This window comes from Streptosporangium sp. NPDC000396 (assembly GCF_042898655.1).
GTDB lineage: Bacteria > Actinomycetota > Actinomycetes > Streptosporangiales > Streptosporangiaceae > Streptosporangium.
Genome location: NZ_JBIAZA010000045.1, coordinates 1 through 54333, shown reverse-complemented (window position 1 = coordinate 54333; position 54333 = coordinate 1). Strand labels below are relative to the sequence as shown.

Here is a 54333-nt window from a genome sequence, read left to right as displayed (position 1 = left end):
TCAGGAGAGCCCGACAGGTTCATCGCCGTCGCGCCCGACGTCGCGCTCGCGGCCCTGCTGCACAGGCGGCAGGAGGAGGTGGACCGGGCCAGGCAGGCCGTGGAGCAGCTCACAGAGGAATACCTGGCCCATTCACGGCGCCGCGAGGCCGCCCGGCTGATCGAGGTGATCACCAGCAGGACGGCGCTGCGCGAGCAGTTGCGCCTGCTGCAGGACAACGCCCGCCACGAGGTCGTCAGCCTCTGCCGGGCTGGGCACGTGGCGATGACCTCGCAGGAGAACACCGAGGAATTGGCCGCGTTGCGACGTGGGGTGGGCTACCGCGTCCTGTACGAACGCGCCCTGCTCGAGGAGCCTGGCATGCTGATCAACCTCGCCGACGGGATCAAGCTGGGCGAGCAGGCACGTGCCCTGCCCACCCTGCCCGTGCGGATGATCATCGCAGACGGCGAGCTGGGCGTGCTGCCGCTGATCCAGCACACCGGTGGGCTGACCCAGCTCACCGCGGCGCTGATCAGGCCCAGCAGCCTGCTGGACGCGCTCAAGGCTCTGTTCGAGAGCCTCTGGGAGCGGGCCACCCCCGTCAGTCTCACCACGCCGGGCAGTCCGCTCGACTCCGACCACCTCTACCTGCTGTCGCTGCTGGTGGCGGGTGTGCCTGACAAGTCGATCGCCACGCAACTGAAGGTGTCGCACCGGACCGTCCAGCGCCGGATAACCCACCTGATGGAGCAGGCGGGCGCCCAGACCAGAATGCAGCTGGCCTGGCACGCCGCCCGCGAGAACTGGCTGTGACGGTCAGTACGCCCTGATCACCGTCTGCACGACCTGGTTGCCGCCGGAGTCGGTGGCGGTGACGCGAAGTGACGGATGCGGGCGGAGGACGACCGCGCTGTAGCGGCCGTGGCCGAGCGGGAGAACCGGCTGCCTGTGCCAGGTCGCGCCGTCGTCATAGGACAGCTCCAGCCGCAGGTCCTTGGCGGTCAGCCCGCTCACGCCCTTCTGATGCCGTACGGCGAAGCCGAGCAGGCCGGGCCGCACGTCGTAGTCGACCTGCAGCAGCGGCAGCACCTGCTGGCCCTGCTTCGACCTGAACGTCCAGGCCGTCTCGGTCGCGATCGCCCGCGTCCATTCCTCGGAGGTCCGCTTGGTGGACAGCTCGAGGCGGTACTCGGCCTCCTGCGGCACGGCGGGGAAGGCGCCCCAGGCGGCGTCGCGTTCCTCCACGAGCTTGCCATCCCTCAGGAACCTGGCCGAGGCGCTGTCGTTGTCGACCCCCGCGCGAGATGCGTGGCCGGAGGCGTCGACGAACTCGGGGACGCGGATCTCCAGGGTGTCGCCCACGCGGGTGGAGGGAGCCAGCCAGTCGGGGATGGCGGGCCGTACGACAGGCGCGTGCCAGCTCTCGCTGACCTGCTGACCGGGCTGGTAGGTGCGGGGCGGCTCGGTCAGCCCGTCCTGCAACCGGTTCATGGTGTCCCAGGTGAACTGGTGGTTGACGATGTGCTGCCAGAAGGAGCCGTCCGCGCTGACGTACTCGGCCCGCCGCAACGGCGTCTTCACGAACCGCTGCGTCTCCATCTGGTTGCCCAGGGAGTAGGCCTGCCAGGGCCGCCAGCCGAACCGCTGCTCCTTGGCCCACCCGAACCCGCCAGTGTCCTGATATTTCGTATCCACCCGCGCGGTGTTGCGGTTGCTCACCTCGTGCACGATCACGTCCGGGACGTGCCCGTTGGAGACCTGCATGACGTCATAGAGGTACGGCGACGCCATCGTCCCGCTGATGTCCAGCAGAGCGTGCCCCTTCCTGACCCGTTCGAGCAGTCGCTGCCCGTGATCGTTGGCGATCAGCATGACCGGGATGGGCAGCGACACGTTGACCGGGTTCCACCCACGTCCGAGCGCGTCGTCGGGAGTCATCACGATGATCGCGGCGACCGCCCCAGCCTTCACCGCCGCCTCAGCGGCGTCTTCCCATGCCACTGACGGGTCGCCCATCACGGCGACCTTGCCCCGAGCGCCGCCCGCTCCCTCCGCGAGCCGCCACAGGTGACGGCCCTCCACGCCGGGCGAGCCGCCCAGAAAGCCCATCGGGTACACGGAGCCCGCCACTCGCGCGGAGATCTTCGGCGCGATCAGCTGCCAGCGGGAGGCGAACTCGAATGTGCCCTCGCTGACCGGCTGGGTCGGCGAGACGTTGAGCCCCTCGACGACGTCGAAGTTCATGACGCCCTGGGAGATCTTGCGCGAGCCGAAGGTGCGGTGGGTGAAGTAGGTGAAGATTCCCACCTGCTCCACCGGCTCGCTCGCCTTGACGGTGACGGGGCTGGTCTTGCGGTAGTCGAGGACCACCTCCAGGTCGCGGTCGACCTTGAGCTCCGGAATGACGACGAGCCCGTCGCGCGGGTGCATGCGGCCCCACCCGCTCGCGAGGTTGATCGCCTGTGTCATGTACGTGCCCTCGGAGACCTCCACGGTCAGACCCTGCTCGGGCACCCAGGTGAAGACGTCATCCTGCTGCGACGCGCCGAACATCGACAGCGTGTCGGTGCCGGTGGGCTTGCCGGCCGCGTCCACGGCGGTGAAGCGGACGGTGTGCTGGGGCCCCTTCCAGGTGAGCGCCAGCGTGGTGTGCACGCTCTCGGCTCCCGCGGTCGCGGTGACATGCCCGCCGTACCTGCCGAAGGGGAGCTTGGCCAGGTCAACGCGGACCTGGACCGCTGCGGTGCCTCCGGCTGCGACGGTGATGTTCCGCGCGCTGAGCACGGCGCCCTCGAGGGTGCTGGAGAGCTCCAGCGTGACCGGCGCCGCCGTACCGTTGGTGTAGGTGATCGTGCCCTCGGCCGTGCCGGTCCCCTCCCCCTTCTGGTGCTTGCCGAGGTTGACCACGCCGGTGGCCGTCACACCCTGCCTCAGGGCGCGCGCCACGTCGAGCCTGCCCGCGCCCGCGTCGTCGACCTGCTGGCCGGCCACCGTCTTGGCCGAGCCCACCAGGGCGTCCTTGATCTGCCCCGCCTTCCACTCCGGATGGCGCTGCTTGAGGATCGCAGCGGCCCCCGCCACGTGCGGGGTGGCCATGGAGGTGCCCGACGCGGCCGTGTACTGCTCGTCGACGGGCTGGCCCATGCTGGTGCCCTTCGCCCTGGCCGCGACGATGCCCACGCCCGGCGCCGTGAGGTCCGGCTTGGGCGCGTCGTCCAGGCGCGGACCCCTGCTGGAGAAGTTCGCGATGGCGTCCTTGCCGTCCACGGCGCCGACGGTCAGCGCGGAGGTCGCCGCTCCCGGACTGCCCACGGAGTAGGCGGCGCCGTCGTTGCCCGCCGCGACCACGAAGAGCGCGCCGGTCCGCTCGGTGAGATTGTCGACGGCGACGCTGAGCGGGTCGGTGCCGTCGGTGACGTCACCGCCGAGGCTCATGTTGATCACCGACGCGCCCTCGGCGGCAGCCCATTCCATGCCCTCGATGACGCCGGACAGGGTGCCGGACCCGTCGTCGCCGAGCACTTTGCCGATGATCAGCTCCGCGCCCGGGGCGACACCCTTCTTGCCGTCCCCGCCCGCGATGGTGGCGGCCACGTGGGTGCCGTGCCCGTGGGCGTCGTTCACGCTCTGGTCGCCGGTGAACACCTTGGTCTGCTTCACCCGGCCCGCGAGATCCTGGTGGGTCGCGTCGACTCCGGTGTCGAGTACGGCGACCTTGACGCCCTTGCCGTCGAAGCCGGCCTGCCACGCCTCAGGCGCGCCCACCTGCGGCACGCTGTGATCGAGTGAGACCTTGACCTTGGCGTCGAGCCAGATCTTCGCCACACCCTGGGCCAGGCTCGCCCGCTCCTCGTCCAGAGACTTCCACAGCCGCCCGATGGTGCGCTTGTCCGCCGAGACGGCCCGCCCGTTGATGCTCTCCAGCGGAGTGGCGGTCCTGGTGGCCATGCCGTCGTAGACGAACAGCAGCGGCAGCTTGTCCGTCGTCGCGTCGTCGTAGCCCTGCTCGATCAGGTCGGTCACGGAGAACAGGCGCGGGTCCAGTCGCTTGGCCGCCAGGTAGGGCACCATGTCGGCCGGCAGGACCCGCAGCTCGCCATCCTCCTCGGTGGTGTGGAAGCCCATCCGGTCGCGGCCGGGCCCCGGCTTCACCTCTACCGCGTGCCTTCCCCGCTCCGCCTCCCTGACGGTCACCACGTCACCGGTGATCAAGGTGACGCGGTGAACGCTGGAAGCGGGAGGCAGCGCTGCCGCTGGCGACGGGGAGCTCAGCAGGGCGGCGGCGGATACTCCCACCGCCGCCACATGTGCGGACCAGTGCATGGGGGGTGAACCTCTCGTATCAACAACTAGTGATCACGAGAGTGGGCGATGGCGGACCCTGCTCGCCAGCACTCAGACCTGCCGTTTATCTGCCATGTCGTTAATGCGACAGCGGAGGCGACTCCGACCCTGCCGCGAGCAGGAGTGGCCCTCGTGCAAGGCGGCCAGTAGCTTGAGAAGGAGCATGGCGCCGCCGGGGTAGTTGGTGCTGGGCGAGCGGTACAGGTCAGACCCAGGGCCACATGCTCCGGTCCGAGCTGCTCGCTCTGCGCCCACGTGAGAAGCCGCCGACCAGATCGACAATCCCATCGAGGCGGCCCTTGCGATCGCCGCTCGTGTCACGGGCGTCGTCCTCACTCAGCGACATCTTCGCCGGCCGATCCTTGGCGCGGCCCTCCCCGGTGCCTACTGACCGGCCCGGCGCTCCCCAGGACATCTCACGGTGCCACCGGCTTGACGCTTAACACTGCGGGATGTCTTGGGGATTACTGAGCCGTCACCGAGGGGAACTACCTGCTCCTCGATCAGGGCGACTGGGCGCGCGTACGGCCCTGCCTCCACGAGGTCTGGTACTGCGCCCTCGACTCCGCCGAACTCAGTGCTTGACGACTTCCACCCAGTAGCGGCCGTCGCCGTCACGGTGGGCGCCGTGGATGTCGGTGGCCAGCTCGGGGAAGGCCCGGTCGAAGTCCTCCAGAGCCCGGAGATATGTCATCAGCGGGCCGTCGGCCGGGCCGGCCGCCTCGCCGGGCATCAGCATGGGGATCCCGGGTGGGGTGACCACCACCGTGGCCGCGGCGATCCGGCCCGGCAGGTCGGCCAGTGAGACGCGCTCGGTGCGGGCCCGGATCATGGCCTGGTAGCAGTCGGCAGGAGTCGACACCGGCTCGGGCAGGGTGGTGAAGACCTGGTCGAGAAGCTTCCCGACCCCGGAGTCACGCAGCTTCTCGTGGACCAGGGTGCAGAATTTCTGCAGCGAGATCGCGGGCGGCCCGAAGCCGGGCAGCACCTCCGCCAGAGGCAGGTCGTCGTCGTAGGCGTTCTTGAAGTCGGTAAGCGCGTCGATCAGCGTGCCCCACTTGCCCTTGGTGATCCCCATGGAGAACAGCACCAGCAGCGTGTGGTCGCCGGTCTTCTCCACCACGATGCCGCGCCGCTGCAGGTAGGCGGCCACGACGCGGGCGGGGATACCCCAGTCGAGGGTGCCAGTGGCGGCGTCGGCGCCCGGGCAGATGATCGTCACCTTGACCGGGTCGAGCAGGCAGTAGCCCTCGGACATTCCGTCGAACCCGTGCCACGCGGCCTCCGCCTCCAGAGCCCAGCACCGGGGCTCGGCGCACAGCAGCGCCGGGTCGGCGTCGGCGAACGAGACGGTCTGGCCGGTGCGCGGATCGGTGACCGCGGGAGGCTGCCAGACGCCGAAGAACCAGTCGGGCCGCAGGTCGTCCTCGTGGATGCGGGCGGCCAGCCGCACCATCGCCTGCCGGAACCGGACGGCTTCGACGATCGCCTCTCCGGTGAGGAACGGCCCCGACGGGCCGTCCATCATCGCCGCCGCGACGTCCAGCGAGGCGATCATCGGGTAGAGCGGCGACGTGGAGGCGTGCATGAGGTAGGTCTCGTTGAACGCGTCGTAGTCGACCGGCGCCCGTTCCGCGGGGCGGACGTGCAGCATCGCCGCCTGTGACAGCGCGGCCAGCAGCTTGTGTGTCGACTGGGTGGCGAACACGGTGGGGCGGCCCGGGCCCGGCAGTGTGCGCTCGTTGATCGCCATGCCGTACCGGTTGGCGTAGAGCGGGTTGAACCGGGCGTAGGCGAACCACGCCTCGTCGAAGTGCAGCCGCGGCACGCTGGCGCCCAGCAGCTCGCCGACCCGCACCGCGTCGTAGCACACCCCGTCGTACGTGGAATTCGTGATGACCGCGTATGTCGGCCCTCCCGCGGCAAGGGGGTGAGCGGCCACCCGCTCACGGACCGCGTCCGCCTCCAGCACGGCGGGCGGGATCGGGCCCGCCAGCCCGAGCCCGTTGCGCTCGGGTACGAGGTAGACCGGGCGGGCGCCGCTGATGGCCAGCGCGTGCTGAACCGACTTGTGGCAGTTGCGATCCACCAGGACGGTGTCGTCACGGGCGATCGCGTGGTGGCCGACGATGCGGTTGGCGGTGGAGTTGCCGTTGACCACGAAGAACGTGCGGTCGGCGCCGAAGACGCGGGCGGCGTTGCGCTCGGCCTCTCCGATTGGGCCGGTGTGGTCGAGCGGAGACCCCAGCTCGGTGACGGAGATGGACAGATCGGTGCGCAGCAGCCGCTCACCGTAGAAGTCGAAGAACGCCCGGCCCACCGGCGATTTGAGGAACGCCACGCCGCCGGCGTGTGCCGGCGTGTGCCAGGAGTAGCGATGGTGATCCTGAAGGCGCCGTAGCGCGCCGAAGAACGGCGGAAGGATCTTCTCGGCGTACTGGTCGGCCGCGTAGGCGATGCGCCCGGCGATGAACTGCGGGGTGTCCTCCAGCGGGAAGACGTAGCCCTGGATGACCTCATACACCCACAGCGGAAGCTCCTGTTCCTGTGTCATCAGGAAGACGGGCAGGCCGCGGAACCGTCTGGCCACCGCGCCCAGCAGTTCCTCGGCCCCCGGCGCGTCCCATGCCGCCAGCACCGCCGTCAGCGACGCGTCCGACCCGACCACCGCCAGGGCGTCCTCGGCCCGGTGGGTCCAGCGCACCTGGAGTCCGAGTTCGTCCATTGCCGCGCACACGCGGCGGATCTGCTCGGCGAGTGCCGAATCGGCATCGGGACGTTCGGTGACAGCGGCCAGAACCGTTCGCTCCATGCGACACTCCGTGATCGGGGGGAGGGGCGGGACGGTTTACCGGCCCCACGCAATAGTAACGATAAGCTCTCGAAGAGCAACTCTCTGTAATTGTCACGATGGTCTGGCGGTCAATGCGGCATCGCCGGCGGCGTCCCTCTGGCTCGAAGCGCTTCGGCATCAAGCCGAAGTCCGGCCTGGTCACCTCCGGCTTGTTGGCCGGTGGAGCCGGCTTCTCCTCGTCCAGAGTCCGGGCAGTCGAGGAGATCTTCCTGTTTTCGCTCGCGCCGCATATCACGCCCATCTTTCGGCGTGCCCCGAAGGCCGTGAGAACCATGATTTGTAGCCATGTGGATACCGTGCGGTTCCGCCGGGCCGCGATGGCTGCACAGTGAATTCGAACCATGACCCCTGATCACGCTTCCTCTGATGATGCCGACCGGCGGCGGGCCTTGAGGTGGTGGCGACCTGGCGAAACGGGGCATGGCCGGCCGTCGCGTGATGATCTTCGAAGCCAGCCTAAAGTCGAGACGCGGGCTTCATGGAGAATCGGTATCAAAAAATACTTGTCTTCAAGCGAGACTGAGTGTCATTATTTGGGTGTCGGCAGGAAGCCGCACCGAACCTCACCCCGAGGACCACCTCATAAGGAGCCGTCATGTCCCCCGCCGCGTCCCTGAACCCCAAGATCGTCGGCCAGGCCGAGAACGCGCACGAGGCCGTGCTGGCCCGCGCTCTGGCCACGACCGGTGTCACCAAGAAGCAGTGGATCGGGCTCACCTTGGCCGCCACCGCCGAGACGCCCCTGGGCACCGAAGAGCTGGCCCGGCATCTCGCCGGCGCCCTGCGCACCGATCCCGCGTCCGCGCACCAGGTCCTGAGTGACCTGGTCGCCGCTGGGCTGCTCGCCGCGGAACACGCCGTCACGCCGACCGGGCGGGAGTTCTTCGAGCGGGTTCGCGCCGAGACCGGGCAGGTCATTGCCCGCGCCTACGACGGCATTCCCGCCGAGGACCTGGGCACCGCGGCCCGTGTCCTGGAACTGATCACCGGCCGCCTCGACCACGAGGCCGCCCGCACCGCGTCCTGACCCCCTTCCCGAACCTGGGAATCCCCGGACTTCGAAACCCCGGCCAACGAGATATAAGGACAACTCATGCCCGAGATCGATGTGCTCGATTCGACGATGTACTACGAGGAGACTGGCAGCGGCGCTGCCTGGGTCTTCCTGCACGGCAACCCCGGCTCGTCCCGGCTGTGGCGCAAGCTGCTGCCCGCGGTCGGCGCGGACGCCCGGCTGCTGGCCCCCGATCTGATCGGCATGGGCCGCTCGGGCAAGCCGGACGTGCCGTACCGATTCGCCGACCACGCCCGCTACCTGGACGCCTGGTTCGACCGGATGGGTCTGGAGGAGGTGGTGCTCGTCGGCCACGACTGGGGCGGAGCGCTGGCCTTCGACTGGGCGGCCCGCCACCCCGGCCGCGTCCGGGGCGTGGCCTTCTTCGAGACGATCGTCCGGCCGATGTCGTGGAAGGAGCTGGGCGAGGGCCCGCGCTCGCGCGCCGAGGCCATGCGTGGCCCGAAGGGCGAGGCGCTGGTGCTCGATGAGGACTTCTTCGTCCGGACGGCCTTCACCGGCGGCGTGCTCAACCCGCTGAGCGAGGAAGAGATCCAGGCATACTTGGAGCCCTACCCGACCCGCGACAGCCGCCGCCCCATCCTGGAGTGGGCCCGCTCCCTGCCCCTGGACGGCGAGCCCGCCGACGTCGCCGAACGCGTCGAGCGATACGACCGGTGGTTGGCCGCCAGCACCGACGTCCCTAAGCTCCTGCTCACCTTCGACTCCTCCCCGACCCTGCTCATCAACGACCAGATGGCCCAGTGGTGCGCCGCCAACATCGCCGCCCTGGAAATCCGGCACTGCGGCCCGTCCGGGCACCACGCTCCCGAAGATCAGCCCGAGGCCATCGCCAAGGCGATCACCGCCTGGGCCGCCCACCACAACCTGGACGGCCTTACGGAGCCGGCACCCGCCGATACGCGAAACCCGTGACGCGCCGGCCGCAACCACCGGGCGATTCCTGCCCGCGCGCTCGGCCATGCTGGGCGACTGGGGGTCCACACCGGGGTCCGCCACCCTTTCCGGGCCCGGTGGACCCCCGATCGTCCGCCGATCGCCGGACTCTCAGCTCGACGCCCTCGCCGAGGCCGGGGTCACCCGGATCCTCGCCGGGAAGATCTCCACCCGCTTCGATCGATCCGGCCGCACGTCTCGGGGACGAAAAGGGTCAATCGGTCACCGGGAAGCCGGACGTCGACCACAGTGCCCGCGAGGCCGCCTCGGGGTCGGGCGCGTCGGCGCTCTCCACGTCGAAGAGGTGCGTGATGGCGGCCTTCGGTTCGTACTGAGGCCAGCCGGGGTCGCCGGTCGTGGCGAAGCGCGTCCACGCTGTGCGGAACTGCGCCGACAGTCCTTCCGCCTCCGGCGACCCGCCGGTCAGCATGACCGCCAGCGGCGTGCCGAGATTGCCGAAGGTCAGGTGCACGTCCAGCCCATGGCAGGCGCCGAGCGCGGTCGGCTCCCAGGTCAGCTCGTAGCAAAATGTCGTCCCTGTGTGCGCGTCCGCGAGCAGTGCGCTGGGCATCCTGAACAGCCAGTCGGACATGAGCGCGGCGTAGGCGTCCTCGCCCCGGTAGACGAGGTCCGCGCCGGACGGTGCCGCCGTCTCCAGCGCCGGCCGCACGTCGCCCGGCCTGCCGTCGGCGAGCGCCTGGAAGAGCTTGAACTCGTCCCTGTTGAAGCCCACGATCAGCTCCACGTCGCCGCTCGCGCCGTCGGCCAGCGCGTTCCACGGCGTGTCGGGCAGCACCTCGCCGTCCACCACCGGCGCGAACGGCACCGCCGAGATCCCCAGCGGCCCCCACGTGGCCACATCACCCACCAGCTCCCGATGGACGAACGTACTCGAGGCCGCCACCAGTTGCTCCGGGTCGCTGTCGTACGGCGAGCCGCCCACCCCGCGCATGATCGCGGCGCTGACGCGAGCGGCCAGGGCGGGGGTGTACGTCACACTGGGTACACTCTGCGCGATCGCCCGGTGGAACAGCCCGGACGCGGACGGCATGGCCATCAGGCAGGCCACGGACCCCGCTCCGGCGGACTCGCCGAAGATCGTCACGTTGCCCGGGTCGCCGCCGAACGCCGCGATGTTGTCCCGCACCCAGCGCAGCGCCGCCAGCTGGTCGAGCAGCGCCCGGTTGGCAGGCGCGCCCTCCACCTGGGCGTAACCCTCGAAGCCGACCCGGTAGTTGAAGCTGACCACCACGACACCCTCCCCGGCCAGCCGCGCACCGTCATAGTCGGGGGAGGAGGAACCGCCGGTGACGTACGCGCCGCCGTAGATCCACACCATCACCGGCAACCCCCCGCCGCCCGGGTCGGGCGACCAGACGTTCACCGTCAGGCAGTCCAGGCCGTCGGCGGGACGCCACTGCGACATCCCCGGAAGGCTCGGCCCCTGTGGAGGTATCGGCCCGAACCTCGTCGCGTCGAACGTTCCCTCCCACGGCTCGACAGGGGCGGGTGCGCCGAACCTGAGCGGCCCGAACGGCGACTTCGCGAACGGGATGCCGGTGAAGGCGGTGACGCCGTCCATGGTCCGGCCGCTGACCTTACCCGTCGTGATCGTCGTCATCACCGTCATCACCGTCCGCCTCTCTTGTGTGATCTTCATTGACCCGACCATACGCCCGCGTATAGTCGGGTCCGGCGACGGGGTACCCAGCCGCCCGATCCGAAGGGGTCGCTTTCGTGCAAGCCGAATCACATCACCGTCGTGGAGGTTGTGAGGATGACCGGTGAGGCGGTTCCCGGAGCGCGCCGCGTGGTCGCGCTGGGATGGGACTATCTGCTGATCGTCGGCTGGCTGGCGCTGCTGGCCGGGGCGTACCTCCTGGGGGTCAGGCCGCTGGCCGGCGCACCTCTGGGCGTGGCAGACCTGGTGATCACCGGGCTCAGTGTGCTGCCGGTCTGGGCCTATCTGGTGGTGACCGAGGCCGGCGCGGCGCAGGCCACCTGGGGGAAGCGGCGCGCCCGGCTGATCGTGACCGCCGCCGCCGGCGGCAGGGCGGGACTCGCCCGGATCATGACCCGCAACGCCGTGAAGCTGCTGCCCTGGGAGCTGGCCCATCTCGCGGTCCTGCGGTTCTGGACGGCGGAAGCTGAATCGGTGATCGCGGTGCCCGCGCTGGTGCTGTGCTACGCCCTGGTCGGTGTCACCGTGGCACTCGCGGTTTTGCGCCGCGATCGGGCGGCGCTGCATGACCTGGTGGCGGGCACCCGCGTGGTCGTGCGCACTTGACGATCCCCACTATGAGCGCAAGTTGATGCAGATTTGAGGTGTTTGTTTTATGGCCTGATGGTCAACCTATTCATGTCGTCGAGCCGAGGAGAGCCGGTCTATGTTCCAGTTGCCGACCTATGACGATGTTCAGAAGGCCGCGGTTCGCATCGCGCCGTATGCCCATCGCACTCCGGTGTTGCGTTCGCGCCGGGTCAACGAGCAACTTGATGCCGACGTGGTGTTCAAGTGTGAGAATTTCCAGCGTATGGGGGCTTTTAAGTTTCGGGGTGCGTTCAATGCCCTGGCGCAGTTCACCCCTGAGCAGCGTCGTGCGGGCGTGGTGGCCTTTTCTTCGGGTAATCACGCTCAGGCGGTTGCTTTGGCGGCGCGACTGCTGGATGTTCCGGCCACGATCGTCATGCCGCATGATGCGCCGGCTGGGAAGGTGGCGGCCACGAAGGGCTATGGCGGGCGGGTCGTCACCTATGACCGTTACACGGAGGACCGGGAAGAGATCAGTCGCGCGCTGGCCGCCGATCATGGCTTGACGCTGGTCCCGCCGTACGACCATCCCCATGTGATCGCCGGTCAGGGGACGGCGGCCGGGGAGTTGTTCGAGGAAGTCGGTGATCTTGACGCGTTGTTCGTTCCGCTGGGCGGGGGTGGTCTGCTCTCGGGCACCGCGTTGTCGGCTCGGGCGTTGTCGCCCGGCTGTGCTCTGTACGGTGTCGAGCCCGAGGCCGGGAACGACGGCCAGCAGTCCTTGCGCCGGGGGACCGTCGTGCGCATCGACACCCCGAGAACCATCGCCGATGGTGCGCAGACTCAGCAGCTCGGCGCCTACACGTTCGACATCATCCGCCGCGATGTCGACGACATCTTCACGGTGACCGACGATGAGCTCGTCGAGAGCATGCGGATCTTCGGGTCTGTCATGAAAATCGTTGTCGAGCCTACGGGGTGTCTCGGGTTCGCCGCTGTCCGTAAATCGGCCGCCCGGCTGCAGGGGAAGCGGGTTGGCGTGATCGTCAGCGGCGGAAATATCGACTTCGACCGTTTCGCGTCGCTGCTGGTCTGACGGGTGTTCGGATGATCATCTCTGGCCGACAATGCTAAATTATGGCCATGCGGCCAGAGATTGGGCCAGGTGGCCAGAAGCGACGGTCGTTCATCGAACAGGCCCGTCGTGCCCAGATCATCGACTCCGCCATCGAGGTCATCGCCGAGGTGGGGTTCGCGAAGGCGTCGCTGGCGTTGATCGCCAAGCATGCCGGCATCAGCAAGGGGGTGATCTCCTACCACTTCGCCGGCAAGAACGAGCTGATGGAGGAGGTCGTCAGTCACATCTACTCCGGGATCGCCGAGTTCGTCACGGCCAGGATGGAGAAGGAGCAGACCGCGACGGGTTTGCTGCGCACGCACATCCTGGCCGTCGCCGAGCACATGCGCGACAACAGGACCCAGCTCAAGGCGGTCGGTGAGATCTTCTACAACCTGCGCCAACCGGACGACTCACCGCGGTTCGGCGTCGCGGCCAATGAGCCGATCTTCCAGTTGCTGGAAGGGATCTACCGCCGGGGGCAGGCGAGCGGGGAGTTCCGCCCTTTCGACGTGCGGGTGATGGCTGTGGCTCACTCCGGCGCCATCGACAACATGTTCGCTTACTGGATCGCGCACCCTGAGCATGACCTTGACGCGCATGCGCGTGAGCTCGCCGACCTCTTCAGGCACGCCACGCAGGCGGAGGGCTCCTCGTGAGGGCGGCGGTGCGGTTCCGCTGAGCCGACGGGGTGCCGGACGGGGTTCGCGCCGAGGGGCCGGGTGGCCGCTGGGGGATTTCCCTCACGGACACCCGGCCTGTGCTGTGCTTCACCGCGACGATGTTCGTCGTCCTGGGGGCCGGATGCGGGTGATCCGGCGGCACCCGTTGGTGATGCGGGCGATCACTCCGGGAGCCGCGTGCCGATCGTGGAGTCGAGCCATGGGCGCAGTATCGGCAGGACGTGAGCGGCCTGCATGGCCTGTGTGTGGTCGAGCCCGTTCAGGATGCGCACGTCCCATCCGAGGGCTTCGAGTTCTTCGCGCCGGTTCGTGATCGGGCCTGCCAGGCTGACGTGCACGCCACCCCAGCGATCTCCGTAGTGGATTTCGTCCGCCGAGCCGACGAAGCAGAGGCGGGGGCAGCCGATCCGGCTTTGGGCGGCTCGGTCGTCGAACTCCTGCAGAGCCTGGTACAGCGTGACGAACTGCTGGGTTTGCGCCACCGTCATCGACACCTCCACGGATGACCAGTCGGGTTCGTCTGACGTCCGGGCGGGGCCGGGGGTGTCCTGAACGGGGGTGTTCTGGGTGGGGGTGTTCTGGGCAGAGACGGACATCTCATGGGTTGCCATGGTCACGCGCAGCATTTCCGCGTACGGCCCGCCGACCGGCGGGAAGCCGCCCATGACGAGCGCGGAGAGGCGGTCGGTCCGGATCGCGAGCTGGAGTCCGCTGAGTGCGAGCCAGGAGTACCCGTAGTAGGCGAATCGGTCGGCCTCCACGGTGTCGGCCACGGCGAGGAGGTCGGCGGCGACGTTGGCGGGTGTCAGGGTGTCCGGTTTGGGGGTGCTCAGTGCGTGGCCTTCGTAGTCGAAGGCGACCACCCGGAACGCGTCGCTGAGGCCTTCGATGAGGGAGCGGCCCAGGGCCGGGTCGGCGCCCCATTTCCGCATCGCCTCGGCCTGCGGTCCTTCGACCGGTTGTGGATTGACCGGGAGCAGCACGGTGGGGCCGGAGCCGTGGACCTCCACGTCGATGGTGCTTCCGTCATGCAGTTTCGCCTTGGGCATTGAGGGATTCTCCGGTTTTGATGTGGTCCCCTGAGGGACGCGTAACTCTATAGGGCGTAAAGTGATCGCCTCGGCCACAATAGCTTATGCCGTAAAGAGTTGTGTCGCGGATGCCTCCGCCGGGCGGTGTGGCACGGTCCGCTCAAGCGCGTGGCGGCGGTCCGGCCGCGTCGTGGGCGCCGCCGTACGTGGTCGGGCCAGCCGTGTGCGACGGGATCGGCTGGAGCCCGGCGGGATCGGCGTTCTCGGCGCCGGCTGGGTGAGCGGGCATGCGCCCTTAGTGCCGCTTTTCGCCCTGATATTCCGCGAGGCCGTTGATGAGGCTGCCGAGGGCATTGCCGTAGGCGTGTTCCGGTGGGGTCGCGTAGCCGATCACAAGGCCGAGCGGGGCGTCTTCCGGGCGGCGGTGGAAATAGGCTATTCCGTCGACGGCGACTCCGCGTTCCGCCAGGTGGGCGAGGAGCTGGGCCTCCGAGGCGTCGATGCCGGGCAGTTGCAGGACGACGTGCAGGCCGGCGGCGATCCCGGCCAGATGCCCGTGGGGCAGACGCTCGGCGACGGCGGCCCCGAGGAGGTCTCTTCGGCGCCGGTAGCGGGACCGGCAGCGGCGCAGGTGCCGGTCGAGGTCGCCGGTCCGGATGAGCCGGGCGAACGCCAGCTGGTCGATGACGTTGACGTACGACTCCTCCCAGCGCATCATCTCGCGCAGTGGCGCGACGAGGCCGGTGGGCACGACGATCCAGGCGATGCGCAGGCCGGGGGCCATGATCTTGCTGGCCGTTCCGGTGTAGATGACACGGTCGGGGGCCAGGCCCTGCAGGGCGCCGACGGGCTGGCGGTCGTAACGGAATTCGCCGTCGTAGTCGTCCTCGACCACGAACGCCCCGGTGCGGGAGCTCCACGCCAGCAGCTGCGTGCGCCGGGACGGGCTCAAGGTGACCCCGAGCGGGTACTGGTGGGCCGGGGTGACGAAGGCGGCGGCCTCGTCGGCGAGCGCGTCGACCACGAGTCCGTCCTGATCCACGGGGACATGGTTCACCCGGAGCCCCGCCTGCTCGACGAGGATGGGGTAGTCGGGCGAGAACGGGTCCTCGAAGGCGACCGCCGACGCCCCCTGCCGGCGGAGCGCCTGGGAGATGAGCCGGAGCGCGTGGGGGTGGCCCGCGCACACGATGACCTGGTTCGGCGTGGTCACCACGCCGCGGGCCCGGCCGAGATAGTCGGCCAGCGCCTCCCTGAGTTCGGCGCACCCGGTCGGGTCGCCGTAGCCGAAGGCGGTGTTGGGGGCGGTCTGCAGGACATGCCGGGTGGCGGCCAGCCATTCACGCCGGGGGAAGGCCGACAGGTCCGGCATGCCCGGCCTCAGATCCGTTCCCGATACCGGCCGCAGGAAGGTGCGGACGAACGGCGTCGTTTCGGCGGGCGGCGCGGCGGGTCGCGGGGCCACGCGGATGCCCGACCGCGGCCGAGAGGTCAGGTATCCCTCGGCGACGAGCTGGTCGTAGGCCTGGGTGACCGTGCCGCGCGCGACACCGAGATCGCGGGCGAGCGCCCGCGAGGAAGGCAGTGACGTTCCCGGCGACAACTGCCCGTGACGTACGGCGTCGCGCAGAGCGTGTTCCAGCCCTTTCCGCAAGCCGTACGTGGAGTCGAGCCGGAGATGGAGATCCAATCCCCATCTGGCCCATTGATCCTCCATGAAACTGGACTATATCCATGGGCCAAAAGCTCCGTAGTTTTCCCGGCATGAGACATCTCGCCATGGCCGTCGGCCTCACCACCCACCTTCTCGGCCCCGACCGGCCCGCGGCGGAGTCGGGATCGGCGACGTCCGGCATCGAAGGGATCTCGCCGACGCGGCTCCGGCGGGAGGCCCGGCGGCCATGGAGATTCCGGTGGAGACGGCGCCCGCGCGGCGACGACGCGGGGAGGCCGTGAACGGATCCCGCCTGCGGATCACCTCTGTGTCCGGCGGGATTCCCCCGTGGGGCGCGAGGCCGGTGGCCGGGCGGGCGGTGGGCCGCCCTTCCCTGATATCCTTATGGCGTAAAGAGACGGTCCGGTCACATTGGCTCACGGCGCGAGGAGTGGCGGGTTGGTCGTCTTCGCCGGACAGGGTGACGCACGCCGTTCGATGGCCCTGCTGTGGCACACCACGGAGCCGGGGGAGGCGCGGACCGGCCCGGGGCCCAAACCCGGGCTGACCGTGGACATGATCGTGGACGCGGCGATCGCCGTCGCCGACGCGGAGGGGATGGCGGCGCTGTCCATGCGCGTGGTGGGCGAGCGGCTCGGGCGCACGGGCATGGCCCTTTACACATATGTCCCCAACAAGAGCGTGCTGGTCGACCTCATGTACGACCGGGTGCTCGCCGAGCTGCCCACCGGTTACGAGCATGAGGCGGGCTGGCGGACGGCCCTGACCTCGTGGGCCGAAGACACCGCGGCGTTCTATGTGCGGCATCCATGGGTGCTGCAGGTGTCGCAGGCGCGGCCGGTGCTGGGTCCCAACGAGTTCTCCACGCTGGAGACGGTGCTGCGGATCCTCGGGCCGACCGGGCTGGAAGCCGAGACGCTGCGGAGCGTCGTCGCCGCGCTGTTCAACGTCGTGCGCGGGGCGGCGAAGACGATCGCGGAGTCACGGCAGGCCCCGGCCGCGACCGGGGTGACCGACGAGGAGTGGTGGCATGACCGCTCGGCCCTGCTCGCGGAGCTGGCGCCCGACTTCGCCGAGCGGTTCCCGATGGTGGTGTCGCTGGAGGGCGGGGGAGAGCAGGGGCCCGGCGACGACGGCACGCCCTTCCTGGAGCGGCAGGCGAGGAAGGCCTTCGCGACCGGGCTCACCGTCCTTCTGGACGGGGTCGAAGCGGCCGTGAGCAGAGCCGCGGGCTAACCACCCGGTGACTGACCCCGGCGGGACCGGGGTCACCTCGGGGACATCACCTCGTACAGGTTGCGGGCCTGGTCGACGAAGAACAGGCCGCGCGGGCACAGCGGATGGTCGATGCGGCCGTTGTCGGGGTGGGCGGGGTGGTTGCCGTAGGGTACGCCCGTCTCGTGAAGGCGGGCCAGGATCTGGTCGAAGGTGGCCGGGTCCACGTCGAAGGCCAGGTGGAGGCCGGTGGGGTTGTCCACGGTCATGAAGTCGAGGGTCAGCGTGTCGTTCACCCGCACGGGCGCGAAGTGCCCGTTGCGGCCGGCGGGCGGCAGTTCCTCCAGCCCCATGATCGAGGCGAAGAACCGGGCTGCCAGGCGGTTGTCGACCGCGGGGACGATGGTGTGGTTCAGCGTGATGGTCATGGCGTGCTCCAGGGATCGTTGAGGGCACCGTGCAGGAGGATGCCGACGAGTTCTTCGGGAGATGGCTCCGTGTCACCCGGCCGGGAAAGGTGTGGTGTGAAGAGCATCCCGAGGAGGACTGCGGAGATCTTCCCGGGCTCCAGGCGCAGCGCCGCACGGTCGGGTTCGATCAGAGCGGATACGGCTCGGCGGGTCGCCTTCATCGACGTCTCCCCGTCGCCCGGCGCCGGCCGGCCGCCAGGGGTCAGGCGGCGGCGGTGACCGGAGGTAAACGGGGTGCCGCCCATGGCGCTCATGCGTTCGGGGTGGGCGCGTAAGGCGTCGACCGCTCGGGTCAGCCGTGCGGGGAGTGGCTCGTCGAGGGGGATCGAGGCCAGTTCGCGCAGTATGTGGTCGGGGGTCATCTGCCCGGGTCGCCCGGTGTGCGTTTCCGGGGGCTCGCCGGGGCTCACCTCTGTCATGCGCCATACGATATGGAGTGAGTGCTCACTCCGTCAATAATGAGTGAGTGCTCACTCCATGCCTGTCGGGCGGCCTGCGACGCGGATGCCCGGTCCCGAGACGATCCCGTTCCTCGCCACCCCCGCGCCCGACCCTCCCGGCACGCGTGAGACGACGCGTGAACGGCCTGGTCAGGCCTAGCATGGAAGCATGCGCGCCGATCAGGTGACGTTGTTCCTCTGCGGCGACGTCATGCTCGGCCGCGGCGTCGACCAGATCCTGCCGTACCCCGGTGACCCGGCGCTGCGAGAGATGTGCTTCCGGGACGCCCGGGCCTACGTCGAGCTGGCGGAGGCGGTGAACGGCCGGATTCCCCGCCCGGTGGACTTCTCCTGGCCCTGGGGAGAGGCCCTGCCGGTGCTTGAGGAGGCCGCGCCCGACGCCCGGGTGGTGAACCTGGAGACGAGCGTCACGCGAAGCAACGAGTTCGCGCCGGGAAAGTCCGTGCACTACCGGATGAATCCAGCCAACATTCCCTGCCTGGCCGCGGTCCGGCCCGACGCCTGCGTGCTGGCGAACAACCACGTGCTGGACTTCGGCCGCCTGGGACTCGAAGAGTCACTCGACGCCTTGGCCGGTGCGGGGCTGTGGGCGGTGGGGGCGGGACGGGACGCCGACGAGGCACGGCGGCCCGCCGTTGTCACGGCCGGTGGCGGGCGAATCCTGATCTTCTCGTTCGGGATGGAGTCCAGCGGCATTCCACCGGGATGGGCGGCGGCCCCGGACCGGTCCGGCGTCGACTTCGTGCCCGCGCTGTCGGACGCCCGCGCGGCCGAGGTCGTCGGACGGGTGCGGCGGGTCAAGGGACCGGGCGACATCGCGGTCGTCTCCGTTCACTGGGGCTCCAACTGGGGTTACCACCTCGCCCGCGAGCAGGTCCGCTTCGCCCACGCGCTGGTCGACGGCGGTGTCGACGTCGTGCACGGGCACTCCTCGCACCATCCCCGCCCCGTGGAGGTGTATCGCGGCAGGCTCATCCTGTACGGCAGCGGCGACTTCGTCGACGACTACGAGGGCATCGCCGGTTACGAGGAGTATCGCGACGACCTGCGGTTGCTGTACCTCGTGTCGATGGAGCCGGGTTCCGGACGGCTGACCGAGCTGCGCATGGTGCCCATGCAGGCCCGGCGGATGCGGCTCCACCACGCCGGGAACGACGACTCCGAGTGGCTTCGGGCGGTTCTCAACCGCATCAGCCGCGACTTCGGATCACACGTCGACCGGGATCCCGGCGGCGCGCTCACCCTCCGGCGGACGTGAACGCGGTGGACGCCACCGGGAGCACCTCCGCCGAAGACCTCGTCCGGGCGGTCCGGGCGGCGGGCGTCCGCGACGAGCGCCTGCTCCAGGCCATGCGGGAGACGCCCCGAGCGGGATTCGTCCCCGCAGGCCATACCGCGGACGCCTACCAGGACGACCCCATCCCGATCGCGCACGAACAGGTGACCACGCAGCCCTCGCTGTCGGCGAGGATGATCGAAGGCCTGGGACTCACCGGGGACGAACACGTGCTTGAGATCGGCACGGGCCTCGGCTTCCAGACCGCGCTGCTCGCCCGCATGGCCGCCGATGTCGTGAGCGTCGAGCGGTGGCCGGACCTCGCCCGGCAGGCGCGGCGAAACCTCGCCCGGCACGGGGTCCGCAACGTCGACGTCCTCGTCGGAGACGGCAGTTGCGGCGTGCCGGACCGTGCTCCGTACGACGCCGTCATCGTGTCGGCCGCGTTCCCCGACGTCCCCCCGCCGCTGGTCGAGCAGGTGCGGCCCGGCGGCCGCCTCGTGCAGCCCATCGGGCCGGGCGGACAGGAGGAGGTCGTCCTGTTCCGGCGCACCGCCACCGGCCTGGAACGCCGGCAGGTCCTCACGCTGGCCAGGTTCGTCCGCCTGCACGGAAGGTACGGCTTCTCGCCCTGAGCATGGTTTTCTGCCCCGGGCGCGGCTCACACGCGGCAGGCGGCCTGCTCGTCGGCGACGGAGGGGACGACGTCGGGCAGGGGAGCCGGGCGGAGCAGGATGAGCGCGGCGCAGCCCAGAGCCGTCAGGGCGATCAGGGCGTACATGAAGCGGTAGTCGACGATCCCGATCAGCGCCGCTCCTGCGGTGATGGAGGCGGACTGGGTGACGGTGGAGAGCATGCCGGTGGCCGCGCCCACGCGGCCCTGGAGCCGGGCGGGGACGTACAGGTGCTGCGCGGTGCCGAGGGCGACGCTGAAGATGGGGATCGCCAGGCCGTAGATCGCCGCTCCGGCGAGGAACAGGACGAGTGACGGCGTCAGGAAGACCCCCGCGCCCAGGGCGAAGGCCGCGTAGCCGATGCTCGAACCGCGGGCCTCGCCGAGGCGCCTGACCAGGAATCCCGCCAGTACGCCGCCGGCGACGGAGCCCGCGCCCTGGACGGTGGTCAGGACGCCGAAGAAGGCGGCGGGTTTCCCCAGGCCTTGGTCGATGGCGGCGAACACGGCCGTGTCCATCAGGCCCGTGGCGGCCATGAAGATCGTCTCGGCGAGGGCCAGCCTGAGCAGGAGCGGCACGCGCCACAGGTATCGGAATCCGGCGGTGACGGCCGGCAGGAAGGGCTCGCCGGCGGGCTCCGGTTCGGACTCGGCGACCTTCAGCGAGGCCAGGGTGAGGATCGCGACCGCGAACGTCGCGGCGTCGACGACCGCGAGCGTTCCGCCGCCGAAGCCCTGGTAGATGCCGGCGCCGATGACGGGTGAGGCGATCCGGACGCCCTGCCGTACCGTGATCAGGGTCGCGCGGGCGCTCGCCGCTTCGGCCGAGGGCAGGATGTCCTTCAGCAGCGCGCCGTAGGCGGGGACGGAGAAGGTGACCCCGTAGGCGAGCGCGACGGCGTAGAGGATCCAGATCTGGTCGGCGGAGCGGACCAGGGCCAGGGACAGGACGACGAGGGCCATCGTGCCGTACATCGCGATCAGCAGCGGCTTGCGGCGGACGCGGTCCACGAGGTGGCCGTAGAGCGGGGAGATCACGCCGGGCAGGGCGAGGAAGAGGAAGATCAGTCCCGCGGCGGAGTCGGAGCCGGTGAGGTCCTTGGCCCAGATGCCGAGGGAGAGGTAGAGCGCGCTGTCTCCGAAGCTGGAGACGAGGTCACCGGCCAGGAGGCGCCGGAAGAGGGGGTTGCGCAGAGCGGTCACGTTCGACCTTTCGCCGGCCGGGGAGTCAGCCGAGGGAGGGCGGGGAGTCGGGGGAGGGAGAGCAGGGAGTCAGCCGAGGGAGGGCGGGGAGCCGGGGGAGTCGGGGGAGTCGGGGAGAGGGGCTCCAGTGAGCAGGATCCGGACGAATCGGGCGTCGTCCGGGACGGGTGCGCGGCCCATGGTCCGTTCGATGTACGGAGCCAGCACCTCAAGGAGCCGATCGCCGAGCTCGTCGAGCTCCTGCGCGGTCAGCGGCGCGGTGACGCCGCTGAGGAAGGCGGCCTCGCGCCACTCCTTGGGAGCGTGCGGGCGGGCCTGCGCCCAGTCGAGGAGTCTCGTGGCCTCGCGTTCGACGAAGACCCGTTCCAGCTCGGCCGCCGCGACCCCGTCCGTGCTCGACGACCAGCTCTGTTCCATGTCGGCGACCCGCCAGGGCCGCTCTCGCTGGTCTTCGCTCTCGGCCTCGACGACGTAGCCGTATTTGGCGAGCTGGCGCAGGTGGAAGGAGCACGAGGCCTGGGTCGTGCCCAGATGCCGGGCGCAGACGGCCGCCGTGGCCGGGCCGATCCGGCTCAGCAGGTCGATCAGGTCCAGTCGCAGCGGGTGGGCCAGCGCGCGCATGGCGCGCGGGTCACTGATCTTCATATGTCAAAGCTATCTTTGACATATTCTGATGTCAAACAAATCTTTGGCTTTTTGGGTGTGGCCGGCCTCCATGCCTGCCGGCCGTCCGGTCAGCGCAGCGTTGGTACGGCGCCGCACTCCGCCCATTCGACCTCGACCTCGGGCAGGCCCCTGACCCACCTCCCGGCGATCTCGGCGAGCCGGGCGGCGTCCGGCGGCGTACGGCCGAGCCCGACCGCATACCGCGCCGACCCCGGGCCGGTCTCGAACGGCCGGGGCCAGGCCTGCGCGTCCGCCGATCCGGCGAGTTCCAGGGCGGTGAGCAGCGCCCGCACCCTGCCACGGAAGCGGCCCAAAGCGACGTCGAACCTCTCGTCCGACCCCGACCGCACGGTCAGCACCGCCCATGCCGCGTGCCGCCGGTGCAGCGGTGGCGGCGACAGCAGCTCGGGCCAGGGATCGGCGCCGGTCTCCGCCGCCGCCTCCAGGATTTCCCACGCCTGGTAGAGCTCCTGGGTCAGCAGGTCCCGCCCGCCGGGACCGACCTGCTCGGTGCAGGGCCGGACCGGCTCGGTCGGAGTCATGATCGACACCATCGCTCCGGAGCCGGTCTTCCCGGGCGCGGCGGAGCCGGCCAGGAGACTGACCGGCTGCCCCCAGTCCCAGGCGGCCCAGGTCGCGAAGAAGTGCCGCAGCAGGTCACCGGCGGGAAGGTCTTCGGCCTCGCGTGCCGTCCGCGCCGCCAGCACGGTCCAGGCCAGGCCCGGCGGCCCGCCGAACGGGGCCGAGTCCAGCCCGCGCGCTTTCGCCCACGTCTTCACCTCCCTGGCCAGCCTGGTGAAACCGGCGCGGTTGCCGCCGGTGGCGGCGAGCACCGCGTCCGCGTCGCCGACCGCGCTCAACGCCACCGCGGCCGCCTCGTCCAGCCGGGCTCGGCGGGCCACCGCCTGGGCGGGGGCGATCTGCCCGGTGGCGACGAGGACCAGGTCGACGTTCAGGTCGCCGACGCGCAGCCGCAGGCCTGGCACCCTGGCGCCGGCCACCCGCCGTATTCCGACGGCCTCCGGCAGCGCCGCCGCCACCCGCTCTTGAATCCGCTCCGGATCGACGGCGCCCGGCAGCGCCGCCACCAGATCCAGGTCCGCCCCGGCCAGAGCGCAACCCAGGCGCCGTGACCCGACGACGTGCACGACCCCGTCGCCCAGCGCCTCCGACAGGCGCCGGGCGACCTGACGCGCCCGCGCGGCCTGGGAGCCGTCCTCCTCCGCCGGGCCGTCTTCGCCGACGCGCGCCCAGGGGCGCTGCCCGGCGGTGTGCGCCCGGCCGGGCGGGGCCGGCTCCTCGGCGTCGGGCACCGGAAGCCATCGCACCTCACCCGTTCCCAGGGTGATCGTCGCCCGTGGCCGCATCGGCTCCTCACCCCGGCGGGAGAGCAGGACCAGCTCGCCGACCCGCGCCGACATGGGGCCCAGCCCGGCGGCGCAATCGGCGAGCCGGTGCGGATCCCGGGTCCGCCCCAGGGTCAGGTGCGGGACGAAGCCGTCGGCGCGGCCGAGGCAGCGGGGGAAACGCCGCTCCAGCGCGCGGCGCAGTTCCGCCCACGGCGCCGGGCCGGCCGCCGCCGGGTTGAGCCAGACCGTGGTGTCGTCCCGGTGGCCGAAGGTGTGCACCCCTTCGAGGCGGGCGGTGAAGGGCGGGGTCTCGGCCGCCGCGGCCGCGAGCAGCGGGGCCGCCCGCTCGAAGTCGGACTCCGGCACGAACCCGAAGAGCAGGTTGACGTGCGGCGGCCAGCGGTGGATCTGCGGGTCGTGCTCCTGGCGGACCCGCTGGATCGGCGGCCACAGCTCCACCGGCGGAATCCAGGCCACCGCCGTGCGGGCCGTCGGCGAGACGTCGAGGACAGCCGTGGGTTCCGTCCGGCCGGCGTCCAGGTCCACCTGCACGCCGTAGTGGTCCGACACGAACAGCCCCTCCGGGCCGGGGGAGTCGCCCCGCAGGACCGCCCGGGTCGCTCGCAGCCCACCCGCGCGCAGCAGTACCCGGTCCAGCCGGGAGGCCCGGCCGGACAGCGAGGAGATCGCGGCCAGCGGATTGACCCGCGGGTCGAACGTGGGCGTCCGGTCGTCGGGTCCGCGCACCTCGGTCCAGGCGTCACGCAACCCCAGCACGCCCGCCGGCCCGTCCCCGCCGTCGTTGAAGTCGCCCAGCACGATCACGTCGCCGTCCACCCCGGCCAGCCCCTCGGCCAGCCGGGCCAGTTCGGACTGCCGCCGGACCGCGCCGTCGGCGGAGTGGTCGCTGGTCAGGTGAGTGGTGGCCACCACCACCGGCCCGGAGGCGGATTCGACGGTGACGGCGGCGACCGCCTTGTGCAGGCCGAGGGCGTGCCAGGCCGCCTCCCGCACGGGCACCCGGCTGAGCAGCAGCAGGCCGCTGTCGTCGACGTCCTTCCCGGCCGGGTCGGTGCCCAGGACGTAGCCGGAGCGAACCCATCGCGCCTGGAGCAGCATGGCGAGCAGCTCGGCCTCGACCTCCTGCAGCGCGATGACGTCGGCGTCGGCCTGTTCCAGGGCCGCCAGCAGCAGCGGCCTGCGCCGGGAGGTGTCGATCCGGTCGCCGTCGTAGCGGTCCCACAGCGTGTTCCAGGTCAGCACCCGCAGACCCGCCGGCGCCGGCCGGGACATGCGGCCCGCCGGGCGCCATCCGGCCGCCGGATCCCACGCGTACGGTGTCCTGGCCGTGAAGAACGGCGCCCGCAACCGGCGCGGGTCCCGCACCCGGCCCGCCTCCGACGAATCGATGCGGTCCACGCCCGCGGACCGGTCCCAGACCACCTCGCCGTCCGCCTCGACGAACAGCACCCGGTGCCACGGGATGTCCCCTCCGGGTACGAAGGCGGGCAGGGGCACCCGTTTGGGAGCGGCTCCGCGCACGTTGATCCCCAGCACGAACCGGGCCGGGTCGAAGCGCGGATCCCAGCGGACCCGGTGATAGATCTCCTCGCTCGTGCGCATCACTCCTCCTCACCGTCGAGTGTCCCGGCGACGTCCTCGACGGTTCCGGCCGGTCCGACGTACCACGTGCGGTGCCCCTGGCCGGGGTAGGGCGGGGAGAAGCGGGCGAGCTGCGCGGAGAGCACCTCCGGCGGCACCCGGTGCGTCCGGCCGTCGTTGCGCCGGACCAGCTCGTCCTCGTCGATCAGCAGGACCGCGTGTGTGATCAGCGCGTCGCGGCGGCGTGCCACGGCGTGCACCAGCGCTCGCTGGTGCTGGTTGAGGGACGTGGCGTCCCAGATCACGGTCCCGCCGCCGGCCAGGGCGGTGTCGAGCCGGTCCAGGCCCGCACGGAGGACGGCCGCATTGGCTCGCTGGTCGGACCGGGATCCCTGGGCTTCGCGCAGGTCGTCGAGGGAGACGATCTCATCGGCGCCGGGAAGGCCGCCGGCGAACCCGCTCTTGCCGCTGCCCGACGGGCCCACCAGGTGGACGAGCCGGGGGAACGTCCCGGACCGCCACCGCCAGCTCAGCGCCACGGCCTCCTCGGCGGTGGTGATCCGGCCCAGGGCATAGGCCTCACGCGCCTCCGCCCAGCACCGGTCGGCCACGTCGGCGTCACGGTCGCCGAGCGCCCGGCGCAGGCCCGCCCGCAGCGGCCCCAACGGTGTCTCCCCGAGCAGCCCGGCGTCTTCGGCGTGCAGCGCGGACCAGTCGACCTGCTCGCGGGCGTCGGCGGACTCCTCGTCGGCGCGTCCGGCCAGGACCGCTCCGGCGACCGCGTGCAGCACCCCCAGGTCGGCCGCGGCGGCCAGCCGTACCAGGCCGGCCCGGCGCTCCTCGTCGGGGAAGGGACGATGCAGCGCGGTGTGGAGCCCGACCAGGTCCGCGACCCGCCGGGCCAGCGGCATGCCCAGCGGAGCCACCAGCCGGGGCGCCAGCCACGCACGGCGCGTGCCGTGCAGCACCGCCGCCAGCACGCCCGCCAGCCGGGCGTCTCCCAACCGGCCCAGCAGATCGAGTCTCGCGAGCGCGTCGGACGCCGCCGCCTCGGCCCGCTCGACGGCGGGCGCGAGCTCGGCGGACCCGCCCAGCTCGGACGGGGTCACCCCCACCACCTCCAGCAGCGACGGGACATCGGCGGCGGTTCCCGAACGCACCCCCCACAGCGAGGCGGCCGGGCCCAGGGCGTTCACCTGGACGGGGGCGAGCATCCAGTGCGTGTCGGTCTGGACGTGCTCCCGGCGAACCCATTTGGCCACCCGGCGGGCGAACTCCTCCCGGTCGAACCCCTCGACGGTACGCACGACGTACCCCTCCTGCCGCGAGGTGTCCAGCCGCAGTGCCCGCAGCGCCCGCTCGTCGAAGACCCCGCGCCACAGCACCGGCGGGACCGGGATCCCCAGGCGCCGGGTGAAGCGCACCGTCCGGTCCCAGTCGAGGCAGCGGTCACCGTCCCAGACCGAGAAGCCATAGAACCAGCTTTCCAGGTCGCGGTATTCGATCGAGTGGCGGGCATAGAGGTTCTCCCCGCACACCCGCCAGCCCCGCGGGATCGCAGAGGCTATCCGGCCCTGCAACGCCTTGACCCACGCCCGGGACGGGTGATGCGCGGAGTCCAGCGAGCGGGCGTGCAGGCCGTCGGAGTAAAGGGTCGTGTTCTCCCCGTCGAGTTTCTCGGTGACCACGACTTCCCGGCCCACCAGCCCCGACAGGTCGCCGGCCCGCATGTCGTCCGAGGTCGCCCCCGGAGACCAGGGCAGGTGCGCGGTGCGGGGATAGTGAGTTCGCATGATCCGTTCCCGGTGACGACGTCGGGCTCCCGGTCACTTTAGGGGCCCGCCGAAAACGGATCCATCGAATAATCACCCGGCGATCTCGTGCAACCGGATGAGGCGTGGCGGGGTTTAAGGGGCTACGAGAGGGACGGCGAACCGTCTCTCACCTGGATCGCGCTCACAATGGGAGTTCGGCATGACTGGAATGCTGTACGGCAAGGCGGCGCTGGTGACCGGCGGCAGCCGCGGTATCGGCGAGGCGATCGCGCTCAGGCTGGCCGCGGACGGGGCGGATGTGGCGCTGACCTACCAGCACAGCACCGACCAGGCCGACGACGTGGTGGAGCGGGTCAAGGCTCTGGGGCGCCGGGCGATGGCCCTGCGGGCCGACGCCGGTGACCCCGCGGCGGTCGCGGACGCCGTGGAACGGGCGGCCGGTGAGTTCGGCCGGTTGGACATCCTGGTCAACAACGCCGGGGTGTTTCCCTTCGGGCCCTTCCAGGACGTGCGGCCGGAGGACTTCGACCGGGTGCTCGCCGTCAACGTGCGCGCGCCGTTCATCGCCGCCCAGACCGCGGCAGGGCACATGACCGAAGGCGGGCGGATCATCAACATCGGCAGCTGCCTGGCCGTCCGCACGCCTTTCCCCGGCATCACCCTGTACGCGTTGAGCAAGACCTCCCTCACCGGGCTGACCAAGGGTCTCGCCCGCGAGCTCGGCCCGCGCGGCATCACCGCCAACGTGATCCACCCCGGCCCGATCGACACCGACATGAACCCCGCCCACGGGCCGGGCGCCGACGCTCAGAGCGCCTACACCGCCCTCGGGCACTACGGGGAACCGGCGGACATCGCCGCGACCGTCGCCCACCTGGCCGGTGAGGGAGGCCGGTACGTCACGGGCGCCTCCATCGCGGTGGACGGCGGCGTCACCGCCTGACGTCCCGCTGGTCCGCAACGAATCGATTCGATGAGCGAAAGCAACCCTCTCATGCGTGTACGCAAGGGACTGCTGGCAGGACAGTTCATGGCCGCCGTCGTCTCCGCCCTCTCCCCCCGGCGGCCCAAGGCCGCCGTGCTGTGATCTACGGTGCTCGCCGGCCGGTGGGGACCGCGCCGCGGACGATTTCACCCGGTCGAGGACACCCGGGAAGGATGCGGGGCCGGGTCGCGTGACGAAGTGGCTCCCGGCCACGCCGGACGCGTGACCGGGGGCCACCGGGACGAGGTCCTACGGCCGGCCGGTGTATCCGCGGAGATGCTCGGCCGTGAGGGATGTTCCGGTGCCGACGAGCTCGGCGGGGGTGCCGGTGAAGACGATCTGGCCGCCGTCGTGACCGGCTCCCGGACCGAGGTCGATGATCCAGTCGGCGTGGGCCATCACGGCCTGGTGGTGCTCGATGACGATGACCGTGTTGCCGTCGTCGACGAGGCGGTCGAGCAGGGCGAGCAACTGGTCCACGTCGGCGAGGTGCAGGCCGGTGGTCGGCTCGTCCAGGACGTAGGTCGTGCCGTTCTTCGCCATGTGGATGGCGAGCTTGAGCCGTTGCCGCTCACCGCCGGACAGCGTGGTGAGCGGCTGGCCGAGGCCGAGGTAGCCGAGCCCCACCGCCGCGAGGCGGTCGAGGATCACCCGGGCCTGGCCGGTGGTGAAGAACTCGCGGGCCTCGGCCACCGGCATGCCGAGGACCTCGCTGATGTTCTTGCCGCGCAGCTGGTACGTCAGCACTTTCGGGGTGAACCGTTTCCCCTCGCACTCCTCGCACACCGACGCCACCTCGGCCATCATGGCGAGGTCGGTGTAGATCAGGCCGATGCCCTTGCAGGCGGGGCAGGCGCCCTCGGAGTTGGCGCTGAAAAGGCCGGGCTTGACACCGTTGGCCTTGGCGAACGCCGCCCGGATCGGGTCGAGCAGTCCCGTGTAGGTGGCCGGGTTGCTCCGCCGGGAGCCGCGGATCGGCGACTGGTCGGCGACGACCACGCCGTCCTGCCCGGCGACGTAACCGTGGATCAGGGAGCTCTTGCCGGACCCGGCGACACCGGTGACGACGGTGAGGACGCCGAGGGGGATGTCGACGCTCACGTTCCGCAGGTTGTGCAGGGAGGCGCCCGCGATCGGCAGCCACCCGCCGGGGCGGCGTACCTGCCGGCGCAGTTCCACGCGGTGGTCGAGGTAACGGCCGGTCAGGGTGCCGGACTTCCGCAGCCCGGCCAGGTCGCCGGCGAAGCAGACCTGGCCGCCCGCCGTACCGGCACCGGGGCCGAGGTCGACCACGTGGTCGGCGATCTCGATCGTCTCCGGCTTGTGCTCCACGACGAGCACCGTGTTGCCCTTGTCGCGCAGCTGGAGCAGCAGGCCGTTCATCCGCTGGATGTCGTGCGGATGAAGCCCGGCAGTGGGTTCGTCGAAGACGTAGGTGACGTCGGTCAGGCTCGAACCGAGGTGCCGGACCATCTTCACGCGCTGGGCCTCACCGCCGGACAGCGTCGAGGACTCCCGGTCGAGGCTCAGATAGCCGAGGCCGATCTCGACCAGCGAGTCCAGTGTTTCGCGAAGGGTCTCCAGCAGCGGCCCCACGGAGGCGTCCTGGATGTTCCTGACGAATTCGGCCAGGTCGTTGATCTGCATGGCCGAGCACCGCACGATGTTGTGGCCGTCGATCATGGAGGATCGGGCGGCCTCGTTCAGCCGGGAGCCGTCACAGGCCGGGCAGCGGGTGAGCTTGACCGCCCGGTCGGCGAAGGCGCGGGCCTGGGGCTGCATCGACTCCCGGTCCTTGGCGAGGTAGAGCCTCCGGACCTTGGTGACGAGCCCCTCGTAGGTGAGGTTGCTCGATCCGATCTTGACCTTGGTGGCGGGCTTGTGAAGGAAGTCCTCCCACTGGGCGGGGGTGTAGTCCTTCAGTTTGAGGGCGGGGTCGAACAGGCCCGAGTGCGCCATCAGCTGCCAGTACCAGGTGTCCACCGCGAATCCGGGTACCTTGACCGCCCCGTCGTTCAGCGACAGCTCCCTGTCGACCAGCTGGTCGACGTCGATATCGGAGACCTTGCCGAGCCCCTCGCATTCCGGGCACATGCCCTCGGCCCTGTTGAAGCTGAAGGCGAAGGGAGGGCCGACGTGAGGGGTGCCGAGCCGGCTGAACAGGATGCGCAGCATGGTGTGGGCGTCGGTGGCGGTGCCCACGGTGGAGCGTGCGTTGGCGCCCATCCGTTCCTGGTCGACGATGATCGCCGGGCTCAGGTTGCGCAGCGAGTCGACATCCGGGCGGCTGAGACTCGGCATGAAGTTCTGGATGAACGCCGTGTAGGTCTCGTTGATCAGCCGCCGTGACTCCGCGGCGATCGTGTCGAAGACGAGTGAGGACTTGCCGGAGCCGGAGACCCCGGTGAAGACGGTGAGCCGTCGCTTGGGGATGTCGAGGGAGACGCCGGTCAGGTTGTTCTCTCTGGCGCCGCGGACCTGGATGAGGTCGTGGCTGTCCGCGGCGGTGTGATCCGACCTGCGGAGGTCGTCGTGGTGCCGGACACTGCTTTCCTGGGGGTTGGAGAGCACGGAATCCTTTCCATCCTTGACTGGTGATTTATGTCGTACGGAAGCGGCCGGGGAGTCTGCGCCGGGTGTCACGCGGTTTTTCTTCGCCGGGCGGTCACGCTCGATGCGGTCGCCGACGCCGCGTCTCTTTCCCCGCCGGGCAGCCGGTTTATCCCCGTGGCATCTGACGAGCCGGTTCCCCCGGTCTGTCACCGCCGCTGCCGACGTTCATGCCTTCAAGTGTCTCATTGAACTGACGTTGAAGACTTTTCCTCAGAGCCGGCGCACTACGCTGGATGTCTGCTCGGACAACCTTCAACTCGCTGGTGAACCCCGCTACACCAGAGACGAGGAGCCGGCCCTCAGCCGTCGGCCGCGGGCGCGAAGTCGCGGCCGAGCTGGTGATCGATCAGGGCCACGGCCTGTTCGGGAGCGTGCTGTTCGAGCAGGACGCTTGTCTGCAGGCCTTCGGCGCCCGCCACCAGGAACGCGGCCTCGGCCGAACGGCCTGGCCCCGCCTCGACGCCGCCGATCGCGCACTCGGGTTCAGCCCGCAGAGCGTACGCCCGATCGACATGAAGGCCGCCCACCACTGCGGCCTCTGGTTCTGACGGCCGGACAGCCCCTCACCGGTCGCCCGAGGAGTCCAGGACGGCCAGTTCGTCCTCGGAGAGGCGCAGCGTTCCCGCAGCCACGTTCTCGACCAGGTGATCCGGGTCGCCGGTGCCGGGGATGGCCAGCACATGCGGTCCACGGTGCAGCGTCCAGGCCAGCCGGACCTGCGCCGCGCTCGCCCCGTGTGCGCGCGCGACGGCGAGCACCTCGTCGCTGTCGGCGCCACTCGCGCCCGCCTCGCGACCGTCACCGGCGATCGCGTAGAACGGCACGAACGCGACCCCCTGCTCACCGCAGGCACGCAGGAACTCGTCTTCCTCGGGCCCCGCGCCGATGCCGTACCGGTTCTGCACGCAGACCACCGGCGCGATGGCCTGGGCCTCGGCGAGGTGCTCGGGGCGGACGTTGGAGATGCCCAGGTGGCGGATGAGCCCGGCGTCGCGCAGCTCGGCCAGCGCGCCGAAACGCTCGGCGATCGAATCGGTTCCCACGATGCGCAGGTTCACCACGTCGAGGTGGTCACGGCCGAGCTGGCGCAGGTTCTCCTCGACCTGGCCGCGCAGCCGCTCCGGGGTGGCATGGGGCAGCCACGCACCCGACGGGTCCCGGCCCGGCCCGACCTTGGTGGTGATGACGAGATCGTCCGGGTAGGGGGCCAGAGCCTGATTGATCAGCTCGTTGGCCGAACGCAACGGGGAGAAGTAGAACGCGGCGGTGTCGATGTGGTTCACACCGAGCTCAACCGCGCGGCGCAGCACCCTGATCGCCTGGTCGCGGTCGCTCGGGGCGGCGTCGGGCGTGAACGCCCTGCCCTTCTGCGTCAAGCGCATCGCGCCGAAACCGATCCGGTTGACCGGCAGGTCGCCGAGCTTCCAGGTGCCCGATGCCGCCGCAGTGATCGTCTCTGAGGTCATGTCTGGATGATCCTGGCGCTGTAGGCTGACCGCCATTGATTAGGAAATGTCTGAATCCATGGAGTGATCACCCTGGCGGAACTGGCGTTCTCGGCGAGTGACCTGGCGCAGATGCGGTTCGCCGTCTCGCCGATGTGGGAGGTCGGGACCAGCTTCCGGCTGCTGGCCTCCGGCTCCGCGAGCCCCGTGCACCGGTCCTGGCTCGAGCAGGTACGGCCACGGGTGGCGGCCGCCGGGCTGGACCGGGGGTGGCTCGCCGAGCTGATCCCGCCCTCGGGTTACGTCCCCGACTTCCTCAACCCGGCGCCCGCCGGGCCGGCCCCCACGCTGGCGGAGGAACTGGCCGCGGTCCAGGCCGCGCCCGCCGACCGGGTACGCCAGGACCTTGACCACCTGAAATACCACCAGGGGCGTCTCGGTCCCCGCCTGCGGACCTTGCGCGCCGAGCCGCGGACCTGCCTGGCCCGGGTCACGGAGGAGATAAGGACCTATTGGGAGCTGGCGCTCGCCCCCTACTGGGCGCGGATCCGGGCGGTGCTCGACGCCGACGTCTTCTACCGGGCCCGGCAGGCTGCCGAGCACGGCGCGGGCCGCCTCTTCAACGACCTGCACCCCTCGGTGAGCTGGGACGACAACGTGCTGCGGTTGATACGCCGGCAGCGGACCCTGACCCGGAAGACGTCGGGCGCGGGGCTGCTGCTGGTTCCCTCGGCTTTCACCGGACCCGGTCCGCTCACCCAGGTGACACCGCCGGAGCCGCCGCAGCTGGCCTATCCGGCGCGCGGCGTCGGCTCGCTGTGGGAATCCCGGCCCGTCACCAGGACCGACGCCATCGCCGCCGTACTCGGCCGTTCGCGGACCCTGCTGCTGACCGAACTGGAGGCTCCGGCCTCCACCACCGAGCTGGCCCGCCGTACCGGGCTCTCCGCGGCCGGGGTGTCCCAGTATCTGACCGCGCTGCGCGACGCGGGCCTGGTCAGCGCCCACCGAGCCGGTCGCTCGGTGCTCTACGCCCGCACCTCCGCCGCCGAAGCCGTTCTCGCCGCCGCATCCTCGTAGCCCCGGTCCCCTGCCCGGCTCCGGAGACGCCGCCGTCGGCACCGGCAGGTCCGCCCCTGCCCGGCCGCCGAACAGCCGGTCGTCAGGCCTCCAGGATGCGGCGGGCGGGCAGGATCTCCGCTCCCATGTTGCGCTCCATCATGCGCAGGGCTGCTTCTCCCAGGTCGGGGTGGATGTGGGCGACGCAGTCGGGTGCGACCCGGATCGCGAAGTGGCGGATGTAGGCGTCGAGGGCGCTGTACAGCACGCACTGCTCGGTCACCTGCCCGGTCAGCACGACGCGTCGCAGGTTCAGGCGGTGGAGCAGGTATTCCAGCGATGTTCCGTAGAACGCGCTGTGGCGCACCTTGGGGAGAAAAGCGCAGTTCCGCGGCGGCACGATCGGCTCGACGAGGTCGGGCCGTCGGCCCTTGCGCGCGGTTTCCTCGATGTCGTCGCGGGTCGCGGCGAAGTCGCCGTGGTTGTCGTTGACGTAGATCAGTTCAACGTCGTCCTGCCGGTGGGCCTGCTCGATCAGCCGGGCGAGTGGTCCCACGATCTTTTCGACGTTCTTTCCCAGCGTCTCGGCGTCGTCATGGTCGTACGGGTTCAGCATGTCCATAACGATCATCGCGATGGTTTCCATGACGCCCCCTTACTCCTGGTGCCTTTCCGTACCTCATTGTGCGTGGCGCCGGTTTCGGGCACGGGGGTCAGGGCAGGTGCGGCGGTCGCCTGTTCCGCTTCGCATGACGGCCGCGTAGTTGGGGAGGAGATGGATGTGATGGACGAGGGGCTGGTGCTGCTTGTGGCCTGGGGTCAACTCATCGCTCTTCTGGGGGCGCTGGGCTACTTCCTGCTGCGCAGGGCACGATGAGGATGAAAGCGCTGGTGCTGATCCTGCTGGTGTTGACGGTCTCGGGGTGCGTCAGCCCCGCCTGGAGCGACCACGACTACGCGCTCAAGGCCGCCGAGTCGGCCGAGGCCGCCGCTTCCAGCGTCGAACTGGCACGTTTGACGGTGCGCAACGAGGATCGGCTGCTCGCGCCGTATGTCAAGACGACGCTGACCGAGACGGCCGGTGAGCTGGGGAGCGTGAACGACCAGTTCGGAGGGGTGCAACCACCCTCGGACGCGTCGGACCGGCTGCGCACGTCGTTGCTCGACCTCACCACGCAGGCCGAGGACAAGGTTCAGGACCTGCTGATCGAAGCCCGGCGTGATGGGATCAAGGATCCCGTTCGGGCGGCCGGAGAGCTGGAGGAGCTCGCCGGGCGGCTGCGCGAGCTGGGGGAGCGGCTGCGATGAAGAAGCTGTTCGCTGTCACTCTCGGTGTTCTGACGGCCTTCGGCGGGTTCGTCGACATCGGTGACCTCGTCGCCAACGCTCTGGTCGGCTCACGGTTCGGCATGTCCCTGGCCTGGGTGGTCGTGGTGGGCGTGGTGGGGATCTGCCTGTTCGCGGAGATGTCCGGCAGGATCGCGGCGACGTCGGGAAGGCCGGTTTTCGACCTGGTCCGTGAGCGCCTGGGGCCGCGGGCCGGGCTGGTCAATCTGGGCGCGTCGTTCTTCATCAACGTGCTCACCCTGGCGGCTGAGATCGGCGGCGCGGCGCTCGCCCTGGAACTGGCGACGGGAGTCAACTACCTGCTCTGGGTGCCAGGCGTGGCACTGGCCGCGTGGCTGGTCATGTGGCGGGTGAAGTTCGAGACCATGGAGCGGGTTTTCGGGCTGGCCGGTCTCGCGCTGGTCGTCTTCGCTGTCGCGCTGTGGCGGCTTGGCCCCGACTGGGGTGAGCTGGCGGCCCAGCTCACCCGTCCGCCCGCGAATGAGGGCGCCCCGACTTACTGGTACTACGCCATCGCCCTCCTCGGCGGCGCGATGACTCCCTACGAGGTGTTCTTCTTCTCCTCCGGCGGGGTCGAGGAGCGCTGGACCCGGCGTGACCTGGCCGTCGAACGGGCCAATGTCTTCGTCGGGTTCCCGCTCGGCGGGTTCCTCTCTCTCGCGATCGCCGGGTGCGCGGCGACGGTCTTCCTGCCCGTGCAGGCTCAGGTCGGCACGATGGGCCAGATGCTGTTACCGGTCGGGATCGGGCTGGGCCAGATCGGCCTGGTCATGGTGATCTTCGGTGTGTTCGCCGCGACGTTCGGCGCGACGCTGGAGACCGCGTTGTCGTCCGGTTACACGATCAGCCAGTATTTCGGCTGGCAGTGGGGCAAGTTCGTGCTTCCTCGCGATGCCGCCCGCTTTCACGCGGTGGTTCTGGCGGCTGTCGTGGTGGCCACCGCGCTCATTCTGACGACCGTTGATCCGATCAAGGTGACCGAATACTCGCTTGTCTTCTCGGCCGCCGCGCTTCCGCTCACCTATCTGCCGGTCTTGATGATCGCCAACGATCCCGGCTACATGGGCGACAGTGTCAATGGCCGCTTCACCAACGCGCTGGGGACGGTCTACATGGTCCTGCTGTGCGTCGTCGCGGTCGCGGCGATCCCCCTGATGATCGCGACCAAGGCGGGACAGTAGCCGGGACGCCTCGGGTGCGGTGCCCGGCGGCACGCTGCCGTGTCGGCGTCCGGGCGCGACCGCGGGCGGCTGGATCCCAAGGACCTGTACGGCTGGCAGGCCGTCAATAGTCCTGACCGGCTCACCCGTCCCCTGGTGCGCGAGCGGGGCGAGTTCGTCGAGGCTGACTGGGACACCGTGATGGGCCGGATTGTGGCGCGGTCGAAGGAACTGCTCGACGGACCGGGCGGCTGGTGACATTTCGGCTTCTACCAGGTCCGTTCGCAATGCTCCGGCCTTCGGGCCGGGGGCGAAGCGGACTGTCCGGCCCAGCGGGGCAGCAACAGCCGATTCGCCGCCGGGCGAATTGGCACCCACCCCGATCAGACCGGCCGTTTCTGCTGCTCGATGTACTGCTCGAGCACGGTCAGCGGGGCCCCGCCAACCGACCCGGCGAAGTAGGAACCCGACCAGAAACGATCACCCCACAGGTGCGTGCGGACGTGGGCGCCGAACTCCTTGCGCAGCAGCCGAGCCGAGACCCCCTTCAGCGAGTTGACCAGCCTGGACAAGGCGACCTTGGGCGGATAGCAGACCAGCAGGTGGACGTGGCCGTCCTCGCCGTTGAACTCGCGAAGTTCGGCCTCGAAGTCGGCACAGACCTCCCGCATGATCTGTTCGCAGCGGACCAGCATCGGGTCGGTGAAGGCCCCGCGCCGGTACTTGGTGACGAATACCAAATGAGCATGGAGGTGGTAGACGACGTGCCGTCCCGTGCGCACCTCGGGGTTCGGTTTCCATCTCGGTGACATAAACCAAATGATACGATCCGGGGGTGGAGCAGGTGAGACAGACGCGGGCGCACCTGGCCCGCCTGGAGTTGAGCGCGGCCCAGACGGCGGTGCTGGACGGCCAGGCGCACACCGCCCGCGCCCTGTGGAACCTGCTGCACGAATACGCCACCTTCCGGCAGGGCCGGCTCGCGACGGCGAAGGAGTGCGACGAGGCGATCCGGGCGGCTCGTCGTGAGATCGACTGGATGGGCCAACTGCCCGCCCAGGCGGCTCAGGCGGTGTTGAAGGCCTACCGGCAGGCGTGGGCGAACTTCTTCAATCCCGACCACCCGGCGGGCCGTCCGAGGCGCAAGGCCCGGCTGCGCTCTCGGATGGCCGTGGACGTTCCTCAGGCCCGCGACCTGCAGATCAAGCGCCTCAACCGGCGGTGGGGCGCGGTCACCCTGCTGGAGTACAAGACCCGTGATCGCGGCGGGCGGGTGGTGAAGGTCCCCGCCGCGGGCACGTCGGCCACCTGCCACCGGTGCGGGCACCGCGACGCGGCCTGCCGGGACGGTACCCGGTTCTTATGCGCCAATCCCGTGTGCGGGTGGACCGGCCACGCCGACACCAACGCCGCGATCAACATTCGCAACGCCGCAGGAACTGCGGTGTCAGGACGTGGAGACCTCGGGGCTGCCCGGTCTGCGAAGCGTCAACCCCCGCGCGCCGGTTAACCGCGACGCGACGGGAGAGTCTCCGGCCTTCAGACCGGGGAGGAGTTCAACACTTTCACACGCGGACCAAGACCGGCCGGGCCGCCCAGCTGAACGACGCCGCGCCGCAGCCGTGGGTGGAGATCAGCCCCGCGGACGCCGCCGTCCTGGGGCTCGCCGAGGGCGACCTGCTGCGGGTGGAGTCGTCGCAGGGAGCGCTGCAGGCCAGAGCCCGGCTGTGCGGGATGCGGCCGGGAGTGGTGTTCGTCCCGTTCCACTACGGCTACTGGGACCAGGGCGCCCCCGGCCCCGGCCCCGGCGGCTCCCCGCGCCGCCAACGAGCTGGTGCCCACCGTCTGGGACCCGGTCTCCAGGCAGCCGATCTACAAGGTCGCGGCGGTCCGGGTGACCAGGGTCGCCGAAGCGGGAGGCGTGCTCTCCGGCGCGCCCACCGTCGGCGCCGCCGCTCCCGCGGACCCGCGCGTTCCGGCGACGACCGGCGGAGCTTCGGCGGAGGTCTCGCAACGACTTGAGGGGGAGTGACGATGCACCTGGCTCACTACCTGGGGTTGCTGCACCGATCGCAGAACGAGCTGGCCGCCGCCTTCCGCGAGGTCGCCCGCGGTCATCCCGACGAACCCGACGTCCGCCACATCTGTGAGCGGCTGGCCGCCCAGTGCGACGACCACGCCCGGAGGCTGGAACCGTTCGCCCGGAGCTACTCCGAGCAGGCCGAGGACGAACCCGAGCGGCTGCACTCCACACTGTTCTCCGGAACCCGCACCGGCGGCCTGGGACTGCTTCGCGACCTGCACGACCTGTATCTCATGGCCGCCGAATGCGACGTCTCCTGGACGCTGGTCGGGCAGGCCGCGCAGGGGCTCCGCGACGAGGAGTTGCTGAGGGTCGTCCGCCGCTGCGAGGGCGAGACCGCCACGCAGATGCTGTGGCTGCGCACCCGGATGAAGCAGGCCGCACCCCAGGCGCTGGTCGTCGCCTGACCGGGATTCCCGGGCGCGGGCTCGGATCGTACGGCAGCCCCGAAAGTGTCATTTGGCAACATATGACCCTTTTATCAGGACTTTTCCTCGCGCTTTTGTTAGAAAATCGCTACTCTCGGTAGTTAATCAATTACACATCGAGAGGCGGATCCATGAAATTTCTCGGGATAAATGCGATCTTTCATGATCCGGCTGCGGCGCTGGTGGTCGACGGGGAAATCGTCGCGGCCGCGGAGGAGGAACGCTTCAGCCGCCGCAAGCACGGCAAACGGTCCGTCCCGTTCTCCGCCTGGGAACTTCCCGAGCGCGCCGCCGCCTGGTGCCTGGAACAGGCGGGTCTGCGGCCCGAGGACCTGGACGCCGTCGCCTACTCCTACGACCCGGACCTGGTACGGCGAGGCCAGCCCGGCCTCGACAGGAACTGGGAGGACCTGCGCACCACCTACGCCCGCCGGGCCCCGGCCTTCCTGGCCGCCGCGCTGCCGGGCCTGGACTGCTCCCAGGTCCGCTACGTGCCCCACCATGTCGCGCACGCGGCCTCGGCGGGCCTGGCCGCGCCGTACCGGGACTCGGCCGTGCTGGTCTGCGACGGGCGGGGCGAGGCGGTCTCGCACCTGGCCGGGCACTACCGGGACGGGGAGCTGACGGTGCTGGCCACGCAGAAACTGCCGCACTCGCTCGGGTTGATGTACGAGGAGGTCACCGAGCACCTGGGGTTCCTGCGCTCCAGCGACGAGTACCAGGTCATGGCTCTGGCCTCCCACGGCGAACCGCGCCACCTGGCCGAGCTGCGCGAGCTGATCCGTACGACGAGTGACGGGGGATTCCACATCGGGCCGGTCGACTGGGGCGGCTACGCCAAGGCGCTCGGCAAGGGCGAGCCCTGGACCGACGAGCACGCCGACCTCGCGGCGAGCGTCCAGGCGCGCCTGGAGGAGGTGCTGCTGGAACTAGCCCGATGGCTCCACGAACGCACCGGCGACCGATGCCTGACCATGGCCGGGGGAGTGGCGCTCAACTGCGTCGCCAACACGCGGCTGCTGGCCGAAGGACCCTTCGAGGAGCTGTGGGTGCAGCCGGCGGCGGGCGACGCCGGCACCGCTCTGGGCGGGGCGCTGCACCTGGCCCAGGCCTTCGGTGAACCGGCCGCGCCGATGCCGGGGGCCGCCCTGGGCCGGGACTGGAACGAGGAGGAGCTGGCGGCGTGGCTGGAGACGGCGCGTGTGCCGTACGAACGGCCCGCCGACCTGGCCGCGGCGGTCGCGGCGGAACTGGCCGCCGACCGGATCGTGGCCTGGTTCCAGGGCCGCAGCGAGTACGGCCCGCGCGCGCTCGGCCGTCGCTCGCTGCTCGCCCACCCCGGGCGGGCCGCCAACACCGAGCGGCTGAACGAGGTCAAGGGCCGCGAGCGGCTCCGGCCGATCGCTCCGATGGTGCTCGCCGAGCGGGCCCACGAGATCTTCGAACGGGGCCCGATCCCCAGCCCCTACATGCTCTTCGTGCATGACGTCCGGCCCGCGTGGCGCGATCGCATCCCGGCCGTGGTGCACGTCGACGGCACCGCCAGGATCCAGACCGTGGACCGGGCGGACGATCCGCTGCTGGCCCGGATGCTGCGCGAGTTCGAGGCGCGCACCGGGCTGCCGGTGGTGGTCAACACCAGCCTGAACACGGCGGGACGGCCCATGGCCGACGATCCCCGCGACGCCCTGGAATGTTTCGCCTCCGCGCCGGTGGACCTGCTGGCCCTGGGGCCGTACCTCATCCGCAGGAAGGAGGCGTTCGCCCCATGATCACTGTGGTCATCCCCTGGAACGGTGGTGCTCGGCGACCAGCACGCCCCTGCCAGGGCACCCCGGCCCGAACCGCTCCGTTGCCGGCCGTCCGTGCTTGTCGCCGGTGCCGGCCACGCAGATCGTCGAGGCGGTCGACGGCCTGGCGCCCGCGAGGGAGACCGTCCGGTTCAGCCCCGGCGCCATTCGCCCGAAGGCAGCGCACCGGCCGCCTGCGGGCCCATGAGCCCCAGGCCTCCGTCGACGAACAGGGACGACCCCGTGACGTAGGAGGAAGAAGGGCCGGCGAGGAAGGCGACGGCGGCGGCGACCTCGCGGGCGTCACCGGGCCGGGCGATCGGGTAGCCGGGCCTGCTGCCGGGCTCCGGCGGCTGGTCCTCCTGGCCGGTCATCGGAGTGGCGATCTCGCCCGGGGCGACGGTGTTCACCGTGATCCCGTGCGGCGCCAGCTCGAGCGCGAGCACGCGGCTCAGCATGCGCAGGCCGCCCTTGGCCGCGCAGTACGGCCCGGCCCCGACCCGGGGGTATTCCTCGTGGACGCTGGTGATGTTGATGATGCGGCCCCCACGGCCCGAGGCGACCATGCGGCGGGCCGCCCGCTGGGCACACAGGAACGCGCCGTCGAGGTCCACCGCGAGCACCGACCGCCACTGCTCGAAGTCCATCTCCAGAAGCGGGCGGCTGCTGCCGGTCCCGGCGTTGTTCACCAGGACACCGACACCGCCCAGCTCGTCGGCCAGCTCGTCCACCGCGGAGGAGGCCTTCTCCGGATCGGCCAGGTCGTGCCCGCGCACGGCCGCCGCCCGGCCACGGTCGCGGACGAGCTTCGCGGTCTGTTCGGCACCCGCCTGATCGGTGTGGAAAGTGATCCCCACGTCGAAGCCCTGCTCGGCCAGGACCACCGCGGTCGCCTTGCCGATGCCGGAGTCCGCCCCGGTGATGATCGCGATCCGGTCGTAATCGGAGGAGGAGATCGGTGCGCTGCTCATGATGACCGCCTTCCCTGGGGAGGCCTGCCGCCTCGGCGAGATGGACACGGCTCACGGAGGTGGCGCCGTGAGCTGTGTTGTCTCCCCGGAGGAAAGATTCGTAAACGGTCCCGGGCGGCGCGCCCGGCATGCGGAAGGCGGAAGGCGGCACGGATGCCCGCCGGCCGGGCACGGAGGCGGGCGGCCCCGCGCCCTGCCCTCAGACGGTGGAGAACGGCTCGGTCCTGAAGGAGAACGGCTCGGCCGTCGCATGGGGGGTGGTTGCAGGCGGCTCGGCCGTCGCGCGGGGGAAGGCCCGCCGGTAGTCGCCCGGCGACACCCCGATCTGCTTGAGGAAGTGGTGGCGCAGGTTGTTCGCGGTGCCCAGCCCGCTCAGCTCCCCGACCTTCTCGATCGGCAGGTCCGTTGACTCCAGCAGGCTCTGTGCCCGTCCCAGCCGCTGGTTGAGGAGCCACTGCAGCGGCGTCGTCCCCGTGGCCGCCTGGAGCCGCCGGTAGAACGTCCGCGGGCTCATCGCCGCCCGCCGTGCCAGGTCCTCGACCGTCAGCGGCTGGTCCAGGCGGGTACGGGCCCATTCCAGGACAGGCGTCAGGCCCCTGTCGTCGGTGGCGGGCACCGACAGGTCGATGAACTGCGCCTGGCCGCCGGGCCGGTGGGCGGGCACGACCATCCGGCGGGCCAGCTGGTTGGCGACGTGCGCACCCAGATCGCGGCGCACCAGGTGCAGGCAGAGGTCGAGCCCCGCGGTCAGCCCGGCGCTGGTGAGCACGTCTCCGTCGTCCACGTACAGCACCGAGTCGTCGACCTGCACCTTCGGGTAGCGCTCGGCCAACTGCGCGGTGTGCATCCAGTGTGCGGTGGCGCGGCGTCCGTCGAGCAGTCCCGCCTCGGCGAGCGCGAAGGCGCCGGTGCACAGGGAGACCATGCGGGCACCGGCGTCGTAGGCGCGGCGCAGGGCCGTGATCAGCGCCTGCGGCAGCGGCCTGCCGTCCTCGACGCAGGAGTCGGGCACCGAGGGCACGATGACCGTGTCCGCTCCGGCGAGGTCGTCGAGCCCGTAGGGGGTCCGCAGCGCCAGCCCGAACTCGGCCGGAGGAGCATCCTGCGGGTTCTCACCCGTCCCGCACAGCCGCAGGTCGTACCAGGGATCGGCCAGATCGGGCTGCGGCTTCCCGAAGACCGTGCAGGGGATGCTCAGCTCGTACAGGTCCCACGAGGGGACACCGATGTTCTCGGTCACGACGACGGCGACGGAACCAGCACTCATGCTCCGAAGCCTATGGCAGGAATTTGGTGTTTGCCGTCATTCCTGTCACTGTCCCCGGTCGCGGCATGCTGCGAGCGTGGTCCTCACGTGATCAGCCGCCACCGGCGGACGCAATGAGGAGCTGAGGCATGAATTCTGACCGCACGGCCGTGACCGTCATAGGACTGGGCTCGATGGGCTCGGCACTGGCCGCCACGCTGCTGGAGCGGGGGCACCCGACCACCGTGTGGAACCGCTCGGCGGGCAGGGCCCAGGCACTGGTCGACCGGGGCGCACGCCTGGCCGGGACACCGGAGGAGGCGATCGCGGCGAGCCCGCTCGTCATCGCCTGCGTGCTCGACTACGAGGCACTGCACGCCGTCCTCGACCCGGTCGCCGGCTCCCTCGCGGGCAAGACCCTGGTCAACCTCATCTCCGGCTCCCCGGAGCAGGCCCACGAGGCCGCCTCGTGGGCCGGGTCGCACGGCGCCGACTATCTCGACGGCGCGATCATGACCACTCCGCCGGGCGTCGGCAGCCCGGAGATGATGTTCTTCTACAGCGGCCCGCAGGCCGTCTTCGACGCCCACCGCCCCACCCTGGCGGCGCTGGGAGACCCCCTGTACCTGGGCGCCGACCCGGGCCTGGCCTCTCTCTACGACGCCGCCCTGCTCGGCCTGATGTGGGCCACCATGACCGGCTGGCTGCACGGCACCGCGCTGGTCGGCGCGGACAAGACACAAGCCACGGACTTCACCCCCGTCGCGATCCGCTGGCTGACCGCCGTGGCCGGTTTCCTGACCACGTACGCGCCCCAGGTGGACGCCGGCCGCTACCCGGGCGACGACGCCACCGTCGACGTGCAGATCGCGGCCATCGACCACCTCATCCACGCCGCGGAGGCCCGCGGCATCGACAACGCGCTGCCCGAGCTGCTGAAGAGCACCATGGAACGGGCCAAGGCCGCGGGTCACGGCTCCGACAGCTACGCGAGCGTGATCGAGGTCCTGCGGAACCCGGAGGAAGGCAAGTGACCATGACACCGGCGGCCACCGCCCGTCCCGCGCCGGAACCGGCGTCTCCCGCCACTTCATGGCCGGAGCTGCTGTCCGGCGCCGCCGCCGGTTGCCTGGCCGTCCTCCTGGAAGGCGCCGGACAGGAGTGGTCACGCCCCGCCGGAGGCCTCAGCTGGACCTGCCGCGAGACCCTCGACCACCTCGCCCTGGGCCTGACCGGCTACGCGGGCCTGCTCATCGCCCGCCCCCGCGACCGCTACATCACCCTCTTCGCCTCACTCGATCCCCAAGCCCCCATTCCCGCCTGCCTGGAGGGTCTCCATATCGCCGCTTCCCTGCTCATTTCCACGGTCCGCGACACGCCTGCGGAAGCACGGGCCTGGCACCCATGGGGTCACTCCGACGCCGCCGGTTTCGCCGCCATGGGGATGACCGAACTGATGGTCCACACCTACGACATCACCCGCACCCTCGGCCTTCCCTGGGTTCCGCCGGGCGACCTCAGCGCCGCCGTTCTCGCCCGCCTCTTCCCCGACGCCCCGTCCGGGCACGACCCGTCCGCCACCCTGCTGTGGTGCACGGGCCGCATCCCGCTTCCCGGGCTGCCCCGGCGCGCGAACTGGCAGTGGGACGGCACCGTACGCTGACACCGCCCGCACCCGGACCGCCACGGGCCGCGGTGCCGGTCCGGCGGCCAGAGCCCCGTCTACCAGCGCATGTGAACCTGCTCGGCCCAGCCGAGCAGGCGGTCGACGTGGATCGGCTCGCCCCCGTCAGGGCGAACGGTGCCGGTGTAGTGTCCGAAGCACTGGTGGACGTCGGTGGCGATGAATCCGGCGTTGGCCTTCGCCTTCCGGTCGTGGAAAGGCGTGAAGGTCAGACGGACCCGGTCCGAGCCGGGGGTGCTGATCTCCCAGGGCTTCATGACGTCCGCGTAGCTCCAGTCCAGCTCTTCGCCGATCTTGGTAAGCCTGCCGTCGACGCACAGGGAGTTCTCGGTCATGCCGGTGCCCCGGGTCCACGTGCCGCCGAACTGCAGCCCGACGGCGTGACCGCCGGCGTGGCCTCCGGCCGCGCCCCAGTTCCACCGGGTGTCGTACGGCCAGCGCCCCCGGCCGTGATCCAGCACGCCCCAGCCGCCGGCGAAGTCGTAGGAGGCGGAGCCGATCGTCACGATGCCCTCGGCGGGGCGGGCGGTGTGCTTGGAGGTGTACTGGAAGCGGCGTTCGCTCCATGGGATGACCACGCTGAGCGTCTCGTGTCCTTCCGGCATTGTGACCAGCAGGTCCGCTTCGATCGGACCGTCGGTGGTCACGCAGCGGGCACGGAGCCTGGTCCCTCCGGGTTCCCGGAGGATCTCGATGTTCACCGCCCCGTTGACGATCACGTCTTCGTCGCCGAGGCTGCGCGGCAGCCGTACGCCTCCGCGCAGGGGAACCATCGCGGTGCGCTCGACCTCACGGCCGCCGTACTCAAGGAAGTAGACGCTGTTGAGCGCCAGGTAGTCGATGTCGCTGACGGTTATCGCGATCAGGTGGGTGGGGGTGGTGACGCACCAGTACTCCCAGCGCTTGGTGCGGCCCCAGCCTCGCAGGTTGCACGTGTGCAGCGGGGTGCGTGACCAGCCGATCGCGGCGGGGTTGAGCCGTCCGTCCGGGGTGCAGAGATCGACCGGCTCGGTGATCTCCCGCTCATGAGTGGACATGCCGAGATGGTAGGACAACCCGCGGGCGGCGCCAGGTGCGAATCGGATGCCCGGCCCTCCCGAGGGCGGCGGTCGCGAGGAGCGCCGCGTTTCGCCGTAGCCGGTTGGTTTTGACAAGTGAAGATCACATCCAACACTATTTAACTATTCATCTAGTGAAAGAGTGGTTTTCGCGTGATCGAATTCAACCTGGACCGTAGATCGGGGGTGTCGACGTACCTTCAGCTCGTCCATCAGGTCAAACAGGCACTCCGGCTGGGCACGCTGCGGCCAGGCGACAAGCTGCCGACCGCGCGGGAGGTGGTCGACGCCCTGGCGATCAACCCCAACACGGTGCTCAAGGCCTACCGCGAGCTGGAACGTGAAGGCCTGGTGGCGGGCAAGCCCGGGCTGGGAACCTTCGTCCAGCGCTCGATCGGCGGCGCCCGGCTGGCCGATCACACCGCTCTGCGCCGGAGCCTGGACGAGTGGGTACGGCAGGCACACGAGGCCGGCCTCGACCGCGACGACATGGAGACGCTGTTCGCCATGGCGATGGCCGACTCCTTCCGGGAGGGCATAGCGTGACCATCGCACTGCAGGCAACCGGCCTAGGTGTCCGCTACCGGCGCATGTGGGCGTTGCGCGACTGCTCACTGGCCATCCCCTCCGGCCGGGTCGCTGCCCTCGTCGGCCCCAACGGCGCGGGCAAGACCACACTGCTGCACACGATCGTCGGGCTGCTCGAACCGAGTGCCGGGTCGATCGAGGTCGCGGGGGAGGCCGCCTTCATGGCCCAGGACAAACCGCTGTACGACGCCTTCACGGTCGCCGAGATGCTCACTTTCGGGCGCCGGCTGAACCCCGGCTGGGACGACGCGTACGCGACCGGCCGCCTGGCCGATCTGGGCATCCCACTGGACCGCAAGGTCACCAAGCTGTCGGGCGGCCAACAGGCCCAGGTCGCGCTCACCGTCGCACTGGCCAAGCGCCCCGACCTGCTCGTGCTGGATGAGCCACTGGCCAATCTCGATCCGGTGGCCCGGCACGACGTCATGCGATCGCTCATGGCCGAGGTCGCCGACCAGCCGCTGACGGTCCTGCTCTCCTCCCATGTCGTCGCCGATTTGCACGACACCTGCGACTGGCTGATCGTGCTGAACGGCGGCCGGGTGCAGGTCAGCGGCGACATCGACGACCTGCTCGCCGAGCACCTGGTGCTGTCAGGGCCGGCCGAGCTGGCCGACGGTGTGACGGCCAGGACGCAGGTGGTGGAGGCGAGCCGTACCGGCAGACAGGCCCGGCTGCTGGTGAGGGGCGCGCCGGTGCTCGACCCGCGTTGGAGCGCCCGTCCAGTCAACCTGGAGGAACTGGTCATGGCCTACCTGCGCAGCCCGGAAGCGGCCGCGCTACCCAAGCTCGCGGAGGTGCGAGGATGATCTGGCTGACCTGGCGCCAGCACCGGGCGCAGATCCTCGTCACCGCCGGGTTGCTGGCCGCGCTCGGTCTGCTCTTGCTCGGCTCGGCGGTGGAGGCGAATCTGTACATCGCCGATCATGCGCCGCCTGGATGTCCGGGCCCCGCATCCACCTGCTGGGATCTGGCGGCGGCGCTCGACGATCGGTATGACGCGATCTACACGATCTATGGCTGGATGCCCCTGGTCGCCCCCGCACTGATCGGCGCGTTCTGGGGTGCGCCGCTGCTAGGCCGCGAGTACGAGCGCGGCACGCACAAACTGGCCTGGACCCAGTCGGTCTCCGTCAGCCGCTGGTTGGCAGTCAAGCTCGTCATGCTCGGCGGGGTGGTCATCGTCGGAGGGCTACTGCTTTCGGCGATGGTCAGCCTGTGGCGGCCGATCTTCCTCCAGAAGGAGCTGTTCGGTAACCCCGGCGTGTTCAACATGGTGGGCGTGGCCCCGGCGGCGTGGTGGCTGTACGCCTTCATGCTGGGCACCGCGGCCGGAGCGATGTTTCGGCGCACGCTGCCGGCGATGGCGCTGGTCGTGGCCGGAATCACCGTGACGATGATCGCCCTGTTCAACCTCAGCGCGCACTACGCCGAACCGGCGCGCGCCGTGCTGTCCGACGCCACCGTGCTGGACAATCCCGATCCCCGGTTGGTGAGCGAGGCCTGGATCGACCCCGCCGGAAAGGAGCTCACGAACCCGCCCACGGGAATCTGCCCCCACCGGCCGGATGTCGGGCAGAGCAACCGGAACCAGCAAGCGTACGAGCGGTGCCTGTTCGGCAAGGGCTACCGGTACGCCGTCTACTTCCACCCGCCCACGCGGTTCTGGCGATTCCAATGGACCGAGGCGGCCATCCTGACCGCCGCATCACTGGCGTTCGCCGGCCTGGCCATCCACCGCACGCTCCGGAACAAGGCGTAGGGGTGAGACAGACGAGAACGAGGGGTGCTCAGGGGCCGACGGACCCGGCGCCTGAGACTCCCGATCATGGTCGGTGAAGCGATACGCGGTCAGCCGGGCGTCACGGCGGGACACGACGACCTCCGTGAGGGCGTCGAGTCCTCACGGAGGTCGTCGTTACAGATCAAGCCCTGCCGTCGACAACGCTCGTGGTCAATACACCTGGTGGGGGTCCCCGAGCCCCGCACAGGCCACGATGTCGGCGACCGTCGGGTCGTCGCCGAACGCCTTCTCCGAGAGCGTCGTGTTGCCAGAGAGCGTCACACCCTCGGGGGGATTGCCAGGGTCGGCGTCCCAGAAGTTGCCGATGAACGCCACGTGCTCCAGCGGTGGCGACACGTTCAGCACCACCGGGGCGTCGGCCCGGTGGACGACGTTGCCCTGGACAGTGACCCATGCGGCCCCGTAGTCGGTGTAGAGACCGAAGTTGTAGGGGGTGATCGTGTCGCGGACGACGTTGCCGCGGACCAGCGCGCCGCCGGCGTGCGAGGTGCCCTGGCTGCCGGACAGGTAGATGCCGCCGCCGTCGGCCAGCACCTGCATCGTGTCGTGCACCAGGTTGTTCAGCACCTGGGCACCGCGCCCCTCGTACACCACGATGCCTGCGTGCGGCACATCGTTGACCTGGTTGTGCGACACGACGGTGTCCCGGGTGCCGGACAGCAGGATGGCCGGTGAGCCGTGGTAGTCGCGGCCGACGTGGTGGATGTGGTTGTTCTCGAGCCGGTGGCGGCGTGCTCCTGAGCCGATCACCACGCCGCCGCCGGACACCTCGTCGACCACGCTGCCGCGCAGCACGTTGTCCGCGCCGTCGCCGCGGAACTCCAGCGCGACCGCGCCCAGCCGGGTGAACCGGCAGCCTTCCAGCGTGACCCGTGAGGCGTTCTCAAAGATCACGTTGCCGGGCATGGCCGCAGAGTCCCCGGGGATGACGACCTGCCCCTGGCCTTCGGCGAAGGTGACCGTCTGGAGCGGGCCGCCGTCGTAGTAGCCGTTGCCGTGGTAGTGCAGGAATCCCTCCGCCGTGCTGGGCCGCAGCCAGGTCGCCTCCGCGAAGGTGATGCCGCGGAAGGCGACGTCGTGCACGTCCCGGGCGTGCAGCAGCATCTCCAGCATCGGCGCCACCACGTCGTCGAAGTCCTCGCCGGGGAGCGGCAGGTAGTGCAGGACGCCGCCGCTCAGCGCGAAGGTGCCCTCGGTCAGGAACGCGGGACTGTTCTCGGCCGAGGTCGGGGCGTCGGTGCCGTTGGACTCCCCGGCGCCCGGGCCTTCCCAGGTGATGACCGACTGGTAGAGCCGTGCGGCCCAGCCGAAGGCGGGTTGCGCCATGGTGATGGTGGTCGAGCGCTCGTCCCCGGAGATCCGCGACGCCTGGCAGCGGGCCTCGGACCAGGGGTAGGCGCCCCGGTAGACGAATTCCACCTCGCCCTGCCAGGACTGGGGCGCGGGGTCGTCGATGACGTAACCGGTCTCGGTCCTGGTCAGGTGGTGATCGAGGGCGATGGAGGCCCGTACGGCGCGGCGCCCGGAGACGTAGAGCTGGCGGGTGGCCAGGCCGGGAGTCTCGGCGCGGTAGACGCCGTCGTCGCCCTGGCGCCAACCGGTGATCCTCCGGCCGCCGCTGATCACGACCCGCTCCTGTCCGGCGGTGCCGTGGCCGTAGGCCTGGTAGACGACGCCGGAGTCGGCGGCCGAGAGCCGGAACGGCTCGGTGAGACGGTGTGTGCCGGCCCTGAGGTTGACCACGGTGCCCGGCGCCGCCGCTGAGCGTGCCCGCTCCAGTGTTGCGAACGGCCGCTCGATCGTACCCGGACCCGAGTCGTCTCCCGCCGGATCAACGAAGAACATAGAGGTGCCCCCTCGTGTTTATTGTGTACACATTTGGTATACAGCATATATAGGGAAGGGAGTCAAGATGGCGAATCCGGAGCGCAGCACCGAGCTGCTGTGGGGGGCGAGGTCCAGGCGCGGCCTCAGCCTGGAGCGGATCGTGCGAGCCTCGATCGAGCTGGCCGACGCCGAGGGCCTGGCCGCGGTTTCCATGCGGCGGGTCGCCGAGCGGCTGGGCTTCACCACCATGTCGCTCTACCGTCACGTGCCGGGCAAGACAGAGCTGGTCGACCTCATGCGCGATGAGGTGATGGGGGAGGAGGAGGTGTCCGCCGGCGCCGGTCACCGGTCGGGCTGGCGGGCCGGACTGGAGGCGTGGGCGCGGGCCGGACTGGCGCTCTACCGGCGGCACCCCTGGCTGGTCGAGTCGTTGGACGGTTCCCGGCGGGTGCCGGGACCGAACGCGGTGGCGAGCTTCGAGCGGGCGCTGGACGTGGTGGCGCGGACCGGGCTGCCGCCCGCGGAGGTGGTGGCCGTGGTCACCCTCGTCGGCGGGTTCGTCGAAAGCGCCGCCCGGCAGGTGGTGGAGACCGCGCGGACCGAGCGGCGCACGGGTGTCAGCGAGGAGGAGTGGTGGGGGGCTCGCGACTCGCTCTTCCAGCACCTGGACCGCTATCCGACGCTGAGCCGCATTTACAGAGAGGGGGGATACGACGCACCGCTGGACCCGTTCGAGTTCGGCCTGCGGCGGGTGCTTGACGGGATAGAAGCGCTTATCCGTGATGAAAGTCGTGATGAAAGTTGTGATGTAACTCGGTGTGTGGTGTGCGGTAAGACCATCGACGCCGCCGCCACGGGCCGGCCTCGGGACTACTGCTCCCGCGCCTGCCAGCAACGGGCCTACCGGATGCGCAAGAGCTGATCATGGGAAGGCCAGGCCGCCTCACGCGACACCGCCGGGCAGCTGGCCCGGCTGTCCGCTCACCCGGTCTCCACCTCGGGCTGCATGACACCGAGGCCGCGGTACGCCGAGGGGGCGCCGGAAGAATGTCTTCCGGCGCCCCCTCGTCCTCGATGGATGTCGGCGCCGCTGCTGTTGGCGGCGCCGCTTCAAGAAACGCGCAGGTCAGCCCTACTGCGGAAGGGCGGTTGACGGTTCGGGGCGATTCCTCGCCGCGTGGCCCGGTGCCGGAGGCCACCGCGCCCGCCCTGTGCGCTCACCGGCTGAGTTGATCGATGAGCGTCTGGTAGGTGGCGAAGGCCAGTTTGGGGGTGTAGTCGTCGTTCAGGAGGCCGAAGCGGTGGAACAGGCCAGGATTGGCGCTGTCGGCGTCACGTAGGGTGAAATGGGTGTATCCGCTGATGTTGAGTGTGGCCCGGCAGCTCGCGATCGCCTGGACGATCGTCTCCAGGACCTGCGCTTGCCGCTGTTCTGTTCGCTCCGGTCCGGTGGGCCAGCCGTTCTCGGTGATGTGCAGCGGTGTGGCGGGGTCGATGCCGGCGGGGGTGAGACGTTCGGCGCGGTGAAAGCCGAGCAGGCCGGTAACGGCCTCGTGAAGCTGGTCGGCGGGGATGGGCTGGAAGACGTCGGGAAAGAAGTCGAGCCCGACATAGTCGAGGGCGTTCAGGAACTCCTTCCCGCCGCTGCGGGTGAGTGAGTCGATGAAGTCGGCGGCGGGGCCGAACAGCGGTGTGGTGTTGAAGCCGACCTTGAGGTGCTCGAAACCCTGCTTCCGAGCTTCGTCCTTGGCGGCGAGCACGCCTTCTATGAGGGCTTGCTGAACGCGGGGGTAGTGCCCGTCAAGTGTGGGATTGCCTGCGACGTTGGGTTCCTCGGTCACCTGCAGGAACGCGGTGTGGTGTCCGTGACGGCGGACGAGCTGGCGGACGAAGTCCGTATATCCGATGACATCGCCGCTCTGGGATCGGTATTGGGCGACCAGATCCAGGGCGCGTCCATCGCCGGCGTATTGCTCGACCCGCTCCGGGGCCTGCGTGATCTGGCGAGCGTCGCCGGAGTCGATGAACGACAGGTAGCCGCGGACCAGGAAGGGGCGGTCACCGGACTGCAGCCGGCGGAGGGCCTCGCTGATCCGTTCGGGGTTGTTCGCCGGGCCCTGGGCCAGGCCTCCCGTGTCGTCACCGGCGATTCCACCGGGGTAGATCCCGAAAATGAAGCCATCTGATGTGCCGTTGGGGGAGATCACGGTCAGTTCCCTTCGTCGTTGTGGGTTTCGTGGCCGCTGGGCCATGTCAGAGCTCCCGTGGTGATCTGTTCAATGGTGGTGTTCACCCAGGCGAGCTCGCTGTGTGCCATGTGCAGGGCGTATTCGGCTTCGATGACGAACAGGCGTGGCACCTGCCCGGACGCCAGCGCCTCCTTGAGGGCCCGCTGATCGTCGGCGATGGTGGCACGGAGCCGGTCGGCCCGCTCGCGCAGTGCCGCCTGTGCCCCGTCCGGTCCCAGCGCGCCGAGGTAGGCGACGGCGGTGAGAAAGATCGGGTACTCACGCCGGGGGTTACGGATCTGTTCGTCGAGCCGCCTGATGAATGCGTCCCGGCCGGTCTCGGTCAGCACATACACCGTCCGGGCAGGTCTGTTGCCTTCCCGGACGGGGGTCTGCGCCATGATCCAGCCTTCGCCGTCCAGGGCGGTCACCACGTCGTACAGCGACCCCCGGTTGATCCGCACGCTGTTGTCCTTGCCGCGTTCGCGCAGCACGGCGGACATCTCGTAGGGATGCATGGGCCGCTCCATCAGCAGACCCATCACGGCCAAGGCCAAGGGGTTGTCCACACTGCGTGCCATAGTCGCCTCCTGATATCAGAAACCGACTATACAAGAGGAGCGCACTGGATTCGCCCGGCGGGAGTGGCCGGGATGGCGCCCGCCGGGCGTGTTCGGGGAAAGCGGTCCTGAGCCCGGCCAGCCGCGCGGGCCGACAGGGTGATCGGGCGGCGAAACTGCGATGAGCAGCCTGTGTCGACTGATCCGAAATTAGTCAACTAAGGTTGCTTGCATGTCCGGTGTTGAGATTCCCCGTTCCCAGGAGCCCGGCGATGCGCTGGCGGCCGTGGCGGCGTTGAGGCGCCTTGCCGATCAGATAGAGGACGCCGCCGTAGAGCAGGCCATGCGAGCGGGCTGGAGCTGGCCGCAGGTCGCCGAGGCCCTGGGGGTGACGCGCCAAGCGGTCCACAAGAAGCACGCCAAGCGGCTCATCGCCGCCGGCGTCAAACTGAGGAGGCGCTGACACGGGCGCCGTCGGATGACCGGCGCCGGACGGGTCAGATGGTAATCGCGTTCAAAATGGGGATCAGGTACTGCTCTTCGTAGTCCAGGTGCGCTTCCAGGTCCGCTGTGAGCCGGTTGACCTCGGCCAGGACCGCGCCGGCGTCGGATCCGTCGCCGGAGACCAGGGCCCGCAGCCGGGTCAGATGCTGTTCGACCACCGTGTGCTCGCGGCGCAGCCGGGCCAGGACCGGGGCGAGTTCGGGATGGCGCTCCTCCAGGGAGGGGAACATCCGGCCGTCCTCGCCGGTGTGATGGTGGTGAAGTCCCTGGCACAGCGTCAGGCAGTTGACGCGCAACTGCGCGCCGAGGCCCGGTCCCGACTCGGCGACCTCCTTGCGGATCAGGGCGAGTTCCCTGCGGAACGCGTCATGGATCACCTTGAGACCGTCCCCCCACGGTCCGGCGGGCGGCGCGCCGTCGATCGCGTTCAGGGCGACCACGGGAATGACCCGGGTCGTCTTGGCCTGGTAGGCGGCCCATCCGGAATCCGCCTCCACCGCGCGGGCGAACAGGCGATCCCGTTCCTCGCCTTCCAGAACGGTCGCCTCCGCCTGGTAGGTGAAGACGCCGTCCTCCACGGTCACGCGCGGATGGGCGAGGAGGTTGTGATACCACGCCGGATGGGCCGGTGCGCCCCCGGCGGAGGCGATGACCAGCTTTCGCTCACCGTCCGGCAGATAGCCGAGCGGCGTCGTACGGCGTGCTCCCGTCCTGGCCCCGATGGTCGTCAGAAGGAGCAGCCGGGCCCCCTCGAAAAAGCCGCCGACCTGTCCGTGGTTGGCGCGGAACTCTTCGATGATCTGCTGGTTGAAGTCGTTGGGCATGCTCTGTTTTCGCTCCATGCGTGGGAGAAAACCGCGACTGTGCGCGGGTGGTGGATGACTGTGACGTGGGCAGCGTGAAGCCACCGCGTGCCGGTCCCGCCGGGAGCAGAGAAACCTTGATGAGCACGCGGGACGGTGGACCGTCAGCCGGTCACTGATCCGCCGGATTCGACAGAGGCTCGCGTGCGGGGGCGGTGCTCAGCACCGTTGGGCGCGGGGACGGCGCGCGGGCGCCGATGAGATCAGGCGCGACCTGTGAAGTGAGAGTTCACGACATTACCCCTTGCTACGTTGCCTCCATGCCGCCGCCGTCCTCCCGGCCGGCGGCACGCGACATGTGGATCATTAGAGTTCCTCGCGCCGCACACTGTCAAGGCGCGACGGTCTCCACCGCCTGGCTGACAGGTGATGTAAGAGCCCGGTGGGTGAGGGGCCGGGCACCGCGATGGCCCGTGACCTGCCATTCTTCGTTCCCGCACCTCGCAGGGTCTCACGACCGGGACAAGATCCTTTGATCTTGCCGTTTCCGGCGAAGTCGGGAAGGATCGGCCGACGTGACTGCCTGTCAGGTGAGGTTTCGTCTCCTAGGCCCGATCGAGACCCATGTGGGAACCGACCTGATCGCGCTCAACGGCAAACAGCGGTCGTTGCTGGCGATGCTGCTGCTCAACGCCAACCGAGTGGTGGCCGTCCACCACCTCGCCGACATGGTGTGGGGCCAGCCACAACCCGCCGCGCCGGAGAGCCGCGTCCGGATGCTGGTGTCGGGACTACGCAAGGCACTCGTGGGCGTCGGCCGGGATGTCATCGTCACACGGCCGCCCGGGTACCTGATTCACGTCGAACCTGACCAGCTCGATCTGGACGTGTTCATCCGCAAGGTCCATCAGGCGCGGGAAGCGAAAACCGGCGGTCGCGTGGAACTCGCGGTCGCCTGTTACGACGAGGCTCTGGCGCTGTGGCGGGGCGGGGCACTGGGCGGGGTGAGCGGCCCGTCCGGCGAGGCAGAGGCGGCCCGGCTGGAGGAACTGCGGCTGCGCGTGCTGGAGGACCGCTCCGAGGCGATGCTGTCGCTGGACAAGCACGCCGAACTGATCGCTGACCTGGGCCGCCTGACCGCTGTACACCCGCTGCGGGAAAGGCTGCACGCCCACCTCATGGTCGCTCTCCACCGGGACGGACGCCGTGCCGAGGCGCTCGACGTCTACCGCTCGCTACGGGAGCGGCTCATCGAGGAACTCGGCCTGGAGCCCACACCCGAGCTCCGGCAGGTGCAGCACCGGATCCTGGCCGGCGACCCCAACCTGGAAGATCCTCCACCGGGTTCCACGGGGGCGGCGCGGCTGCCGCCGCTCATGCCGATGCGCCAGTTGCCCGCCGACCCCGTCCAGTTCGTCGGCCGGGCCGGTGAGCTGGAGCGGCTGGACGGCCTGCTGACCGCGGCCGGACGGCAACCCACCGCGGTGATGGTCGCGGTGCTGTCCGGCACCG

The 54333-nt window shown here is 70.1% G+C and carries 53 protein-coding genes and 1 pseudogene (1 of these 54 only partly in view); 29 read left to right on the top strand and 25 right to left on the bottom strand.

What is annotated here, in order from left to right:
• Window positions 1-795: the 3' portion of a helix-turn-helix domain-containing protein gene (locus tag ACFY2X_RS43505; RefSeq protein ID WP_389950106.1), read on the top strand. It extends 168 nt beyond the left edge of the window; 795 of the gene's 963 nt are visible here — the last part of the coding sequence; the start codon falls outside the window, past its left edge; its stop codon occupies window positions 793-795.
• Between the two features lie 3 nt (window positions 796-798).
• Here the strand turns inward: ACFY2X_RS43505 and ACFY2X_RS43500 are convergent, their stop codons facing one another.
• Complete coding sequence (locus tag ACFY2X_RS43500; RefSeq protein WP_389950104.1) at window positions 799-4305, bottom strand: S8 family serine peptidase; 3507 nt, start codon at window positions 4303-4305, stop codon at window positions 799-801.
• Between the two features lie 595 nt (window positions 4306-4900).
• Entirely contained in the window at window positions 4901-7138 is a 2238-nt protein-coding gene (locus ACFY2X_RS43495) for an Orn/Lys/Arg decarboxylase N-terminal domain-containing protein (protein ID WP_389950101.1), read from the bottom strand.
• A gap of 98 nt (window positions 7139-7236) precedes the next feature.
• On the opposite strand from ACFY2X_RS43495, the gene ACFY2X_RS43490 reads away from it, so the two are divergent.
• From ACFY2X_RS43490 to ACFY2X_RS43480, 3 genes are all read left to right on the top strand, one after another.
• Entirely contained in the window at window positions 7237-7512 is a 276-nt protein-coding gene (locus ACFY2X_RS43490) for a hypothetical protein (protein WP_389950098.1), read from the top strand.
• Between the two features lie 263 nt (window positions 7513-7775).
• Window positions 7776-8207, top strand: a complete 432-nt coding sequence (locus tag ACFY2X_RS43485) for a hypothetical protein (protein WP_389950095.1) — start codon at window positions 7776-7778, stop codon at window positions 8205-8207.
• A gap of 66 nt (window positions 8208-8273) precedes the next feature.
• Window positions 8274-9170, top strand: coding sequence for a haloalkane dehalogenase (locus tag ACFY2X_RS43480; RefSeq protein ID WP_389950092.1), 897 nt, complete (start codon window positions 8274-8276; stop codon window positions 9168-9170).
• Between the two features lie 235 nt (window positions 9171-9405).
• Here ACFY2X_RS43480 and ACFY2X_RS43475 read toward each other — a convergent pair whose 3' ends face one another.
• Window positions 9406-10851, bottom strand: coding sequence for a carboxylesterase/lipase family protein (locus tag ACFY2X_RS43475; protein WP_389950090.1), 1446 nt, complete (start codon window positions 10849-10851; stop codon window positions 9406-9408).
• A gap of 117 nt (window positions 10852-10968) precedes the next feature.
• Between ACFY2X_RS43475 and ACFY2X_RS43470 the strand changes: the two genes are divergently transcribed.
• From ACFY2X_RS43470 to ACFY2X_RS43460, 3 genes are all read left to right on the top strand, one after another.
• A complete protein-coding gene (locus ACFY2X_RS43470) occupies window positions 10969-11478 on the top strand; it encodes an RDD family protein (RefSeq protein ID WP_389950087.1) in 510 nt (169 codons plus the stop codon).
• A 100-nt stretch (window positions 11479-11578) separates the two neighbouring features.
• Window positions 11579-12538, top strand: a complete 960-nt coding sequence (locus ACFY2X_RS43465) for a threo-3-hydroxy-L-aspartate ammonia-lyase (protein ID WP_389950084.1) — start codon at window positions 11579-11581, stop codon at window positions 12536-12538.
• A gap of 47 nt (window positions 12539-12585) precedes the next feature.
• Complete coding sequence (locus ACFY2X_RS43460) at window positions 12586-13218, top strand: TetR/AcrR family transcriptional regulator (protein WP_389950082.1); 633 nt, start codon at window positions 12586-12588, stop codon at window positions 13216-13218.
• A gap of 185 nt (window positions 13219-13403) precedes the next feature.
• Here the strand turns inward: ACFY2X_RS43460 and ACFY2X_RS43455 are convergent, their stop codons facing one another.
• The 3 genes from ACFY2X_RS43455 to ACFY2X_RS43445 form a co-directional block, all read right to left on the bottom strand.
• Window positions 13404-14291: an alpha/beta fold hydrolase gene (locus ACFY2X_RS43455; protein ID WP_389950080.1), complete on the bottom strand. Its 888-nt coding sequence runs from the start codon at window positions 14289-14291 to the stop codon at window positions 13404-13406.
• Window positions 14292-14433: 142 nt separating this feature from the next.
• Window positions 14434-14562, bottom strand: coding sequence for a hypothetical protein (locus ACFY2X_RS43450; protein ID WP_389950077.1), 129 nt, complete (start codon window positions 14560-14562; stop codon window positions 14434-14436).
• A gap of 6 nt (window positions 14563-14568) precedes the next feature.
• Window positions 14569-15990 carry a PLP-dependent aminotransferase family protein gene (locus tag ACFY2X_RS43445; protein ID WP_389950074.1) on the bottom strand — a complete coding sequence of 474 codons (1422 nt, stop codon included), beginning with the start codon at window positions 15988-15990 and terminating at the stop codon, window positions 14569-14571.
• A gap of 47 nt (window positions 15991-16037) precedes the next feature.
• Between ACFY2X_RS43445 and ACFY2X_RS43440 the strand changes: the two genes are divergently transcribed.
• Entirely contained in the window at window positions 16038-16229 is a 192-nt protein-coding gene (locus tag ACFY2X_RS43440) for a hypothetical protein (RefSeq protein WP_389950072.1), read from the top strand.
• 157 nt (window positions 16230-16386) lie between these two features.
• Entirely contained in the window at window positions 16387-17184 is a 798-nt protein-coding gene (locus ACFY2X_RS43435) for a TetR/AcrR family transcriptional regulator (protein WP_389950070.1), read from the top strand.
• Between the two features lie 32 nt (window positions 17185-17216).
• On the opposite strand, the gene ACFY2X_RS43430 is transcribed toward ACFY2X_RS43435, so the two are convergent.
• Entirely contained in the window at window positions 17217-17591 is a 375-nt protein-coding gene (locus ACFY2X_RS43430; protein ID WP_389950068.1) for a VOC family protein, read from the bottom strand.
• Entirely contained in the window at window positions 17588-18052 is a 465-nt protein-coding gene (locus ACFY2X_RS43425) for a hypothetical protein (RefSeq protein ID WP_389950065.1), read from the bottom strand. The genes ACFY2X_RS43430 and ACFY2X_RS43425 overlap by 4 nt, the downstream gene beginning before the upstream one ends.
• 190 nt (window positions 18053-18242) lie before the next feature.
• On the opposite strand from ACFY2X_RS43425, the gene ACFY2X_RS43420 reads away from it, so the two are divergent.
• On the top strand, window positions 18243-19352 hold the full coding sequence (locus ACFY2X_RS43420; RefSeq protein ID WP_389950062.1) for a CapA family protein: 1110 nt from the start codon (window positions 18243-18245) through the stop codon (window positions 19350-19352).
• On the top strand, window positions 19349-20005 hold the full coding sequence (locus tag ACFY2X_RS43415; protein WP_389950059.1) for a protein-L-isoaspartate(D-aspartate) O-methyltransferase: 657 nt from the start codon (window positions 19349-19351) through the stop codon (window positions 20003-20005). Before ACFY2X_RS43420 ends, ACFY2X_RS43415 begins: the two co-directional genes overlap by 4 nt.
• A 26-nt stretch (window positions 20006-20031) precedes the next feature.
• Here ACFY2X_RS43415 and ACFY2X_RS43410 read toward each other — a convergent pair whose 3' ends face one another.
• The 4 genes from ACFY2X_RS43410 to ACFY2X_RS43395 all read right to left on the bottom strand — a co-directional run bounded on the left by ACFY2X_RS43410 (window position 20032) and on the right by ACFY2X_RS43395 (window position 26656).
• Window positions 20032-21246: an MFS transporter gene (locus ACFY2X_RS43410; RefSeq protein WP_389950057.1), complete on the bottom strand. Its 1215-nt coding sequence runs from the start codon at window positions 21244-21246 to the stop codon at window positions 20032-20034.
• Window positions 21247-21315: 69 nt separating this feature from the next.
• Entirely contained in the window at window positions 21316-21891 is a 576-nt protein-coding gene (locus ACFY2X_RS43405; protein WP_389950054.1) for an ArsR/SmtB family transcription factor, read from the bottom strand.
• An 89-nt stretch (window positions 21892-21980) separates the two neighbouring features.
• A complete protein-coding gene (locus ACFY2X_RS43400) occupies window positions 21981-24884 on the bottom strand; it encodes a poly(A) polymerase (protein WP_389950051.1) in 2904 nt (967 codons plus the stop codon).
• Window positions 24884-26656 (bottom strand): RNA ligase family protein, encoded by a 1773-nt coding sequence (locus ACFY2X_RS43395; RefSeq protein WP_389950047.1) that lies wholly within the window; start codon window positions 26654-26656, stop codon window positions 24884-24886. The genes ACFY2X_RS43400 and ACFY2X_RS43395 overlap by 1 nt, the downstream gene beginning before the upstream one ends.
• A 181-nt stretch (window positions 26657-26837) precedes the next feature.
• Between ACFY2X_RS43395 and ACFY2X_RS43390 the strand changes: the two genes are divergently transcribed.
• Window positions 26838-27581, top strand: coding sequence for an SDR family NAD(P)-dependent oxidoreductase (locus tag ACFY2X_RS43390; RefSeq protein WP_389950045.1), 744 nt, complete (start codon window positions 26838-26840; stop codon window positions 27579-27581).
• Window positions 27582-27872: 291 nt separating this feature from the next.
• Here ACFY2X_RS43390 and ACFY2X_RS43385 read toward each other — a convergent pair whose 3' ends face one another.
• From ACFY2X_RS43385 to ACFY2X_RS43375, 3 genes are all read right to left on the bottom strand, one after another.
• A complete protein-coding gene (locus tag ACFY2X_RS43385) occupies window positions 27873-30194 on the bottom strand; it encodes an ATP-binding cassette domain-containing protein (protein WP_389950042.1) in 2322 nt (773 codons plus the stop codon).
• A gap of 341 nt (window positions 30195-30535) precedes the next feature.
• Entirely contained in the window at window positions 30536-30763 is a 228-nt protein-coding gene (locus ACFY2X_RS43380) for a hypothetical protein (RefSeq protein WP_389950039.1), read from the bottom strand.
• A gap of 36 nt (window positions 30764-30799) precedes the next feature.
• Complete coding sequence (locus tag ACFY2X_RS43375) at window positions 30800-31702, bottom strand: oxidoreductase (protein WP_389950036.1); 903 nt, start codon at window positions 31700-31702, stop codon at window positions 30800-30802.
• Window positions 31703-31765: 63 nt separating this feature from the next.
• Here ACFY2X_RS43375 and ACFY2X_RS43370 point away from each other — a divergent pair, with 63 nt between their 5' ends.
• Window positions 31766-32761, top strand: coding sequence for an ArsR/SmtB family transcription factor (locus ACFY2X_RS43370; protein WP_389950033.1), 996 nt, complete (start codon window positions 31766-31768; stop codon window positions 32759-32761).
• An 82-nt stretch (window positions 32762-32843) separates the two neighbouring features.
• Here the strand turns inward: ACFY2X_RS43370 and ACFY2X_RS43365 are convergent, their stop codons facing one another.
• Window positions 32844-33386, bottom strand: a complete 543-nt coding sequence (locus tag ACFY2X_RS43365) for a cysteine hydrolase family protein (RefSeq protein WP_389950031.1) — start codon at window positions 33384-33386, stop codon at window positions 32844-32846.
• 227 nt (window positions 33387-33613) lie between these two features.
• Between ACFY2X_RS43365 and ACFY2X_RS43360 the strand changes: the two genes are divergently transcribed.
• The 3 genes from ACFY2X_RS43360 to ACFY2X_RS43350 are packed head-to-tail and all read left to right on the top strand — an operon-like array spanning window position 33614 to window position 35505.
• Window positions 33614-34048: a hypothetical protein gene (locus tag ACFY2X_RS43360; protein ID WP_389950029.1), complete on the top strand. Its 435-nt coding sequence runs from the start codon at window positions 33614-33616 to the stop codon at window positions 34046-34048.
• Entirely contained in the window at window positions 34045-35268 is a 1224-nt protein-coding gene (locus ACFY2X_RS43355; RefSeq protein WP_389950027.1) for an NRAMP family divalent metal transporter, read from the top strand. The genes ACFY2X_RS43360 and ACFY2X_RS43355 overlap by 4 nt, the downstream gene beginning before the upstream one ends.
• A 39-nt stretch (window positions 35269-35307) precedes the next feature.
• On the top strand, window positions 35308-35505 hold the full coding sequence (locus ACFY2X_RS43350; protein ID WP_389950024.1) for a hypothetical protein: 198 nt from the start codon (window positions 35308-35310) through the stop codon (window positions 35503-35505).
• A 125-nt stretch (window positions 35506-35630) separates the two neighbouring features.
• Here the strand turns inward: ACFY2X_RS43350 and tnpA are convergent, their stop codons facing one another.
• Complete coding sequence (gene tnpA / locus ACFY2X_RS43345; RefSeq protein ID WP_389950021.1) at window positions 35631-36059, bottom strand: IS200/IS605 family transposase; 429 nt, start codon at window positions 36057-36059, stop codon at window positions 35631-35633.
• Between the two features lie 23 nt (window positions 36060-36082).
• Here tnpA and ACFY2X_RS43340 point away from each other — a divergent pair, with 23 nt between their 5' ends.
• From ACFY2X_RS43340 to ACFY2X_RS43320, 5 genes and pseudogenes are all read left to right on the top strand, one after another.
• Complete coding sequence (locus tag ACFY2X_RS43340; RefSeq protein WP_389950018.1) at window positions 36083-36757, top strand: zinc ribbon domain-containing protein; 675 nt, start codon at window positions 36083-36085, stop codon at window positions 36755-36757.
• Window positions 36758-36816: 59 nt separating this feature from the next.
• Window positions 36817-37023, top strand: a pseudogene (locus tag ACFY2X_RS43335) (molybdopterin dinucleotide binding domain-containing protein); the annotation flags it as partial.
• 58 nt (window positions 37024-37081) lie between these two features.
• On the top strand, window positions 37082-37279 hold the full coding sequence (locus ACFY2X_RS43330; protein WP_389950133.1) for a hypothetical protein: 198 nt from the start codon (window positions 37082-37084) through the stop codon (window positions 37277-37279).
• A 2-nt stretch (window positions 37280-37281) separates the two neighbouring features.
• The gene (locus tag ACFY2X_RS43325; protein ID WP_389950016.1) at window positions 37282-37737 is read left to right on the top strand and encodes a hypothetical protein; all 456 of its coding nucleotides are present in this window, start codon (window positions 37282-37284) and stop codon (window positions 37735-37737) included.
• 152 nt (window positions 37738-37889) lie between these two features.
• Window positions 37890-39530, top strand: coding sequence for a carbamoyltransferase (locus ACFY2X_RS43320; RefSeq protein ID WP_389950014.1), 1641 nt, complete (start codon window positions 37890-37892; stop codon window positions 39528-39530).
• 9 nt (window positions 39531-39539) lie between these two features.
• Here the strand turns inward: ACFY2X_RS43320 and ACFY2X_RS43315 are convergent, their stop codons facing one another.
• The 3 genes from ACFY2X_RS43315 to ACFY2X_RS43305 all read right to left on the bottom strand — a co-directional run bounded on the left by ACFY2X_RS43315 (window position 39540) and on the right by ACFY2X_RS43305 (window position 41786).
• The gene (locus tag ACFY2X_RS43315) at window positions 39540-39716 is read right to left on the bottom strand and encodes a hypothetical protein (protein ID WP_389950011.1); all 177 of its coding nucleotides are present in this window, start codon (window positions 39714-39716) and stop codon (window positions 39540-39542) included.
• On the bottom strand, window positions 39701-40519 hold the full coding sequence (locus ACFY2X_RS43310) for an SDR family oxidoreductase (RefSeq protein WP_389950008.1): 819 nt from the start codon (window positions 40517-40519) through the stop codon (window positions 39701-39703). Before ACFY2X_RS43310 ends, ACFY2X_RS43315 begins: the two co-directional genes overlap by 16 nt.
• Window positions 40520-40718: 199 nt before the next feature.
• Window positions 40719-41786, bottom strand: a complete 1068-nt coding sequence (locus ACFY2X_RS43305) for a GlxA family transcriptional regulator (RefSeq protein ID WP_389950005.1) — start codon at window positions 41784-41786, stop codon at window positions 40719-40721.
• Window positions 41787-41914: 128 nt separating this feature from the next.
• Between ACFY2X_RS43305 and ACFY2X_RS43300 the strand changes: the two genes are divergently transcribed.
• Together ACFY2X_RS43300 and ACFY2X_RS43295 are read left to right on the top strand one after the other, a co-directional pair.
• Window positions 41915-42799, top strand: a complete 885-nt coding sequence (locus ACFY2X_RS43300; RefSeq protein ID WP_389950003.1) for an NAD(P)-dependent oxidoreductase — start codon at window positions 41915-41917, stop codon at window positions 42797-42799.
• A 2-nt stretch (window positions 42800-42801) separates the two neighbouring features.
• Window positions 42802-43428, top strand: coding sequence for a maleylpyruvate isomerase N-terminal domain-containing protein (locus tag ACFY2X_RS43295; protein ID WP_389950130.1), 627 nt, complete (start codon window positions 42802-42804; stop codon window positions 43426-43428).
• Between the two features lie 59 nt (window positions 43429-43487).
• Here the strand turns inward: ACFY2X_RS43295 and ACFY2X_RS43290 are convergent, their stop codons facing one another.
• Complete coding sequence (locus ACFY2X_RS43290) at window positions 43488-44486, bottom strand: DUF2804 domain-containing protein (protein WP_389950000.1); 999 nt, start codon at window positions 44484-44486, stop codon at window positions 43488-43490.
• 174 nt (window positions 44487-44660) lie between these two features.
• Here ACFY2X_RS43290 and ACFY2X_RS43285 point away from each other — a divergent pair, with 174 nt between their 5' ends.
• The 3 genes from ACFY2X_RS43285 to ACFY2X_RS43275 are packed head-to-tail and all read left to right on the top strand — an operon-like array spanning window position 44661 to window position 46857.
• Complete coding sequence (locus ACFY2X_RS43285; protein WP_389949998.1) at window positions 44661-45053, top strand: GntR family transcriptional regulator; 393 nt, start codon at window positions 44661-44663, stop codon at window positions 45051-45053.
• On the top strand, window positions 45050-45904 hold the full coding sequence (locus ACFY2X_RS43280; protein ID WP_389949996.1) for an ABC transporter ATP-binding protein: 855 nt from the start codon (window positions 45050-45052) through the stop codon (window positions 45902-45904). The genes ACFY2X_RS43285 and ACFY2X_RS43280 overlap by 4 nt, the downstream gene beginning before the upstream one ends.
• Window positions 45901-46857 (top strand): hypothetical protein, encoded by a 957-nt coding sequence (locus tag ACFY2X_RS43275; RefSeq protein WP_389949993.1) that lies wholly within the window; start codon window positions 45901-45903, stop codon window positions 46855-46857. Before ACFY2X_RS43280 ends, ACFY2X_RS43275 begins: the two co-directional genes overlap by 4 nt.
• 192 nt (window positions 46858-47049) lie before the next feature.
• Here the strand turns inward: ACFY2X_RS43275 and ACFY2X_RS43270 are convergent, their stop codons facing one another.
• Window positions 47050-48744, bottom strand: a complete 1695-nt coding sequence (locus tag ACFY2X_RS43270; protein WP_389949990.1) for a right-handed parallel beta-helix repeat-containing protein — start codon at window positions 48742-48744, stop codon at window positions 47050-47052.
• Between the two features lie 67 nt (window positions 48745-48811).
• Here ACFY2X_RS43270 and ACFY2X_RS43265 point away from each other — a divergent pair, with 67 nt between their 5' ends.
• Window positions 48812-49648, top strand: coding sequence for a TetR/AcrR family transcriptional regulator (locus tag ACFY2X_RS43265; protein ID WP_389949988.1), 837 nt, complete (start codon window positions 48812-48814; stop codon window positions 49646-49648).
• A 295-nt stretch (window positions 49649-49943) separates the two neighbouring features.
• Here the strand turns inward: ACFY2X_RS43265 and ACFY2X_RS43260 are convergent, their stop codons facing one another.
• Both ACFY2X_RS43260 and ACFY2X_RS43255 read right to left on the bottom strand, forming a co-directional pair.
• Window positions 49944-50933 carry a hypothetical protein gene (locus ACFY2X_RS43260; protein ID WP_389949985.1) on the bottom strand — a complete coding sequence of 330 codons (990 nt, stop codon included), beginning with the start codon at window positions 50931-50933 and terminating at the stop codon, window positions 49944-49946.
• A 2-nt stretch (window positions 50934-50935) separates the two neighbouring features.
• Window positions 50936-51535, bottom strand: coding sequence for a helix-turn-helix transcriptional regulator (locus ACFY2X_RS43255; protein WP_389949982.1), 600 nt, complete (start codon window positions 51533-51535; stop codon window positions 50936-50938).
• Window positions 51536-51746: 211 nt separating this feature from the next.
• Here ACFY2X_RS43255 and ACFY2X_RS43250 point away from each other — a divergent pair, with 211 nt between their 5' ends.
• A complete protein-coding gene (locus ACFY2X_RS43250) occupies window positions 51747-51977 on the top strand; it encodes a hypothetical protein (RefSeq protein WP_389949980.1) in 231 nt (76 codons plus the stop codon).
• A gap of 34 nt (window positions 51978-52011) precedes the next feature.
• Here ACFY2X_RS43250 and ACFY2X_RS43245 read toward each other — a convergent pair whose 3' ends face one another.
• The gene (locus tag ACFY2X_RS43245; RefSeq protein WP_389949977.1) at window positions 52012-52860 is read right to left on the bottom strand and encodes a nitroreductase/quinone reductase family protein; all 849 of its coding nucleotides are present in this window, start codon (window positions 52858-52860) and stop codon (window positions 52012-52014) included.
• Between the two features lie 587 nt (window positions 52861-53447).
• On the opposite strand from ACFY2X_RS43245, the gene ACFY2X_RS43240 reads away from it, so the two are divergent.
• Window positions 53448-54333, top strand: an 886-nt coding sequence (locus ACFY2X_RS43240) for a BTAD domain-containing putative transcriptional regulator (RefSeq protein ID WP_389949974.1), incomplete at its 3' end; no start/stop codon positions are given.

Excerpts from the sequence above, each read along its gene's own strand:
- ACFY2X_RS43450 (WP_389950077.1), bottom strand. The coding sequence starts at position 14,562 with ATGCCCGCTCACCCAGCCGGCGCCGAGAACGCCGATCCCGCCGGGCTC.
- ACFY2X_RS43290 (WP_389950000.1), bottom strand. The coding sequence starts at position 44,486 with ATGTCCACTCATGAGCGGGAGATCACCGAGCCGGTCGATCTCTGCACC.
- ACFY2X_RS43295 (WP_389950130.1), top strand. The coding sequence starts at position 42,802 with ATGACACCGGCGGCCACCGCCCGTCCCGCGCCGGAACCGGCGTCTCCC.
- ACFY2X_RS43325 (WP_389950016.1), top strand. The coding sequence starts at position 37,282 with ATGCACCTGGCTCACTACCTGGGGTTGCTGCACCGATCGCAGAACGAG.
- ACFY2X_RS43390 (WP_389950045.1), top strand. The coding sequence starts at position 26,838 with ATGACTGGAATGCTGTACGGCAAGGCGGCGCTGGTGACCGGCGGCAGC.
- ACFY2X_RS43275 (WP_389949993.1), top strand. The coding sequence starts at position 45,901 with ATGATCTGGCTGACCTGGCGCCAGCACCGGGCGCAGATCCTCGTCACC.
- ACFY2X_RS43400 (WP_389950051.1), bottom strand. The coding sequence starts at position 24,884 with ATGCGCACGAGCGAGGAGATCTATCACCGGGTCCGCTGGGATCCGCGC.
- ACFY2X_RS43395 (WP_389950047.1), bottom strand. The coding sequence starts at position 26,656 with ATGCGAACTCACTATCCCCGCACCGCGCACCTGCCCTGGTCTCCGGGG.
- ACFY2X_RS43300 (WP_389950003.1), top strand. The coding sequence starts at position 41,915 with ATGAATTCTGACCGCACGGCCGTGACCGTCATAGGACTGGGCTCGATG.
- ACFY2X_RS43245 (WP_389949977.1), bottom strand. The coding sequence starts at position 52,860 with ATGGAGCGAAAACAGAGCATGCCCAACGACTTCAACCAGCAGATCATC.
- ACFY2X_RS43320 (WP_389950014.1), top strand. The coding sequence starts at position 37,890 with ATGAAATTTCTCGGGATAAATGCGATCTTTCATGATCCGGCTGCGGCG.
- ACFY2X_RS43430 (WP_389950068.1), bottom strand. The coding sequence starts at position 17,591 with ATGACCATCACGCTGAACCACACCATCGTCCCCGCGGTCGACAACCGC.
- ACFY2X_RS43265 (WP_389949988.1), top strand. The coding sequence starts at position 48,812 with ATGGCGAATCCGGAGCGCAGCACCGAGCTGCTGTGGGGGGCGAGGTCC.
- ACFY2X_RS43270 (WP_389949990.1), bottom strand. The coding sequence starts at position 48,744 with ATGTTCTTCGTTGATCCGGCGGGAGACGACTCGGGTCCGGGTACGATC.
- ACFY2X_RS43455 (WP_389950080.1), bottom strand. The coding sequence starts at position 14,291 with ATGCCCAAGGCGAAACTGCATGACGGAAGCACCATCGACGTGGAGGTC.
- ACFY2X_RS43465 (WP_389950084.1), top strand. The coding sequence starts at position 11,579 with ATGTTCCAGTTGCCGACCTATGACGATGTTCAGAAGGCCGCGGTTCGC.
- ACFY2X_RS43305 (WP_389950005.1), bottom strand. The coding sequence starts at position 41,786 with ATGAGTGCTGGTTCCGTCGCCGTCGTCGTGACCGAGAACATCGGTGTC.
- ACFY2X_RS43500 (WP_389950104.1), bottom strand. The coding sequence starts at position 4,305 with ATGCACTGGTCCGCACATGTGGCGGCGGTGGGAGTATCCGCCGCCGCC.
- ACFY2X_RS43445 (WP_389950074.1), bottom strand. The coding sequence starts at position 15,990 with ATGGAGGATCAATGGGCCAGATGGGGATTGGATCTCCATCTCCGGCTC.
- ACFY2X_RS43420 (WP_389950062.1), top strand. The coding sequence starts at position 18,243 with ATGCGCGCCGATCAGGTGACGTTGTTCCTCTGCGGCGACGTCATGCTC.
- ACFY2X_RS43480 (WP_389950092.1), top strand. The coding sequence starts at position 8,274 with ATGCCCGAGATCGATGTGCTCGATTCGACGATGTACTACGAGGAGACT.
- ACFY2X_RS43460 (WP_389950082.1), top strand. The coding sequence starts at position 12,586 with ATGCGGCCAGAGATTGGGCCAGGTGGCCAGAAGCGACGGTCGTTCATC.
- ACFY2X_RS43255 (WP_389949982.1), bottom strand. The coding sequence starts at position 51,535 with ATGGCACGCAGTGTGGACAACCCCTTGGCCTTGGCCGTGATGGGTCTG.
- ACFY2X_RS43360 (WP_389950029.1), top strand. The coding sequence starts at position 33,614 with ATGAGGATGAAAGCGCTGGTGCTGATCCTGCTGGTGTTGACGGTCTCG.
- ACFY2X_RS43315 (WP_389950011.1), bottom strand. The coding sequence starts at position 39,716 with ATGGCGCCGGGGCTGAACCGGACGGTCTCCCTCGCGGGCGCCAGGCCG.
- ACFY2X_RS43250 (WP_389949980.1), top strand. The coding sequence starts at position 51,747 with ATGTCCGGTGTTGAGATTCCCCGTTCCCAGGAGCCCGGCGATGCGCTG.
- tnpA (WP_389950021.1), bottom strand. The coding sequence starts at position 36,059 with ATGTCACCGAGATGGAAACCGAACCCCGAGGTGCGCACGGGACGGCAC.
- ACFY2X_RS43495 (WP_389950101.1), bottom strand. The coding sequence starts at position 7,138 with ATGGAGCGAACGGTTCTGGCCGCTGTCACCGAACGTCCCGATGCCGAT.
- ACFY2X_RS43405 (WP_389950054.1), bottom strand. The coding sequence starts at position 21,891 with ATGAAGATCAGTGACCCGCGCGCCATGCGCGCGCTGGCCCACCCGCTG.
- ACFY2X_RS43475 (WP_389950090.1), bottom strand. The coding sequence starts at position 10,851 with ATGAAGATCACACAAGAGAGGCGGACGGTGATGACGGTGATGACGACG.
- ACFY2X_RS43440 (WP_389950072.1), top strand. The coding sequence starts at position 16,038 with ATGAGACATCTCGCCATGGCCGTCGGCCTCACCACCCACCTTCTCGGC.
- ACFY2X_RS43375 (WP_389950036.1), bottom strand. The coding sequence starts at position 31,702 with ATGACCTCAGAGACGATCACTGCGGCGGCATCGGGCACCTGGAAGCTC.
- ACFY2X_RS43365 (WP_389950031.1), bottom strand. The coding sequence starts at position 33,386 with ATGGAAACCATCGCGATGATCGTTATGGACATGCTGAACCCGTACGAC.
- ACFY2X_RS43355 (WP_389950027.1), top strand. The coding sequence starts at position 34,045 with ATGAAGAAGCTGTTCGCTGTCACTCTCGGTGTTCTGACGGCCTTCGGC.
- ACFY2X_RS43490 (WP_389950098.1), top strand. The coding sequence starts at position 7,237 with ATGGTCTGGCGGTCAATGCGGCATCGCCGGCGGCGTCCCTCTGGCTCG.
- ACFY2X_RS43470 (WP_389950087.1), top strand. The coding sequence starts at position 10,969 with ATGACCGGTGAGGCGGTTCCCGGAGCGCGCCGCGTGGTCGCGCTGGGA.
- ACFY2X_RS43310 (WP_389950008.1), bottom strand. The coding sequence starts at position 40,519 with ATGAGCAGCGCACCGATCTCCTCCTCCGATTACGACCGGATCGCGATC.
- ACFY2X_RS43425 (WP_389950065.1), bottom strand. The coding sequence starts at position 18,052 with ATGACAGAGGTGAGCCCCGGCGAGCCCCCGGAAACGCACACCGGGCGA.
- ACFY2X_RS43485 (WP_389950095.1), top strand. The coding sequence starts at position 7,776 with ATGTCCCCCGCCGCGTCCCTGAACCCCAAGATCGTCGGCCAGGCCGAG.